Genomic DNA, 57671 nt, shown 5'->3' on the forward strand with positions numbered 1-57671 from the left:
CAGCCGGTCCGGGCCTGCCTGCGGCGGGCCCGGGGTCCGTGCCGTCACGGCCGACCGAGGACGGCGCACCCGGGCCCGGTGCGGGCGGGGTCGGGGCCGTGCTGGAGGCGGCGGAGAGGGCGTCGGCCAGGGCGCCCATCTCGACGTGGACCACCGCCACCGGCTTCGCCGGCGCCGTGGCCGACGCCGCGCGGAGCGCCTCGGCAAGAACCTCGCCGTCGCCCGATTCGGTGACGCCGTTCTCCCCGACCCACGGGATCGCCGTGACGATCACCGCGTCGCACGCGTCGTCCACCAGTGCCTGCGCGAGCGCGGCGCGGAAGTCGGCGGGCGTGGCCGCCGTCGTGAGGTCGCGCGGCGGAAGCGGGCGCAGCCCTTCCGTGAGACATGCGTCGTAGGCGAGCAGCCCGAGGGACTCCGAGTTGCCGAGGATCGCGACCCGCGGCCCTCTCGGCAGCGGCTGCCCGGCCAGCATGAGACCCGCGTCGACGAGTTCGGTGACGGTGTCCACGCGGATCACGCCCGCCTGGCTCAGCAGCGCACCGACGGTCGCGTCCGGAATACGGGTGAAGGGCACGGCGTGGCCGGGCGGCGCGCTGCCGCTGTGCCGCGCCCCCTTGACGACCACGACCGGCTTGACCGCGGCAGTGCGCCGTGCGAGGCGGGTGAACTTGCGCGGGTTGCCGATCGACTCCAGGTACATCAGGACGACGTCGGTGTCCGGGTCCTCGTGCCAGTACTGCAGGAAGTCGTTCCCGGACACGTCCGCCCGGTTCCCGGACGAGATGAAGGAGGAGACGCCCGCGCCGCGCCGGTGCAGTCCGGACAGCAGCGCGATGCCGATCGCGCCGGACTGGGTGAACAGGCCGATCCGTCCGGGCGCCGGGGCCTCGGGCGCGAGGGAGGCGTTGAGCCGGACGGCGTCCGAGGTACTGATGATCCCGAACGAGTTGGGCCCGATGATGCGCATACCGTACGAGCGCGCCTGCCGCACCAGTTCGCGTTGACGCTCCCGGCCGGCCGGACCGCTCTCCGCGTAGCCGGCGCTCAGCACGACGAGGCCCTGTACGCCGTGCCGGCCGCAGTCGGTGACGACCTCCGGCACCCGTTCGGCCGGGACGGCGACGACCGCCAGGTCGACGGGCTCACCGATGTCGCCGACCGAACGGACCGCCGGAACGCCGTCGATCTCGCTCCGCCCGGGCGGGAACGCGCGGTTCACCGCGTACACCCGGCCCCTGAAGCCCGCGCCCAGCAGGTTGCGCAGCGCGGTGCGGCCGACGCCGCCGGGCAGCCGGCCGGCTCCGACGACGGCGACGGAACCCGGGGCGAGCAGCCGCTGGACCGAGCGTGCCTCGGCGCGCTGTTCACGGCCGCGCTGCACGGCGACGGACGCCTCCGTCGGTTCGAGGTCGAGGGTCAGATGGACGGACCCGTCCTCGAAGCTGCGCCGCTGGGTGTATCCGGCATCCCGGAACACCTTGATCATCTTGGAGTTGGCCGGCAGCACCTCCGCGGCGAACCGCCGGATGCCGCGTTCCCTGGCGACCGCCGCGATGTGTTCGAGCAGGGCGGACGCGACGCCGCGCCCCTGATGGGCGTCCTGGACGAGGAAGGCCACCTCGGCCTCGTCGGCGGGGGCGCTCGCGGGGCGGCCCCGTGCGTCGATCCGGTCGTAGCGGACGGTGGCGATGAACTCGCCGCCGACCGTGACCGCGAGCCCGACCCGGTCCACGTAGTCGTGGTGGGTGAAGCGGTGGACGTCCTTGTCGGACAGCCGCGGGTAGGGGGCGAAGAAGCGGTAGTACTTCGACTCGTCGGAGACCTGCTCGTAGAAACTGACCAGCCGGTCGGCGTCCTCGGTCGTGATGGGCCTGATCCGGGCGGTGCCGCCGTCGCGCAGCACCACGTCTGCTTCCCAGTGAGCCGGGTAGGCGTGCTCCCGCGAGGTCTGCATGGTGCAAAGCCTACGGCGCGGCACAGCGGTAGCGGGGCAGGTTGCCTGCGGGCAGTCTGAGGAGGCCGCACGGGCGGTCCGTCACCCCCGCCGGACCGGTCGGGGGAGCACGCCGGAACCCATGAGAGACTGGTCTAGACAACCGCTAAGACTTGAAGGGCATCACCATGGCTGAGCGCCGCGTCAATGTCGGCTGGGCCGAGGGCCTTCACGCCCGCCCCGCGTCCATCTTCGTCCGTGCCGCGACGGCTGCCGGCGTCCCCGTGACGATCGCCAAGGCCGACGGCAACCCGGTCAACGCCGCCTCCATGCTCGCCGTGCTCGGCCTGGGCGCACAGGGCGGCGAAGAGATCGTCCTCGCTTCCGACGCGGACGGCGCCGAGGCCGCCCTGGACCGTCTGGCGAAGCTGGTGGCCGAGGGGCTCGACGAGCTCCCCGAGACGGTCTGAGCGGAGGGGCCGCACGGTCCGGCCCCTCGCACGACACGACCGCGGTGCCCCGGTCCGGGGGTACCGCGGTTTCGTCCTACCGGAAACTGCCACGCGTTTTCGCGGGCACACGAATTCCCGGACGACGCCGGGAAAAGAGTAGCCATAAAAGAAAAAGAGGCCGACAACGCAGCACTTCTTTTGTATACGCCTTCTGTTAATTCCGGCCGCTCGTGGTGTTTACGGCATGTTGCGAAGTCCTCACGCGCACGGTGCGCCGCAGCCGGTGCGCCCCGGCGGAGCGCTCCGCGTGCAGCGCCGTCAGCGCCCGCGCCCGCTCCGCGTCGCCGCGGGCCACGGCATCGACGATCGCGCCACGCTCGGCCCACGCCTCGACCGGCGCGGCCGACTGCTCCACCGCGTACATCCAGGCGATCTTGTGCCGCAGCTGGGTGAGCAGCGCGGTCAGCCCGGGGCTGCCGCAGGACTGGGCCAGCGTCTCGTGGAACCAGTTGCCCAGCGAGCGCAGGTCTTCGCCCTGTCCCCGGCGCGCCCTCTGCTGCCCCAGCCTGACCAGGCCGCGCAGCACTTTGAGATGCGCCTCTGTGCGGCGCTGCGCGGCGCGTGCCGCCCCCAGCGGCTCCAGCAGCATGCGGATCTCCAGGAGGTCGGCGGCCTCCTGTTCCGTGGGCTCCGCGACGCATGCGCCGGCGTGCCGCCGGGTGACGACGAACCCCTCCGACTCCAGCGTGCGCAGCGCTTCGCGCACCGGGACCCGGGAGACCCCGTAGCGGCGGGCGAGCTGCTCCTCGGTGAGCCGGCTGCCGCGCTCGAAGACACCGGAGACGATGTCGTCGCGGATCGCCGTGCATACCGAGTGCGCGGGAATACGCATGACCGAACCTCCGCCTTGATCCGAGCGAAACGCAGCCGTTCGACGTGTCTTCCCGTGACTCTATTGCAATGTGCGCCGTTTTCCGATGGCGGCCGGGAAACCATGGAAATCTCTTGGTGCACACGCAGATGACGGAATGGCGGAAACGGCACGGAATACGCCGAAGGCCCCCGGCGCGGTGCCAGGGGCCCTGCGAGCGGATGCGACGGTCCGGCCGGACGGACGGGCCGGGCCCCTCCGGCAGAACGCCGGGCCGGGCCCCTCCGGCAGATCCGGCAGAACGAACGGACCGGGTCCGCACCGGCAGAACGGACGGGCCGGACCCGCGCCGGCCTTGCCCCGAGGTCAGACGGCGACGCCGTGCGAGCGCAGATAGGCGACGGGGTCGATGTCCGAGCCGTACTCGGCCGTGGTCCGCGCCTCGAAGTGCAGATGCGGTCCGGTCGAGTTGCCGGTCGAGCCCGACAGGCCGATCTGCCGGCCGGGGGTGACCTGCTGGCCGACGACGACGTCGATGGACGCCAGGTGGCCGTACTGGGTGTAGGTGCCGTCGTTCATCCGGATCACGACGTTGTTGCCGTACGCGCCGGCCCAGCCGGCCTCCACGACGGTTCCCGAGCCCACCGCCACGACGGAGCTGCCCGACGGGGCGCGGAAGTCGACGCCGGAATGGGAGCCGGAGGACCACAGGGCGCCGCCGGCCTTGTAGCCGGTGGTCACGAAGGAGCCGGCGATGGGGAGTTGGAAGGAGTTCAGCCGCCTGCGCTCGGCCTCACGGGCGGCGCGCTCCTCGGCCTCACGGGCCTCCTCGGCGCGCGCCTCGGCCTTGCGCTTCGCCTCCGCCGCGGCCTTCTCCCGCGCACGGGCGTTGGCGGCGGCCTCCTCGGCCTCCCTCTTCTGGGCGGCGGCCTGGTCTGCTATCTCGTCGGCGAGCGACCCCATGGTGACGATCCGGGTGAGGCCGGTGTCCTCGGCGGAGGAGGTGTCGGCGGTGGCGGCGAGGGCCGGGGAGGCGAAGGTTCCGACGACGCCGGTGGTGGCGAGTGCGGCGGCGCCGGCCAGGTTCGCGCTCCTGCGCGTCAGACGGCTCGGGGCACGATGCTTCCCGGTGGCACGGGTGAACGCCATGAAGAGGCTGGTCCTTTCCTTCCTTCTCGCCTACCGGGTTAGCTGACGGGTTCGGAGCAGGAAGGTCTCCTACGGGCGCCTCCGCTCGGGCGAAGGTGTCCGATTCACCCCAGGGACGATTGGGTCCCCGGCTCCCCAGGCTCGCGCCTGACGGGGACTCGGCGATGGCTGCCCGATGTCGCGGGCGCGACGATCTCCAGGCGGACAGCCGGACCGACGCTAGGCATCTCATCCGTCGATCACCAAACGGACAGCCTGTTTTGTAGCGCATGCCACAGGGCAGACAGGCAATCTCTCCAACAAAGCGGACATACGACGGAACCCCGACAAAAGAACCGAAGCCGGGGTTCCGCTTGTTGGCACCTGCCACAGGGTCCGCCGTTTTCGGCCTTCTGTCCGATCGGCGGCTTCCGTTCAGCCCGTGACAACCGTCACTTCACCGATGCCGAGCGCCTTGACGGGCTCGGCGATCTGCGACGCGTCGCCGACGAGTACCGTGACCAGCCGGTCCACCGGGAAGGCGTTGACGACGGCCGCGGTCGCCTCCACCGTGCCGGTCTCCGCCATCCGCGAGTACAACCGGGCCTGGTAGTCGTCCGGCAGGTGCTGCTCGACCTGGTCGGCCAGAGTCGCCGCGACGGAGGCCGCCGTCTCGTACTTCAGCGGGGCCACGCCCACCAGGTTCTGCACGGCGACGTCGCGTTCGGTGTCGGTGAGGCCCTCGGCCGCCAGCGTACGGAGCACCTTCCACAGGTCCTCGAGCGCGGGGCCGGTGTTGGGCGTGTCCACGGAGCCGCTGATGGCGAGCATGGCCGCACCGGAGCCGTCCGGCGCCGAGAGCAGCACCTGGCCGAAGGCCCGTACGCCGTAGGTGTAGCCCTTCTCCTCGCGCAGCACCCGGTCGAGGCGGGAGGTGAGGGTGCCGCCGAGGCAGTACGTGCCCAGCACCCGGGCGGGCCAGACACGGTCGTGGCGGTCGGCTCCGACCCGGCCGATGAGCACCTGCGTCTGCACGGCTCCGGGACGGTCCACGACGACCACCCGGCCGGTGTCGTCGGCGCTGATCGCGGGCACGGGGTGCCGGTCGGCCTTGTCGCCCGTCCAGCTGCCGAGCGAGTCGCCGAGCACGGCGTCCAGGTCGACGCCGGTGAGGTCGCCGACGATCACGGCGGTCGCGGTCGCGGGGCGCACATGGGCCTCGAAGAAGGAGCGCACGGCCGCGGCGTCGATCCGGGACACCGTCTCCTCGGTGCCCTGGCGGGGTCGCGAGACGCGCAGCGCGGCCGGGAAGAGCTCCTTGGAGAGCTGCTTGGCGGCGCGGCGGCCCGGGTTGGCCGTCTCGTGCGGGATCTCGTCGAGGCGGTTGCGGACCAGCCGCTCGACCTCGCCGGCCTCGAAGGCGGGCGCCCGCAGTGCCTCGGCGAGCAGGCCGAGTGCCTTGGGGAGCCGGGAGACCGGGACCTCCAGCGACACCCGCACGCCGGGGTGGTCGGCGTGGGCGTCCATGGTGGCGCCGCAGCGCTCCAGTTCAGCCGCGAAGTCCTCCGCGGAGTGCTTGTCGGTGCCCTCCGACAAGGCCCGCGCCATGATCGTGGCGACACCGTCGAGGCCCTCGGGCTCGGCGTCCAGCGGGGCGTCGAGGCAGACCTCGACGGCCACCACCTGCTGGCCGGGCCGGTGGCAGCGCAGCACCGTCAGGCCGTTGTCCAGCGTGCCGCGCTCGGGGGCCGGGAAGGCCCAGGGCCGGGCGGTGCCCGGAGTCGGCTGCGGGTGGAGGTCCATGGTCACGGCAGCGTCGCTCACTGGTCCGTCCCTTCGTGCTCGTGTCCGTCGGCCGCTTCGGTCTCTTCCGCGGCGACCGGTTCGTAGACCAGCACCGCCCTGTTCTCGGGGTGCAGACGCGCCTCGGCGACCGCCCGCACCTCCTCCGCGGTGATGTCGAGCACCCGCCGGACGGCGGTCAGCGCCAGCTGCGGATCGCCGAACAGCACCGCGTAGCGGCAGAGTTCGTCGGCTCGGCCCGCGACCGTGCCGAGCCGGTCCAGCCACTCGCGCTCCAGCTGGGCCTGTGCCCGCTCCATCTCCCCCGCCGTGGGGCCCTCGGCCGCGAAGCGCGCCAGCTCCTCGTCGACGGCGGCCTCGATCTGCGGGACCTCGACGCCGCCGGAGGTCTTGACGTCCAGCCATCCCATCGACGGGGCACCGGCCAGCCGCAGCAGGCCGAACCCGGCCGCGACGGCGGTCCGGTCGCGGCGTACCAGGCGGTTGTGGAGCCGGGAGGACTCCCCGCCGCCGAGGACGGTCAGCGCCAGGTCGACGGCGTCGCACTCGCGGGTGCCGTCGTGCGGCAGGCGGTAGGCGGCCATCAGGGCGCGGGCCGGAACCTCCTCGACGACCTCCTCGCGCAGCTGGGCACCGATGTTGTCCGGCAGGGTGCCGTCACGGGGCGGCTGCTTGCCGTCGTGGGAGGGGATGGACCCGAAGTACTTCTCGATCCAGGCGAGCGTCTGCTCGGGGTCGATGTCGCCGACGACCGACAGCACCGCGTTGTTCGGCGCGTAGTACGTACGGAAGAAGGCACGGGCGTCCTCGAGGGTCGCCGCGTCCAGGTCGGCCATCGAGCCGATCGGGGTGTGGTGGTAGGGGTGGCCCTGCGGAAAGACGAGGGCGGTCAGCCTCTCGAACGCAGTGCCGTACGGCACGTTGTCGTACCTCTGGCGGCGCTCGTTCTTGACGACGTCGCGCTGGTTCTCCATCGACTCGTCGTCGAGGGCGGCCAGGAGCGAGCCCATCCGGTCGGCCTCGAGCCAGAGCGCCAGCTCCAGCTGGTGGGTGGGCATCGTCTCGAAGTAGTTGGTCCGCTCGAAGCTGGTGGTGCCGTTCAGCGAACCGCCGGCTCCCTGGACGAGCTCGAAGTGGCCGTTCCCCTTCACCTGGGCCGAGCCCTGGAACATCAAGTGCTCGAAGAGGTGGGCGAGTCCTGTACGGCCCTTGACCTCGTGGCGCGAACCGACGTCGTACCAGAGGCAGACCGCGGCGACCGGGGTCAGGTGGTCCTCGGAGAGCACCACGCGCAGGCCGTTGGCCAGGCGGTGCTCGGTCGCTGTCAGGCCGCCGGAACCGGCCTGCGCTGTGGCCGTGTGACCCATGGGCATGTACGTCCCTTCGATCGCGAAAACGTGAAAGTGCTGCCAGACCTGCCACTGTATGCAAGCGTGCCGACACCTGGCGAAGTTCCCGGGCCCGGTCCCCGCGTTCTTCCCCCGCCGGAGCGGCGCGTTCCACCCCGGACGCGGTGCGGAACACGGGTCGCGGTCGGCGTTGTCGGCGGGACGGTCCACAATGGTCCGCGTCAGATGCCCACCTGGTACGTGAAGGAGCAGCAGCCGCGATGGCCCGCCGCAGCACGAAGACCCCACCGCCGGACGACTTCGAGGAGAGGATCCTCGACATCGACGTGGTGGACGAAATGCAGGGCTCCTTCCTCGAGTACGCGTACTCGGTGATCTACTCCCGGGCCCTGCCGGACGCACGCGACGGCATGAAGCCGGTCCACCGCCGCATCGTCTACCAGATGAACGAGATGGGGCTGCGTCCCGACCGCGGCTACGTGAAGTGCGCCCGTGTCGTCGGCGAGGTCATGGGCAAGCTCCACCCGCACGGAGACGCGTCGATCTACGACGCGCTCGTGCGCATGGCGCAGCCGTTCTCCATGCGCCTGCCGCTGGTCGACGGCCACGGCAACTTCGGCTCGCTGGGCAACGACGACCCGCCCGCCGCCATGCGGTACACCGAGTGCCGGATGGCCGACGCCACCGGCCTGATGACCGAGTCGATCGACGAGGACACGGTCGACTTCCAGTCCAACTACGACGGCCAGGAGCGCGAGCCCGTCGCACTGCCCGCCGCCTATCCGAACCTGCTGGTCAACGGCGCGTCCGGGATCGCGGTCGGCATGGCGACCAACATGCCTCCGCACAATCTGGGCGAGGTCGTCGCCGCGGCGCGCCACCTCATCCGGCACCCCGGCGCGGACCTCGAGACCCTGATGCGCCATGTGCCGGGCCCGGATCTGCCGACCGGCGGCCGCATCGTCGGCCTGAACGGCATCAGGGACGCCTACGAGTCCGGCCGCGGTTCGTTCAAGATCCGCGCCACGGTGTCCGTGGAGAACGTCACCGCGCGGCGCAAGGGCCTGGTCGTCACGGAACTGCCCTTCACGGTCGGCCCGGAGAAGGTCATCGCCAAGATCAAGGACCTGGTCGGGGCGAAGAAGGTCCAGGGCATCGCGGACGTCAAGGACCTCACCGACCGTGCGCACGGCCTGCGCCTGGTCATCGAGATCAAGAACGGCTTCATCCCGGAGGCGGTGCTGGAGCAGCTGTACAAGCTGACTCCGATGGAGGAGTCCTTCGGCATCAACAACGTGGCGCTGGTCGACGGGCAGCCGCTCACGCTCGGACTGAAGGAACTGCTCGAGGTCTATCTCGACCACCGCTTCGAGGTCGTCCGGCGGCGCAGCGAGTTCCGGCGCACCAAGCGCCGTGACCGGCTGCACCTGGTCGAGGGGCTGCTCGTCGCCCTCATCGACATCGACGAGGTCATCCGGATCATCCGGTCCAGCGAGAACTCGGCCCAGGCGAAGGAGCGGCTGATCGAGCGCTTCTCCCTGAGCGAGGTCCAGACCCAGTACATCCTCGACACCCCGCTGCGCCGGCTCACCAAGTTCGACCGGATCGAGCTGGAGAGTGAGCGCGACCGGCTCAACGGCGAGATCGACGAGCTGACCGGCATCCTCGAGTCGGACGCCGAACTGCGCAAGCTGGTCTCCTCCGAACTGGCCGCGGTGGCGAAGAAGTTCGGCACCCCGCGGCGCACGGTCCTGCTGGAGTCCGCGGGGACGCCCGCGCCGGCGGCCTCGCTCCAGGTGGCGGACGACCCGTGCCGGGTGCTGCTCTCCTCCACCGGCCTGCTCGCGCGTACGGCCACGGGCGAGCCGCTCGATGAAGGCCGGACCAGACGCACCAAGCACGATGTGATCGTCTCGGCGGTGCTCACGACCCAGCGCGGCGAGGTGGGCGCGGTGACGTCGGCCGGGCGCCTGCTGCGGCTTTCCGTGATCGACCTGCCGCAGCTGCCGGACACGGCCTCCGCTCCCAGCCTCGCCGGCGGTGCACCGGTCGCGGAGTTCCTGTCGCTGGAGGCCGACGAGACGATCGTCTGCCTCACCACGCTCGACGAGTCGTCACCGGGGCTCGCGATCGGCACCCTGCAGGGCGTGGTCAAGCGCGTGGTGCCCGACTATCCCTCCAACAAGGAGGAACTGGAGGTCATCACGCTCAAGGAGGGCGACCGGATCGTCGGTGCCGTCGAGCTGCACACCGGCGAGGAGGACCTGGTCTTCATCACCTCGGACGCGCAGCTCCTGCGCTATCCGGCCGCACAGGTACGCCCGCAGGGCCGGCCGGCAGGCGGTATGACCGGCATCAAGCTGGCGGAAGGCGCGGAGGTCGTCTCGTTCACCGCGGTGGACCCGGCCGGGGACGCGGTCGTGTTCACCGTGGCGGGCTCGCACGGCACGCTGGACGACTCGATCGCGACGGCGAAGCTGACGCCGTTCGACCAGTACCCCCGCAAGGGGCGGGCCACCGGCGGGGTGCGCTGCCAGCGCTTCCTCAAGGGCGAGGACGTGCTGGTCCTGGCCTGGGCGGGCGCGGCGCCGGCCCGCGCGGCGCAGAAGAACGGCTCCCCGGCCGAGCTCCCGGAGATCGACCCGCGCCGCGACGGCTCCGGCACGCCTCTGACGTCGCCGGTCGCGGTGCTCGCGGGCCCGGCGAGCTAGAAGACTGCTGAAGATCTTGTCAAGGGCTGTCCGGCCGTAGGCCGGACAGCCCTTCTTGCTTATGCGGTGGCCGGGGTGAGGTGCCAGTTGCCGTTGGCCCTGGTGAGTCCGAGGTTGATCAGTCGGCGGAGGTTGAGGGCGGCGGCGCGGTGGTGGAGCCAGATGTTGTTGGAGATGACGCCCCGGTGGGGAACCCGGCGGTTTCCCTTGGCGACCAGCCAGGCGATGGCGCGTTCGACTGGTGGCCGCCATCTGCGGTATTCGGCCTGCCAGACGGGGTCGGTGGCCGCCTGGTGGCGGGCGGCGGTGAGCAGTTCGTGCTGGGGGTGGACGTCGAGGGTGCGCCCGGTCTTGGAGGTGGTGCAGCGTCCCCGCAGGGGGCAGTCGGCGCAGAGGCGCTTGAAATGGGCGGTGCGGGCGCCGTCCACTTTGACCTGTCCGAGGCCGGCGGTGTGTCCGGCCGGGCAGGTCGCGGTGCCGGCCGCCGTATCGATGTGGAAGTCGTCGATGGTGAAGCCGCCAGGGATGGCCTGCCGCAGCGGTGGCGGCTTGATGACCAGGGTGTGGCCGTCGGCCTGCAGACGTGCGCGCAGGTCGCCGGTGCCGTAGGCGGAGTCACCGGGCACGGTCAACTCCTGGCCCTCGTCCTCGTCGGCCAGCAGATCGCAGGCGACGGCGGCCTCGTGGTTGTCGGGGCCGTAGCCGCCGGTCAACGCCACGGCGGTGAACAGGCCGGTCTCCGGCTCGAAGGACGCGTGCCCTTTGAAGCCGTCCTGGTGGCGGGTGCGGTTCTTGTGGATGTGCCGTACGTCGGGATCGACGGTGGACACGGTCCGGTCCGCCACCGTGCGCTTGGCGATGCGCCAGCGGCCGTCGCGCCCGTCGGAGTCCTCGGCCGGCTCCACGTCCTGGCCCGCGACCAGGGCCAGCAGGCCCACCGCGTTCGCCGCCCGCTCGCCCAGTTCCTGTTCGGGCAGGTGTCCGAGCAGGTTGATCGCGTCGGTGACCAGCGCGTCGACCAGCGCGGCGCGCGCTTGCTCGTCGTCCCAGGCGATCCTCGGCTTGCCCGGATCGGTGTAGTCGTGCGCACGGCACCACTGCTGCGCGGTCTCCCCGGCGCCGGGGACCTCGTGGATCACCCGGCGAATCGCGGAGATGATCTGGGTGACGGTGTCCTGGGTGGCCACCGCGTCATCAAGGACGGTGGAGTCCAGCGCCCGCCGCTGCTTGCCCTTGAGTACCCCGGTCGCGGCCACGACCTCCTTGACCTTGGTGAAGATCCGCATCGGATCGGCCGAGTGACGCAGCCGGCGCCGGAAGTACGTCAGCAGCGACGGGTGGAAAGCGGTGTCGTACAGGCCGAGCCCGCAGGCGGCCTTCCACCGCAGGTCACACCGCAGCTCCTGGACCGTCTCGAAGTCCGACAGCCCGTGCAGGCTCTGCAGCACCACGGTCGCGGCCAGCACCTGCGGCGGCAGACTCGGACGGCCGTTGGACGAGGGGTACATGTCCGCGAACATCCCTGGCGGGAACAGCACCTCGCGAAGCTCGGCGAGGAACGCGAACACGCTCCCCGCCGGGATCAACTCCCGGCAGGTCTCCCACACATCCGGCCCGACCGGCTCCCCGGCCCACTCCCCCTGCATGCCTACAAGACTGGCCCCGACTCCACCGAGCCGGGGTCTGTCAAACAACACGAGCGTTTTACAGTCCCGGAGCCGCCGTGCCGCTCCTGCGCCACCGTGTGCCGCCGCCGTACGTCCCCCCAGGACGGCCGCGGCCCGGTTTGGCGGGGAGCGGCCCGGCGGCTCTCCCACGCCCACGCGTGTCCACGGCCGTTGAAGCAGCCCTGGCGCGGGACGGCCGCGTCGCCTCGTGCCGTCATATCCCGGGGTACGCCCACTCCTGCCGGGCCCGGTCGAGCATCGTGCGGAGGAACTCCATGAAGGACAGGCCGCCGTCCAACCGCTCCGGCTCCTCGTCGTGGTACCAGACGTGCACGCGGTCGTCGCCCTCGTCCTGGAGCGAGAGCAGAACGAAATTCGCGTACCCGCTATGGCCCATGATCGGCATCATCCTCGTCAGATCCGCGACGCCCTCGTTCTCCTCGTGCCAGCTGTCGTGCAGCCACTTGGTGTAGACGGCGTGCACCCCCGGGATGTCCGCGGGATGGATGAAGTTCTGTGTCGTCGGCTCCAGGGCGGCACCGGGCAGCGCTTCCATCGGCTGGAGCAACTCCCCAGCGCCGATCACGCGCAGAAAGGTCCGATAGTCGGCGGGCAGCGGCCCGAACCGCGCTTCGAGGGCGGCGATGTCCTCTTCGGCGACCGGGCTGAGGTCGCCGGTCGGGTCCAGCCAGCCCTCCTCGTCCAGCTCCTCCTCTTCCCATCCGTCGTCAAGCAGCTTGGGCACCCAGTGCTCGCCGTACCAGGTGCGGTATTCCTCGAAGAGTTCCGTCAGAACGGCGGCGGTCGTGCCCTCGGGCGAGGTCAGGTGCACCGACGGCGCCGTCGGCGAGGGCTCCAGGTGGGGCGCCGCCCGGAAGTAGCCTTCGATCAGCGGGGCGAGCCGGCCATTGCCCCGCCAGGCCCCCAGCCTCTCCGCCGCGTCGCGGGTGCGGATCATGGCGAGATACCGGGCGAACACCAACCGCTCGTTGTTCCCGCGGGCGTGGCGCATCGCCGCGTCCAGTACGGGTGCCGCACCGGCACCCTCCCTGGCCATCAGCGTCAACAGGGTCGCTGCGTCCAGACAGCCCGGCTGCCGCTCGACGAGTCGCTCGCCCAAGTCGACACGGGCGGTGGTGACCAGCATCCGCACCACTTCGTCACTGCCGCCGCCCTGGGCGAGGCAGTCCTCGGCCGCCCGGTCGGCCCATTCCCGCTCGTCGGAGAACACGAACGACAGCGCCGCCTTGACCGGCACCGGCGCCACGTCGAACGCGGCTGCCGCCACGGCACGGGCCTCGCGGTACTCCGCCTCGTCGGCGACGGCGAGCACGCCCCGCAGCAGCCGCCAGCTCGACGCGCACTCGGCCACCTGGGACGAGGCGTGCGCGGTGGTCTCGATCAGCCAGGTCCCGCTCCACTCCCACCTCGGGTCGTAGTGGACCTTGTGCCGGCTGTGGGCGAGTTCGTGCAGTCGCAGCATCGCGCGCAGGGTCCAGACGACGCCCTCGGCGGCCAGCCAGAACGGCACCGCGGCCTGCGTCACCTGCAACTGCAGTTCCGCCATGGCCACTTCCACGTCCAGGTCGAGCCCGTCCGGACGTTCACCGCTGCGGTAGAGGGCCGCCGCGCGCAACCCGAGTTCGGCCATCGAAGGCTCCGCATGGCGCGCGCCCTTTTTCACCGAGCCGACCTCGTACTCCCGGCCCCTGTCCGAGTCGTGGCGGCTCTTGTCACGCGCCTCGGCGAAACAGAGCTCGGCGTCGAACGGCGGCGCCGCCGCCAGCCAGCAGGGCCCGCGCTCCAGCCCCTCGGTCAGATGGTCCGGGTTGACATGCGCCCGGGTGGAATACACCTTGCCTCGTTGCTCCTCGGTCCACACCACGTCACCGGCCATGCGTTCCTCCCGCACTCGAAACAAGGCCCGGGGCAGCGGGCGCCGGGGCGCGCTCACTGTAGGCCCGGCCGGTGGGTGTGTGGGGCGGCTGAGCGCCGTAGGCGCGCCCGCCCAGCGAGATTCAGGGCAACAGTTCAGTAGAACCACTCAACTCAAGGAGTGGGCCCAGGTCCCGGCCTGAACTGCAGGCACGATGCAGCACTACCTGCGGCAGATCGCCGGGACCCTGCGGCCGGGGACCGTGAAGAATGCCGAGCTGACACTGCGGGAGTTCGCCCTGCTGGTCGCCGCCGAAGACACTGCCGTGACCTGTGTTGCCGAACTCAAAGGACGGCACGTCGAACGCTATCGGCAGTGGCTGCTGGAACGGCCGGCCGCTCGCGGCGGACCGCTGCACCGGCACACCGTCCGCGACGGTCTGAGCAAACTCCGCGGGTTTTTCCGCCGCCTGGATGAGCGGGACGCCACCGATCGGCCGCCCCACCAGCTGGTGTTCGACAGCGACTTCCCGATCGCGGACGAGCCGCTGCCTCGTTTCCTCGACGACGCCGCGGCCGCGAAACTGTCGGCCGTCGCCCGCCAGGATCCCGATCCGTTCGCCCGGCCGGCCATCGAGATCCTCGCCCGCACCGGGATGCGCCGCAGCGAGATGCTCGGCCTCACCATCGACGCGGTCGTGCAGATCGGCTCCGCCTACTGGCTCCGCGTCCCGGTCGGCAAGATGCACACCGACCGCTACGTTCCCCTGTACCCGCAGCTGACGACGCTGCTGGGCGACCGGCTGCTGCAGCGGCCCGAGGGCCTGCGCTCCAACCTCTGTCCACCGACCACGGACGCCCGGTCAACGCCTCCCGCATCGATGCCGCGGTCCGCAAAGCCGCCGAGCAGGCCGGCCTCGGCCGGGTTACCCCGCACCAGCTCCGGCATACTCTGGCCACCCAGGCGATCAACCGGGGCATGTCCCTGGAGGCCATCGCGGCACTCCTTGGCCACCGGTCGTTGTCCATGACACGTGTTTACGCGCAGATCGCCGACCGGACCGTCACCGACGAGTACTTCGCGGTCTCGGAGAAGGTGGAGGCTCTCTACGACGCCCCGCGCCAGCTGCCGGCGGACGCCGAGGGATCGGAGATGGCCAAGCTCCGCCGGGAGATGCACCGGCGCATGCTCGGCAACGGCTACTGCGCTCGCCCCGTCGAGATGGACTGCCACTTCGAGTCGATCTGCGAGTCCTGCACCTTCTTCGTCACCACGATCGAGTTCCGGCCCACCCTCGAACGCCAGCGGGACGACACAGCTGCCAAGGGACAGGTGGCCCGCGAGCACATCTTCGACGGACCCCTCGGCCGACTCGACGGAGAAGCCTTCGAAGGCCGCTCGCTTCAGCGCTCCTCCGGCTCGAGTTCGCCGATCACTCCGATCCGGATTCCCAGCCATGGATAGGTGTGGTGGTAGAAGAGGTTGTCCTGGGGCTGGAGTCCGACCGCGGAGGGCCACATCTGGAATGCCGGTGCGTTCGACACCCCGCCGTGGAGCCGACGCCAGACGCGGCCGAAGTCCTGGCCGGTCGGGGGCGGGGTGATCGTGTCGGTCCATTCGACCGCGTTGCCGCCTTGGTCGAGGGTGCCCCACGGGGAGGTGGTGCGGGCCTGTCCGGTCGTACCGAGGCTGCCCTGGTAGACGTCCGCGTAGGTGACGGGGTCCAGTCCGATCGGGTTGACGGAGGAGCAGACCTCGGGCGACACCTGCGAGGGGCACCAGGTGGGCGCCGGCTGTCCAGAGGCGTGGTACGAGGCGAGTGGCTGTGTCGAAGCGTTGGTGACGTCGCCGGTGGTGGGGTTGAGCACGGTGGGGCTGGGGGCGGTCGCGTCACCATCGCCGAAGACCCCCGCGTTGGTGGGGTACTTCCAGTACGAGTACGTACCGCCGCCGCTCGGATCGTAGTAGGCCGCCTTGATCCACTCGTTCTGGCTCGGTACGACGAAGCCGGAGTCCTCGGTCCGCGTCGCGTCCGGGCGGTCGAGGTCGTACATCCCGCGCTCGGTCCGCGGCGAGAGGCGGACCTTGTAGGTGACGTAGGTGAAAGCGCCCTCGGTACGCGTCTCCTTGGCGAGGACGCGGCCGTTGACGAGGGAGTTCACGAGACGGGCCGCGTCGAGGAAGTTCGCGAAGCCGTACGGCTTGTCCGCCCACTCCGGGTGGGACAACGAATAGTGACGGCCCCTGCGGGCGTCCTCCGAGAAGTCGACCTGGCCGTACTTGGGCCAGGCCGAGCCGCTTTCGCTGTCCTCATAGAGGTCGAAGCGGTCGCGTCCGTCGGGGTCGGCGGTGTTCAGGAACGCCACCCACTGCGCAACGGTGATCTCGAGCTTGCCGATCTCGTACGGGTGGTCGACCCTGCCGACCGTCAGACAACCGCTCGGTGACTCGGGGGCCTCGGCGCAGTCCGGATAGACGGCGTCCGTGAAGGGGACCACACCCACCGACGGGTTACCGGGGTCACCGACCCTGGTGGTGGTCACGGTGATGACTTCGCCGGACCGATGGCGGTCGTCGCCCTCGGCGGCCGTTCCTGCGGTGGCGACCGGAGCGAGCGGTGCCGACAGCACGCACGCCGCGGCGGCGGCCCTGACGAGACGGCGAGGACGAGGGGAAGCGAGGGGCATAGAGGCGCACCTGTCCGTTCGACCACACCCGAGGCGGAACGCACCCGGCCGCAAGGAACCCTGCGGTCGAAGGACGGCCGCGCGTACCCGGTCCAGTTCACGACCGCGCCGCTCGACAGCCACCGCGCCGCGCTGGCTGCCCTCGGTGCCCGGATCGGCGCCTACATTCCCGACGCCACGTACGTGGTCCGCATGAACGTCGCGACCCGAGGCCAGGTCGCTGCGCTGCCGTTGCTGCGATGGGTCGGCCGGTACGACGCCGACGACAAGATCGAAGGCGGGGCTGTGCCGTCGAGCACCCGCCGATACCAGGGCCAGAGCGAGACGTACACACTGACCACCGACGGCAGCGAGCGGCTGAAGGCGACGATGGTCTACACCGACCCGATGGGCTTACCGCCCGCGGCCCAGGCGCGGGTCAACGACCTGACTCTGAAGCTCACCGCCCCGGACGGCACCATCTACTGGGGAAACAACGGACTCGCGGCAGGCAACTGGTCAGCACCGGGTGGCTCAGCGAACACCATCGACACCGTCGAGAACGTGTTCATCCAAAACCCGGACGCCGGCACCTGGACGATCGACGTCATCGCCAGCCAGGTCAACGCAGACGGACACGTGGAAACCCCCGCGCCCGACGTCGACTTCGCCCTGGTCACCACGGGAAAAGTCACCAGCTAGGGAGCGTATTGCGTCGTGATCAGTCTCCGAGATTTGCCTTCGCGGCTGGGCCTGGACCGGTAGACCTTCTTGCTCAGAGCAGGAACGACGCGACGCGTTCCCCGGCCGGCTCCACGCCTGCAATCACCACCGCGGACACACCGCGCTCGCAGGCAAACCACCCGCCAGCCGCGTCCCCAACCTCACAGGGCAATACACCTGGGCCCCGGGGCCTAAGGGCTGTCGAAGGGGTCCTCTGACGGGTCGTCAGAGGACCCCTTCGGTACGTACCGCAGGATGCCCCACAGGCTGTGCTCCTCCGGGATGTCGTCGGCGCCGGTCACGCGGGCGGCGTCGAGTCCCGTGAGCAGGGCGGGGGCGTCGACGCCGGAGCCGATGAGCACCAGCCGGGTCCCCCGGCCGGTGTCGCCCGACGGCCAGGGCTCGGGGTAGAAGCGCAGGAAGCGGCCCACGGAGTGGACCGCGTACCGGTTGGCCCGGTCGAGCGCTCCGAAGTCGACGAATCCCTTGATGCGGTACAGCCCTTCGGGGCGTGAGTCGAGGAAGTCCAGCAGCCTGCGCGGGTGGAGAGGGTCCTGCGAGATGAACGAGGCACTCTCGTAGGCCGCGTGCAGATGGCCGTCATGGTGTTCGTGATCGTCGTCGCGGAGGTCCTCGAAGGACAGCTGGCCGACCCGCTCGGTCCGCGGCCGCGGTTCGAAGAACAGCTCCGGGTCGACGCGCCCGTACGACGCAGGGATCACGGCCGCCCCGCCGGCGAGCCCGGTGACCGTCTCGTGCAGCGCGCGCCGCTCCGCGTCGCCGACCCGGTCCGCCTTGTTCAGTACGACGAGGTCGGCGACGGCCAGGTGACGGTCGGTCTCCGGGTGCTTCTCACGGGTCCGCTCGAACTCGGCCGCGTCGACGACCTCGACGAGACCGCCGTACACGATCCGTTCGTTGTCGCTGGCGAGGACCATCCTGACCAGCTCCTGCGGTTCTGCGAGGCCGCTCGCCTCGATGACGATCACATCGAGCCCGGCCGCGGGCCGGGTGAGCCTGCCCAGGAACACGTCGAGTTCGCTCGCGTCGACGGCGCAGCACAGGCAGCCGTTGCCGAGCGAGACCGTGGAGTCACCGAGCTGTCCGGCCACGGTCATGGCGTCGATCTCGATGGACCCGAAGTCGTTCACGATCGCGCCGATGCGTGTCCCGCGACTGGTGCGCAGCAGATGGTTGAGCAGGGTCGTCTTACCGGATCCCAGAAAGCCCGCGAGGACGATGACGGGGATCTGGGGCTTGCTCAAGACGGCACCTCCGGGGCTGCGACAGCTGCGGCTCCCAGGATATGGGCCGCTCGGCAGCGGCCCGCGACCGGCCGGTCGCGGCGCCGGCGTGCCCGCGCCGTCGCCGTCATGCGCGGCCACCGCGTTTCCGGAATGGAGCCGCTCCCCTTACCGTTCGTAGGCATGAGTCCCGCACCGACCGCCCCCGCCCGGCGACGGCGGTTCGGCTGGCCGCAGCGGGTGTTCTCCCAGGTGCTGCTGATGCAGCTGGCGATCGTCACCGGAGTCACCGCACTGGTCACCGGCCTGTTCCTCGCCCCGCTCAGCGCCCAGCTCGACGACCAGGCGATGCGCCGCGCGCTCGCCATCGCGCAGACCACCGCGTCACCGGAGCTCGCGGGGGAGCTGACCTCCTCCCGGCCGACCGCCGACGGGCCGGTGCAGGCCGAGGCCGAGTGGATCAGGCGGGCCACCGGGGCCGAGTACATCGTGGTCATGGACGGCCGCGGGCTGCGCTGGTCCCACCCCTCCCCCGAACGGATCGGCCGTGTCGTCTCCACCGATCCGAGCCAGGCACTGGCCGGGCAGGACGTGATGGAGATCGACAGCGGCACCCTCGGCCGCTCCGCCCGCGGCAAGGTGCCGCTGCGTGACACGGAGGGGACGATCGTCGGCGCGGTGTCCGTGGGAATCGAGTACGACAGCGTGCGGGCGAGGCTGCTGGCGGCGATTCCGGGGCTGCTCGCCTACGCGGGGGGCGCGCTGGCCGTCGGGGCGCTCGCCGCCTGGCTCATCTCCCGCCGGCTGCAACGCCAGACCCACGACCTCGCCTTCTCCGACATCTCCGCCCTGCTCGCCGAGCGTGAGGCGATGCTGCACGGCATCAGGGAGGGTGTCGTGGCCCTGGACGGCGCGGGGCGGGTCCGGCTTCTGAACGACGAGGCGCAGCGACTGCTCGGCGTGGGCCCCGAGGCCATCGGCCTGCCGCTGCAGGAGGTACTGGGCGAAGGGCGTACCGGTGACGTGCTGGCGGGCCGGGTGACCGGGGAAGACCTCCTGACCGTACGGGGCAGCCGGGTGCTCGTCGCCAACCGGATGCCGACCGACGACGGGGGTGCCGTCGCCACCCTGCGGGACCGGACGGAGCTCGAGCAACTGGGCCGGGAGCTGGACTCCACCCGCGGTCTGATCGACGCCCTGCGCGCACAGGACCACGAGCACGCCAACCGTCTGCACACCCTGCTGGGTCTGTTGGAACTCGAGATGTACGAGGAGGCGGTGGAGTTCGTCACCGAAGTCGTCGGAGTGCACCGGACGACCGCCGAGCAGGTCACGGAGAGGGTCCACGACCCGCTGCTCGCCGCGCTGCTGGTCGGCAAGGCGACGGTCGCCGCGGAGCGCGGCGTCTCGCTGCGCATCGCGCCCGCGACCCTGCTTCCCGACCGGCTGGTGGATCCGCGCGGGCTGGTGACGGTGGTCGGCAATCTCGTGGACAACGCGCTGGACGCGGCCGCGGGTACCGCGGACGCGAGAGTCGAGATCGAGATGCGCGCGGAGGGGCGCACGGTGGTCCTGCGGGTGTCGGACAGCGGCCCCGGTGTCCCGGACGGGCAGCGTGAGCTGATCTTCACGGAGGGCTGGACCACCAAGGAGCTGCCGGCCCACGGCAAGCGCGGCCTGGGGCTGCCGCTGGTACGCAGGTTCGCGGAGCGGCAGGGCGGCAGCGCGGCGGTCCGCGCGGCGGCGGAGGGCGGCGCGGAGTTCAGGGTCGTCCTGCCCGACGCCCTGACGGAGAGCGGGGCGGACGGCGCACCGGCGGCGCAGGCGGAGGGCGGCGCGGTCGGTGCCCCGGAAGTGCGGCGGGCACGGTGATCGACGTACTGGTCGTGGACGACGACGTCCGGGTCGCGGAGATCAACGCCGCCTACGTCGCCAAGGTCGCGGGCTTCCGGGTCGTGGCACGGGCCCATTCGGCCGCCGAGGCGCTCGCCCGCATCGCTGAGGTGCCCGTCGATCTGATCCTGCTCGATCACTACCTGCCGGACGAGAACGGACTGGCTGTCGTCCGCGAGCTCCGTGCGCTCGGCCACCAGACGGACGTGATCATGGTGACGGCGGCCAGGGACGTGGCCACCGTCCAGGCGGCGATGCGCCATGGAGCGCTGCAGTATCTCGTCAAGCCGTTCAGCTTCGCCGGCCTCCGCGCCAAGCTGGAGGCGTACGCGGCGCTTCGGCGCGCCCTGGACAGCGGCGGCGAGGCCGAGCAGGCGGAGGTCGACCGGATCTTCGGCACCCTGTCGGCGGGCGCGATCGTCCCCGAGTTGCCGAAGGGGCACTCGCCGAGCACGGCCGAACTGGTGCGGCAGGTGCTGCTGGCCGCCGACGGCCCGCTGTCGGCCCAGGAGATCGCGGACCGGGCGGGGGTGAGCCGACAGACCGCCCAGCGCTATCTGAAGCTCCTGGAGCGGACGAGCCGGGTGCGGCTGACGCCCCGGTACGGCGAGACGGGCCGCCCGGAGCACCGCTACGCATGGGCGACGAGCGTCTGACCGCACGGCGAACCGGCCCGTACGCTCACCACCGGGTCCGCTGCGGGCTCCGGTTGAGACGGCCTCCGGGACGGACGGCCTCCGGTTCAAACGGCCCCGGCACCGGTGAGCGCCCGCACCTCGGTCTCGGCGTGCTTCGCCGCGTCCGGCGGCTCGGAGGAGACGACCGTGCCGATCCAGCCGGCCAGGAAGCCGAGCGGGATGGAGACGAGCCCCGGGTTCTCCAACGGGAAGACATGGAAGTCCACACCGGGGAAGAGCGACCGCTCGGTGCCGGAGACGACCGGTGAGAGGACCACCAGCAGCACGGCGGGCACCAGCCCCCCGTAGACGGACCAGACCGCGCCGCGGGTGGTGAAGTTCCGCCAGAACAGCGAGTAGAGCAGGACCGGAAGGTTGGCGGAGGCGGCGACGGCGAAGGCGAGGCCCACGAGGAATGCGACGTTCAGGTCGCGGGCCAGCAGCCCGAGGACGATCGCGACCGCGCCGATGCAGACCGCGGAGACGCGCGCGACGGCGACCTCGCCGTACTGCCGCCGCCCGCCGCAGGCGCGCCGGTTCCGCAGCGTCGCGTACAGATCGTGGGCGACGGACGTGGAGGAAGCGAGGGTGATGCCGGCGACGACGGCCAGGATCGTCGCGAACGCCACCGCGGCCACGAGCGCGAACAGCACCGTGCCCCCGGTGGAGCCGGCGCCTCCACCGAGGTCGAGGGCGAGCAGGGGCACGGCGGTGTTGCCTGCGGCGTTGGACGCCCGGACCTCCGCGGTGCCGACCACGGCGGCGGCTCCGAAGCCGAGCACGATCGTCATCAGGTAGAAGCTGCCGATGAGTCCGATGGACCAGACGACGGAGCTGCGGGCGGCCCGCGCGGTCGGCACGGTGTAGAAGCGCGACAGGATGTGCGGGAGTCCGGCCGTGCCGAGGACGAGCGCCAGACCCAGGCTGATGAAGTCCAGGCGGGCGGTCCAGTCCCCGCCGTACCTCAGGCCCGGAGCGAGGAAGTCCGTGCCGTGACCGCTGCGTGCCGCGGCGGAGTTCAGCAGTTGGTCGAAGTCGCCGTGGAAGCGCAGCAGCACCAGCACGGTCATCGCGATCGCGCCGCCCATCAGGAGTACGGCCTTCACGATCTGGATCCAGGTGGTGGCCCGCATCCCGCCCAGCGACACATAGACCACCATCAGGGCCCCGACGCCGACGACCGTCCATGAGCGCGCGGCCTCGCTCGTCCCGCCGAGCAGCAGCGCGACCAGGCTGCCGGCTCCCACCATCTGCGCCACCAGATAGAGCACGGAGACGGTGATCGAGGAAGTCCCGGCCGCGATACGGACGGGCCGTTCCCTCATCCGCGCGGCGACGACGTCGGCGAGGGTGAACCGGCCGCAGTTGCGGACCAGTTCGGCGACGAGCAGGAGCACGACCAGCCAGGCGACCAGGAAACCCACGGAGTAGAGCATGCCGTCGTAGCCGTACAGGGCGATGAGCCCGGAGATGCCGAGGAAGGAGGCGGCGGACATGTAGTCGCCGGCGATGGCGAATCCGTTCTCCATCGGGGAGAACAGCCGCCCGCCCGCGTAGAACTCCTCTGCGGAACCGTGCCTGTTGCGGCTCACCCAGGTGGTGATGGCGAGGGTGACCGCGATGAACACGCTGAACAGCAGCACCGCGAGCGCCTGGTGATCCCCACTCAACGCCCGGCCCCCCTGGTCATCTCCTGGGTGTCCCACCGCAGATCGAGTGCCGCCCGATCCCGCCGCAGCCTGGCGTGGCGGGCATACGCCCAGGTCAGCAGGAACGTCGTGAGGAACTGCGCGAGCCCCGCGACCATCGCCACGTTGACCGCGCCCGCGATCGGCCTGGCCATCAGTCCCGGCGCCGTCGTCGCCGCGACGACATACGCCAGGTACCAGAGCAGGAAGGCGGCGCAGGCGGGGACGACGAACCGCCGATAGCGGGCGCGCACTTCCTGGAACGCCTCGCTGCGCTGCACTTCCAGGTAGATGTCGGCGGCGCTCGGCGCGGCCGCACGGTCGTCTCCCGGGGCGGGCTGCCCGCCGGGGGCAGGGGCCCCGGTGCTGTCCCGGTCGCTCCAGCCGGAGGCCAGTGCATCGCACCACGGGTCATCGAACCGTACCGGGGCGGCGCCCCCGCCTTCCTGCTTCTCCACCATCGACTCTCCTTGCCGCGGCGAACCGTTTCGGCCGCCTGCCCAAGGATGGACAGAGTGGGGAGATCCCGGACTCTTCTCTTGAGGTCTTCACCCCATCAGGTGATGTTCCTCCCAGGAGGCTGCGCAAGCCCCTGCCGACAGGCGTACCGGGCACCCGGCCCGGTCACTGAGAAAGCAGGGCGATGCAAAGTGCCGTCCGCTCCCGTGCGACACCGGCACGGGAGAGCGCCCCCGAGTGGCCACCGGGCCCGCCCGCCTCCCGGTCCCGGCCGGTGCCACGGGGGGCGCGGCGCCGGGGATCGGACCGGGAGTGGGGCCGTCGCTCCGCCCCCGGTGGACGGGGCCCGGCGGCCCCCGCCGTCAGGCGTCGATGCGCGAGCGGTCCAAAGTGGCCGCCGAGCTGGTGATGAACTCCTTGCGGGGCGCGACCTCGTTGCCCATGAGCAGGTCGAAGACCTGCTCGGCGGCCTCGAGGTCCCCGATGTTGATCCGGCGCAGCGTGCGGTGGCGCGGATCCATCGTGGTCTCGGCCAACTGGTCGGCGTCCATCTCTCCGAGACCCTTGTAGCGCTGGATCGAGTCCTTGAAGCGGACCCCCTTGCGCTGGAACTCCAGCAGGGTCTGCCGCAGCTCGTTGTCCGAGTACGTGTAGACGTACTTGTCCTGGCCCTTCTTGGGCTGGATCAGCTCGATCCGGTGCAGCGGCGGCACGGCCGCGAACACCCGGCCGGCCTCCACCATGGGCCGCATGTAGCGCTGGAAGAGCGTGAGCAGCAGGATCCGGATGTGGGCACCGTCGACATCGGCGTCGACCAGCAGGACGATCTTCCCGTACCGGGCGGCGTCGATGTCGAACGTCCGGCCCGAGCCGGCTCCTATGACCTGGATGATCGCGCCGCACTCGGCGTTCTTCAGCATGTCCGAGACGGACGCCTTCTGGACGTTGAGGATCTTGCCCCGGATCGGCAGCAGCGCCTGGAACTCGCTGTTGCGCGCCAGCTTGGCCGTACCGAGTGCCGAGTCCCCCTCGACGATGAACAGCTCGCTGCGCTCCACGTCGTCACTGCGGCAGTCGGCGAGCTTGGCGGGCAGCGAGGAGGACTCCAGGGCCGTCTTGCGCCGCTGCGCCTCCTTGTGCTGGCGGGCCGCGATGCGGGTACGGGCGGCCGCGACGGCCTTCTCCAGCACCGCGCGGGCCTGGGCCTTGGCATCCCGCTTGGTGGACGTCAGGAACGCCTTGAGCTCCTTGGCCACGACGGCCGCGACGATCCTGTTGGCCGCCGAGGTGCCCAGGACCTCCTTGGTCTGGCCCTCGAACTGCGGCTCGGCCAGGCGGACGGTGACGACGGCGGTGAGGCCCTCCAGGGCGTCGTCCTTGACGATGTCGTCCTCGGCGACGCGCAGCATTTTGGCGGAGCGCAGCACCTCGTTCATCGTCTTCGTCACGGAGCGTTCGAAACCGGTCACGTGGGTGCCGCCCTTGGGGGTGGCGATGATGTTGACGAAGGACTTGAGCGTCGTGTCGTACCCGGTGCCCCAGCGCAGTGCGATGTCGACGCCGAGCTCGCGGGTGACCTCGGTCGGGGTCATGTGACCGCGGTCGTCGAGCACGGGGACGGTCTCCTTGAACGTGCCCTGGCCGCTGAGCCGCACCACGTCGCAGACGGCCTTGTCCTGGGCCAGGTACTCGCAGAACTCGCTGATACCACCGTCGAAGCGGAACGTCTCCTCGCTCTTGCCCTCGCCCTCGAGGCCGCGCTCGTCCCGTACGACGATGGTGAGGCCGGGTACCAGGAAGGCCGTCTGGCGGGCGCGCTGGTGCAGGTGGTCCAGGGAGAGCCTGGCGTCCTTGAGGAAGATCTGGCGGTCCGCCCAGTACCGCACACGGGTGCCGGTGCGGGCCTTCGGTACGCGCTTGATCTTGCGCAGCCCGTTGGCGGGGTCGAAGGGGGCGTCGGGGCCCGACTCGGTGAAGATCCCGGGGACGCCGCGGCGGAAGCTGATGGCGTGCGTGGAGCTGTTGCGGTCGACCTCGACGTCCAGCCGGGCCGACAGGGCGTTCACCACGGAGGCGCCCACGCCGTGCAGACCGCCGGAGGCGGCGTACGAGCCGCCGCCGAACTTGCCGCCGGCGTGCAGCTTGGTCATGACGACCTCGACACCGGAGAGGCCGGTCTTCGGCTCGACGTCGACGGGAATGCCGCGGCCGTTGTCGCGGACCTCCACGGAGCCGTCTTCGTGGAGGAGGACCTCGATGTGGTCGCAGTACCCGCCGAGGGCCTCGTCGACCGAGTTGTCGATGATCTCCCAGAGGCAGTGCATCAGGCCCCGGCTGTCGGTCGACCCGATGTACATGCCGGGGCGCTTGCGAACCGCCTCGAGCCCCTCGAGTACGAGCAGGTGCCGCGCGGTGTAGTTGGAACCGTCACGGTCTGCGGTCAGCAGCGCACTGGACGGCACGGACGTTTCGGCGGTCACGCGGTTCGCTCCTCGCTGAATTTGGAAAGTGGCCCGTGGGGTAAAGGCCCGGCGTTGGTCACCGGGTCAGAGCGTACAGAGGCCAGGTAGAGCCGTTGTAACGCCACCCATGTGAAAACCCATGCTAGTCCAGAGTCGCAAGCGTGTTCGATCCCTCGAAGAGGTGACGTGCACATCACGTTCCCTTCCAGGCATGAACCATTTAGGCTCCGGGCACGTCCTCATCAACAACCGGCAACCCAGCCGGGAGGGCCAAACGAGACAAGCAACGCGAAATCCGTAGAGCGAAGCAATACGGTTCATTCGCCGCCAACCGGCAGCAGACAGCCACCTCGGGAAAAAGTTTCGAGGAAAAGCCACGAGCGGGAACGTTTTCGGGCTGGTTGGATGTTGACCCTGGTACGACAGCTCGTCGAGCTAGAGAAGAGGCGACGTGACTACTGTTCTGACCCCCGCGAGCCCGCTGACGGCCGCTGACCGCTGCGACCGGTGCGGCGCCCAGGCGTATCTGCGCGTCGTACTGATCAGTGGTGGTGAGCTGCTCTTCTGTGCCCACCATGGGCGCAAGTTCGAGCCGGAACTCAAGAAGATCGCCGCGGAAATACAGGATGAGACGGACCGCCTGACGGCCGTGCCGGCCGGCGCCGGTGAAGAGGACCACTGACGCCTCACATCCCGACGAGCCATGAGCCGGTCCAGGACCGGCCGACGGGCGGCTCCCCCCGCACACCGGGGGAAGCCGCCCGCTCTCGTTCCGTCACCCTCCCTGTCCCCCGATACCGACCAGTGCGACCGTCAGTCGGCCGCCTCAGCCGGGGGCGGAGCCACCGCGGCCACCCTCGTGTAGACCCCCGGCCCGTCGGGGCGCCCGCAGCCGCTGCCCCAGGAGACGAGGCCGATCAGCCGCCCTCCGGCGACCAGCGGGCCGCCACTGTCCCCCTGGCACGCGTCGTGCCCGCCCCGCGGGTCTCCGGCGCACAGCATCGTGGACGGCTGGTACCTGCTGCCCCGCCCGCCGGGATACGCGCTCGCGCACGTCTCGTCCGGCAGTACGGAAACCCGCGCCGCCCGGAGGGACGAGGCGTAACTGCCGTCACCACTCGTGTCGCCCCAGCCGTAGACCGTAGCGACCGTGCCGGGCTCGTACGCCATGTCTCCCGCGCCGGCCACGGGTAGCACATGATCCGCGGGCAGGGCCTTCGCCAGGGTCAGCAGCGCCATGTCGGCGCTGTTGGTCAACGGGTCGTACTCGGGCGTGACCCACGTCTTCCGTACCGGGACCTCCTCCCCGCCGGCGCCCGTGAGTTCCGACCGGCCCGCGATGATCTGCAGGTCGCGCACGGAGGCGGCGTCCTTGCCCAGTACGGCCGTGCTCAGACAGTGGGCGGCCGTCATCACCGTGGTCGGCCCCACGACCACGCCGCCGCAGAACTGCCCGCCGCGCGCTGGGCCGAACCGGTCACGGCTGGCCAGTGCGACGACCCAGGGGGTGTCCTCGGTACGTACCTCGTACCCGCCGATGACCACGCTGTCCGCGGCGGCGGGAACGGGCGCGGCCAGCGGTGTCACGACTGCTGCTGCGATCAGGGCCGGCACCCCGGCCAGGGCTCGGGCAGTGGGCCGACGCATATGGTCTCCTGACTCTGCGTGCATCCGGTTCAACTCAGAGTCCGCCAATCGGCCGCCCCGCGCACCCCCGGAACACGGCGAAGAGCCCGGCCCCCAGGGGGATCCGGACCTTTGTCGCCGACTTTCGAGCCGACCCCTCTGCCCCGACCGGGTGCGGACTGGTCGGCGTAGTCGCGTCAGTCGAGGCAGTCGCGCAGTATGGGCCACTGAGCGGTGTGGCCACCTGCGAAAACACCGGTCAGCGTCGAGCGCTCTGCCCTGCGTCTCCTTCTCCTCCCGGTCGCGCCGGACGGTCAGACCTGGGCAGCGCCGGGCGTCCGACGGGCCACGATCCGGCCCCGGCCGCGCAAGTCCGGACGGCCCTTGCGCGGGGCACAAGCTACCCGCAAGGTTTGCGGCAAATCCCCTGATCAGAAGGGGTGCGGGGCGTAGCGTCGGTGAGGAAAGCCAACCGAGAGCGTGATCACCATGACACTCGACCTCTCCGCGTCCATTGCCCGGATGGACTACGACGACCTGGCCGCGATGCCCGGCATCCTGCCGTCACTGAAGTGGCAGGCCCCGGGGAGCGACACCTACACCTGGCGTCTGCGTCGGAAGCCGATGTTGAACGCGAAAAGCTCAACCACCACCGCGCGGTGTTGGAGCAGTTGAGGGGGCAGGTGGAGAAGCACTCCAGTCTGGGGGCTGACCTCAAGCGCCCCGTCAAGGACTGGAGCGAAGTGGGCGCGATCGTCCTTCGCGCTCCGGCCGATCGGATCGACAAGGCCGCGAAGAGCTACACCCTCAAAGTCTGATCGGGGTCGGCGTCCCCGATCGCCTGAGCAATCCGCTCGGCGGCGTCGGCGCGCGCCATGCCCAGGTGCACGTACGGCTTCCCGCTGTGGGTCACCATCGGGCGCACACTGCCCCACACCCGTTCCGGCAGGCCCAGCCGGAACAGCCTTGACGCCCGGACTGGACGCCGTGAGGCTGCGTGCAACCGACTGCAACCCGGCTCGACTTGAGGAGGGGCTATGCGTCTACGGTTCGTCGGGAAAGACCCTGAGTCCGGAGATCACGGCTGCCCGGCGGTATGGGTGGACGAGGAGACGAAGGAACTCGTCATTCAGGGCGTGGCGGCCGACGCCGACACGACCGCCCGGACCGTCCAGGACAGTCCGCTTCCGGCTCACGAGAGCTGGTACGGCTGCCGCAGCGCATGATTCCGCTGCTGAGGGAGGCACTTGACGGCGCAGAGTCTGAGGAGCTTTACCGACCTGATCCGGTCGGTTGAGCGGTCCGCCGTTCATCTGGAGATGCGCGACGTGTACGCCGTCCCGAACGAGGACGAACGCTTCGCGGCGTGGCGGCAGGGCCACCGGCTCGACCCGGACGACCGGGAGTCGTGGTGGCGGCCCTGGCTTGACCTCGTACAGGAAGTCACCGCCAAGGGGGTGCGGGTGCGCCGGGCCCGCATCATGGGGGAGCCGCCCAGCGAGTACATCCGCTACGAGCACTCGTTCACCTTCACCAACATCGCAGCGGGCGAGGAGGTCCGATGGCTGCCGCGCAGGTTGGCGTCCGGTCTCGCTCTGCCGGGGACCGACTTCTGGCTGTTCGACGGGGAGGTCGTCCAGTTCAACGTGTCCGACGGTGACGGGCGTTGGGTCCACACCGACCAGACCGAAGATCAGGCGACAGCCGGCCTGTGCTCCGACGCCTTCGAGGCCGTCTGGGACCTGGCCACGCCGCACGACAAGTACGCCATCTGAAAAGCCCAGTTCATGCCCACGTCTCCACTCTCCACCGCCCAGGCTGCCCGCGCGGCCATCGCCGCCCGTCTGGACGACATGCGGCGGGATGCCGGGCTCACCGGGCATGAACTGGCCCTCCAGTGCGGCTGGCACAAGTCGAAAGCCTCCCGCATCGCGCGCGCCAGGACGGCCCCCTCGGACGCCGACATCCGGGCCTGGTGCCGGGCCTGTGGACCCCGCCAGGGCCCTCAATTCGACCCTTGAGTAGCTTTCGCGCGGCATTCCCGGCAACGGCGCAGCCCGGGGTGGCTTACCGCATAGGCGGCGGCACGGGCTTTCGTACGGCGTTGCTCCGGAGTCACGGGCGGCCCTCTCTCGGGGAGCACCCCGTACGAGGGGGCCGCCGACAGGCTCCACAGTCGCCGAGGGACAGTTTCCGCGCTTCGTCGGCCGCCCGGCACTGGCTGGTCGCCCTGGTACAGCGGTCGATCAGGCCCCGGCGGCTCCCCGCCACGGCCGTCAAGCCACTCTCGGAGCCGCCCGCAGGGAGCCACCTACCGGCCGCCGTGTGGCGCAGAACGTGGTGGAAGTCCTCCATACCGGCGGCCTCCGCGCGGCCCACCGGATGAACGCGCGCACTCCGTCGCCGTACGTCTTGAGCGTCTGGGCGCTCTTCCGCTCGGCTGGCAGGTGCAGCGACCATTGAATCGAGATATGCCGCTATGTCCGTGAATGTTCATGCCGACAGACCTTACGTTCCGTGTGTCGACACCTTGACCGGGATGGCTGTACCCGACGACAAAGGCCCTGGCCTACGCCATAAGCGCAGGCCAGGGTCTTGATCAGCGTTTTCGACTAGTCGAGGTAGTCGCGCAGAACCTGCGAACGCGACGGGTGGCGCAGCTTGGACATCGTCTTCGACTCGATCTGGCGGATGCGCTCGCGCGTCACGCCGTAGACCTTGCCGATCTCGTCCAGGGTCTTGGGCTGGCCGTCGGTGAGCCCGAAGCGCATGGAGACCACGCCGGCCTCACGCTCGGACAGGGTGTCGAGCACCGAGTGAAGCTGCTCCTGGAGGAGGGTGAAGCTCACGGCGTCCGCCGGGACGACCGCCTCGGAGTCCTCGATCAGGTCACCGAACTCGCTGTCACCGTCCTCGCCGAGCGGCGTGTGCAGCGAAATGGGCTCGCGGCCGTACTTCTGGACCTCGATGACCTTCTCCGGGGTCATGTCGAGTTCCTTGGCCAGTTCCTCCGGGGTGGGCTCGCGGCCCAGGTCCTGGAGCATCTGCCGCTGGACACGGGCGAGCTTGTTGATGACCTCGACCATGTGCACCGGGATACGGATGGTGCGGGCCTGGTCGGCCATGGCGCGAGTGATCGCCTGACGAATCCACCAGGTGGCGTACGTGGAGAACTTGTAGCCCTTGGTGTAGTCGAACTTCTCGACGGCGCGGATCAGACCGAGGTTGCCCTCCTGGATCAGGTCCAGGAAGAGCATGCCGCGGCCGGTGTAGCGCTTGGCGAGCGAGACGACCAGGCGGAGGTTGGCCTCCAGCAGGTGGTTCTTGGCGCGGCGGCCGTCCTCGGCGATGATCTCCAGCTCGCGCTTGAGCTTCGGCGCCAGCTTGTCGGAGTTCGCCAGCTTGTCCTCGGCGAACAGGCCCGCCTCGATGCGCTTGGCGAGCTCGACCTCCTGCTCGGCGTTGAGCAGCGGGACCTTGCCGATCTGCTTCAGGTAGTCCTTGACCGGGTCGGCGGTGGCACCCGCGACGGCGACCTGCTGCGCGGGCGCGTCGTCCTCGTCGTCGTCGGAGAGGACGAAGCCCTTGCTCTCGCCCTCGGGCTCTTCCTCGTCACCCTTGGCGCCGGGCTGGACCTCGTCCAGCAGCTCCTCGCCCTCGGCCGCCTCGTCGGTGTCCTTCTTGGCGGCGGTCTTCTTGGCCGCCGTCTTCTTGGCGGCGGTCTTCTTCACCGTCGCCTTCTTGGCCGTCGTCTTCTTGGCGGCCGCCTTCTTGGCAGGCGCGGTCTCCGAGGACTCGTCGGCCGGGACCTCGGCGGTCTCGGCCGCCGGGGCCGTGGTGGCCTCGACGGTCTTCGCCGTGGCGGCCTTGGCCGCGACGGTCTTGGTGGCGGTGCGCTTGGCCGGGCTCTTCGCAGCGACGCTCTTGCGGGCGCGCTTCGGCGACTCCGCTGCACTGACCATCAGCGTCACACCCTCTTCCTCGAGGATCTGGTTGAGGCTGCGCAGAACATTCTTCCACTGGGTTGGCGGAATCTGGTCAGCCTCGAAGGCCCGACGCACGTCATCGCCGGCGATCTGCCCATCAGCCTTTCCCCGCTCGATGAGCGCCATCACAGACTCGGACTCGGCGATCTCCGGCGGGAGCGTACGGGATGTGCTGGCCGACACGAACAACCTCTCGGAACGATGGAAACGGCTTCCGGCCCCGCCCATGATCGGGCCGAAGCCGACGACCACCGGGCTGCGGATGTGCCGGTGGCGCGGGCGGAACCCAGGAGCTGTCACAGCGCCGTGTACGGCGGCTGTATTCCCTCCTCGGCTGTCACCTCTTAGGTCATCGCGCAGGTTCGAGGAGTGTTACGCCCAATCCACGTGGCCCCAGTCACACCCCAAAAGCTACAGAACGGTCGAAGCCGATTTTTTAGGGCATGACACGTCGCCGGATCCCTCGGAATCCGGCGACGCACCCTCTCGGAATCCGGTGACACATGACCCGGACGCCTCTCCATCCCCGACCGCCGCCGCTGTCAGTGCTCACGCGGCGCGGGGACCACTCGCTCCACTTCCGGGTGAACCGTGAGCAGCTGACGCATGGCCGATTCCGCGGCGTGCCCGTCGCCGGAGGAGAGGGCGTCGGCGATACGGGCGTGATGCGACAGCGACGCCTCGGTGGGCCGGTCACAGCCGGCGACCGGCCCACCGGACACCTGGAGCGCGGCTGAAACGATTCCCGACAGATGCTCCAGCATGCGGTTGCTCGCGAGCTGGATCAGCAGGGAGTGGAATTCGGCGTCGGCGCGCGAGAACGTGAGGATGTCACCCTGAGCCAGGGAGTGGCCCATGATCTCGACCATGTCACCGAGACGCTGCTGGACGTCCTCACGCCCGTGCCCGGCTGCGAGCCGGGCGGCCAGCGGCTCGATCGTCCAGCGCAGCTCACCCAGCTCCCGGCGCTGGTCCTCGCGCTGCGGGCCGTAGGCACGCCACTCGATGATGTCGGGGTCGAGCAGGTTCCAGTCACTGACGGGGCGGACGCGGGTGCCGACGTTGGGCCGGGCGCTGACCAGCCCCTTGGCCTCGAGCACCCGGAGCGACTCCCGCACCACGGTGCGGGAGACCTCGAAACGCTGGCCGATCTCCTCGGGTACGAGCGGGCGGTCGGCCCCGAGGTCGCCGGAGACGATCATCTGGCCGAGCTGCTGGACGAGTTGTCCGTGCAGGCCGCGGCCGCGGCTGCCGGCCGTGCGGCGGCCCGCCCGGCCCAACTCCGTGTCGGAGCCGTCCCACGCGGGAGGCCCGACGCGGTCGGCCACGGGCGACCCGCCGTAGCCGTAGCGGTCGAGTTCGCCCGGTCCGGCAAGGCCGTTCTCGGTAGGGCGGGCGGCGGTCATCATGGTGTGCGCAAGGGTACTCACGCATCCTTTGTCGGCTCTGCTTCCGAGCCCCTTGAGGTCTTTGGTGAAAAGCACACGAAAGGGTGATCGGCGCTCGCCCCGCAATTGACGAAATATCGTAAGGAAACAGGCATACGCCGACTCACTGCGGGCAGTTCACGAACAGATGGTCGCCACTTGGTCACCAAAAGGCCCTACGGCGCAGACCGGTGAACACGTACGCGCAGATCAACGCCGTCAGCGACAGCACGATCGCGGCCCCCACGGGCTGGGCGAGCAGCCGCCCCGCCGTGATCAGCCAGCGGTCCACCTGCTGAGGAAACTCGAGCCAGGCCAGTTCGCGCAGCCTGCCGGGAAGTCCGGTGACCGAGCGGGCCGCCGGTACGACGATCACCTTGTGCGCGAGCGGCGCCACCAGAACCGGTGCGGCGAGCACCGCGGCCACTCCTGCCGCCGTGACTCGGAAGACTCCGGCTGCCAGCAGGCCGGACCAGGCACAGCCGACGCAAAGACCGGCCCAACCCGCTGCCGCGGCGGGCCAATTGACGGGCACCACCGTCAAGTCCGGCCCGTACACGAGGCGCAGCACCTGGAAGTCGGCGGCGGTCACGAGACCGGCCAGGGCCAGGGCCGCCACCGCGGTCACTCCGAGCTTGGCCAGGAGCAGGCCGAGTCGGCGTGGCACCGCCCCCCGCGCGGCGGCGAGGGCGGGATAGCGGAATTCCTCACCGAAGGCGAGCGCCCCGATCAGTCCGGCTCCGAACGCCGCCGGAGGCAGCGGCAGGTAGTCGGGCCACGCGACGACGGCCCGGGGATGCAAGGCGCCTCCTGTCCGGGCCATCAGCACGCAGAGGGCGAGGGAGGCGGCGACCACGGCGAGGGCGATCAGCGGTGCCGTGCGTACGCCGAGCAGGCGGCGGGTCTCGTAGCGCACGGGCCATCGGGGGCTGCGCACCGGACGAACGGGCTTCGGAAGCGCGATGGAGGCGGAGGTCCGGGCGCGGAGGGTGGACGCTCGCACACCGGGGGTGGACGCTCGCACGCCGGGGGTGGCGGGCTCGGCGCCGGGAGTGGACGCTCGCACGCCGGGGACGGGCAACCGCGCGTCGGGGGTGCCAGGGACGGGGGCCGTGGCGGCGACTTGGTCAGCGGTGGAGGGCGAACTCGCTGCGGGTGTGGAGACGGGGCCCGGGGCGGGGGCGGGGGCGGGACCCGGGTCGGGCGTGGAGACGGGGCCCGGGTCGCCGACCTCGTCCGTGAGGCGGTGGACGAGTACTCCGTGCCGGAAGGCCGCCTCGCCGACCTCGGCGCAACTGCTGCCGAAAACCGCGAGCACGCCACCGTTCTCGGCGACCACCTCCACCGACCGCCGCGCGGCCCTGGCCTCGCGCACCAGGACGGCGGCGAGCCGGGCGGCGTGCGGAGTGCGGACGGCGACGCGGGGGCGGAGCCGGGTCCGCGAGAAGTCGGCGGCCTCCTGGTCCGCCAGGAGACGGCCCTCGTGGAGCGCGACGACGCGATCGGCGATCCTTGCGGCCTCCTTGGGGTCACGCATCGTGCACAGGACCGTTCCACCGTCGGCGGCGTGCGTCCGCAGCAGCGCGAACAGCCAGCTCCTGTCGCGGGGGGACAGCCCGCGGAAGGGGTCGTCGAGGATGAGCGTCTGCGGGTCCCCCAGCAGAGCGGACGCAAGCCCGAGCCGGCGGTCCATGCCGAGCGACAGCCTCCCCATCTGCTCCTGCGCGAGGCCGCCGAGGCCCACGACGTCAAGCAGTTCGTCGGCGCGGGAGGCCGGCACGCCGACGGCCGCGCTCAGCATCCGCAGTTGGCTGCGGGCCGTCCTGGCGGGGTGCCCCGGCACGTCACCGAGCAGTACGCCCACCTCGCACGCGGGGTTGGCGATGCGATGCAGCGGGTTGCCGCGAAAGTACGTGACCCCCCGACCGGTCTCGAGACCGAGGATGAGCTTCAGGGCTGTCGTCTTCCCGGCGCCGGGCGCGCCGAGCAGCACCGTGACGAGGCCCGGCCGGGCCTCGAAGGTGAGATCGTCGACGGCGGGCCGACACTCCCCGCGGCGGGTACTGGTCAGTCCGACGGCCTGGAGCATCGCTTCTCTCGCCTCTCTCGCGGAAGGTGAGACCGCTCAGCGGCAGCACGGGTACCGCAGCAAGATAACGCGACATTTCAGACTTCTTACGCATGGGCAGCCGCCCAGGGTGTCAGAACACGACTGATGCACCGGCCTCCGCGCGACTCAGACTTCGGGCCGCAGCATCGGCGGGTTCAGCAGCGTGGCGCCACCGGCCCGGAAGAGCTGCGCGGGGCGGCCGCCCTGCCGGGTGGTCGTACCCCCTGCCGGAACCAGGAAGCCCGGCGTGCCGGTCACCTTGCGGTGGAAGTTACGAGGGTCCAGGGCAACGCCCCACACCGCCTCATACACCCGCCGCAACTCCCCCACGGTGAACTCCGGCGGGCAGAAGGCAGTGGCCAGCGAGGAGTACTCGATCTTGGAACGGGCGCGCTCCACACCGTCCGCCAGGATCAGCGCGTGATCGAAGGCGAGTGGCGCCGACCGTTCCTCCTCATGCGCGAACCCGCTGTCACGGTCGAGGAGCTCCTCGACCGGTGCCCAGCGCGCACTGTTCGCGTCGCCGCCCGCGCGGGGCGCAGGCAGGTCCGGAGCGAGCACGAGATGCGCGACGCTCACCACACGCATACGGGGATCGCGCTCGGGGTCGCCGTAGGTGGCGAGCTGTTCCAGGTGGGCGCCGTTTGCCGCGCCCGGGGAGGCCGGGTCGTGCGCGCACAGCCCCGTCTCCTCCGACAGTTCGCGCGCCGCTGCCGCCGCCAGGTCCTCGTCGCCCCTGACGAAGCCGCCGGGCAACGCCCACCTGCCCTGGAAGGGCGGCTCACCGCGGCGCACGACCAGAGCGCAGAGCGCGTGCCGACGCACGGTGAGCACGACCAGATCGACAGTGACGGCGAAGGGCGGAAAGGCCGACGGGTCGTAGGGCGACATGCCGCGATCATAGTCGTCTGCCTGACGATAAAGACACCCTTTCCCACCTGCACGGCTGGATTACTCACCCGGTTGCGGCTGCCCGACGCCGTCGGCTCACGCCCCCAACCTGCGCCGCTCCGCAGCTGCTCGTCCAGAGCCGACCGGCTGACCCCCATCGGGAACGGCTCGCCCGCCGCGGCCTCCATGACCGGCACGCCGCTCCGGTCGCGGCCTCCCCACCGGCACGCCGTCACCGCCCGCTTCTGGTGCCGCGCTGTGCGGCACGCCGCACGGCACGCCCGCGGGCCCGGGCGGCGGTTGTGCCGTTGCCTGGTCGGCCGGGAGTGGGACGGCCTCTCCTGGCCCGGGACCCCGACCCCTCCGGCTTGGCGGTGGACGCCCTGAGGAGCTTGGGGCGACGCCGGCGGGCCCGTGTGCGGGCGTCCTCGGACGTTGCGGGCGGCACCTGCGGCGGGGCGTCGCGTGCCTGTCGCAGGCAATGGCGCACGGCCTCCGGATCCAGCCCCTCGTTGCACGCCTGATGCAGCAGGCGTGCGAACACGTACTCGGGATCGGCCTGCAGGGCCAGCCCCAGAGCGACCCGAGCGCCGGGCTCGTCCCCCAGGGACCACGACACCCAGCCGGCGAGGGTGAGGGGCGCTGCGGCGTGCTCCGTGTACGGGGGCACGCATCGCCGCGAAAGGACCCGCCAGACGCGGAGCGCCGGAGCGGCTTCCGCCCCCTCCATCCACTGCGCCGCCCGGTCCCTGGTCTCCCGGTCCTGGAGGCCGAGGATCACCGCCGCGGCCTCGTCCGCCGAGACGAGCCGGTCGTCCGCCGCGTCGGCGCCAGAATCGTCGTCGCCACGAGGAGTGTCCGCCATCCGCTCCAGCAGACGGCGGGCGAGTGTCACGGTCTCTTCGGCGACCTCCTGCCGGCCCCGGACGTCGAGGATCCTCGAGGTGATCGCCGCACCTGCCGCATCGAACGCGTGGACCTGGTCCTGTGCTTCCGGGGCAGCCGGCGCGGCGTACCGCTGCTCCATGTCGCGCAGGCTGCCTCGCACCCTGATTCCCGCGTACGCGGCCGCGGCGGCCATCACCGACGTGCCCGGCAGGGCGAGGGGCGTGCCGTCGGGCGGACAGCAGCGGGCGTCGGGACAGCAGTAGCTCCAGAGTCGGCCGTCCGAGATGCACAGCGCCTCGTACACCGGCACGTCGAGGCTGCCGCAGGCGGTGCGCAGTCGCTGGGCCAGCGGGCGCAGCCGTTCCATCACCTGCTGCCCGCTCTCCCCCTCCGCCGGTTCCCGGCAGAGGAAGGCCACGACGCCGTCGGGGCCCGCCCCGCGGCGCCGACAGCCCTGGATCAGACAATCGGCGAGCTGCGCGGCGACGGGGCCCCATTCCCCCGGCGAGGGTGGGATGCCGAGCCGCAGTCGTCCGCCGAAGCGTCCGCTGCTGCCGTGCAGGGCGACGAGGACGATGGAATCGGTCGGGTGGAACCCCATCATGTATGGAAGGGCGTCGGCCAGTTCGGCCGGGCCGCGGAGGGTGATCTGCTGGTCGGTGCCGGTGAGGTCGTGGTGCTTGTTCATGCGACGACGGTCCCGCGAAGATCCGGACCGCGCGACCCCTGTGGACAACTTTGTCCACAGGCTCGTCGGCTCGCTCGCGGTTTGTCGGTGCCACCGGGTTGCATGGAGGCAGGACCGGCACAGACCGCGCGGAGCTCAGCACTTCCGCGGCGGATCGTGCCCCGCGGCTCGTCGGTTCCCCGGCCGAGCCCGAGCGGGGGACAACGAGAGACGACGGGAGACAGGGGAGACGACGGGGAGACAGGGGAGACAGCGACCAACGTGCCCCGGCACGCTCTCGAAGCGGCGAGCAGGGGCACGGCGGCGCCGACTTGCCCAGCCGGCTCCCTCCGTCCAGGAGGTGCGCGCCCGCCCGAGGTTGGTGTCATGGAGCGGGCCGGCCGGGCGGTGTCGTCGACGGTTCGGTCCACACCGGCGCCTCGTCCGTGAGGACCATCCCGGCCACGGGCTGTTTCCGCCGGTCCCTACCCGCCGGCGGGCGGGGCGCCGGTCGGCCCCGCCCGGTCCGGATCAGTCCGGCGGCTTGTTCTCGGGGCCAGGTACCGGGCCCAAGCTGATCAGGACGTCGCTGTGCGGGGAACGGGCCTTGGCCGGCAGGGGGGCGGCCGCTCCCGGAGTGCCCGTGGGGTCCGGGTACAGCAGCGCGTGGCGTCGGCGGGCCTCGGCCGCGGCGTCGGAGCGCGGCACCAGGGTGTGTTCGGCCGTGCCGTCCTCGCGCAGGGTGGTGACCAGGCACAGGTCGTCGAGGCGGCGCGCGGTCCGCAGGTGCCGGGCCGCACCCCGCGCTCCGGTCCGCACCGTGAGGCATGCCTCGCTCGCGGTGTCGAACTCGGTGCCCCCGAGGCCCTCGGCCCGCAGCAGTCCTGCCACCGCCCGGCGTTCCCGGCCGGACCGGAAGCACCACACCTCGCTGTCCTTGTGCACGACGACCGCGGCCGCCTCCGGGCCTGTCCCCACCGCGGTCCCGCCCTTCGGGCCCTCGCTCCAGGGAAAGGGCCGGCACAGCAGCCGCACCCCTCCGCGCTCCGCCCACTCGACGGCGCCCTCGTGGACGACCTTCGCGCCGTGACGGGACATCCGGCGCACGCCCTCGTAGCTGATGCGGGAAAGGGTGCGGGCTTCCGGCACCAGGTAGGGGTCGGCAGTGCACACCCCGGGCACGTCTGAGAAGAGTTCACACGTCTCCGCGCCCAGCGTGGCGGCCGACGCCGCCGCCGAGAGGTCCGAGCTGTTGCGGCCCAGCATGACGATCCGCCCGGCCGGGTCGACCGCCTGGCCGCCCGGAACCACGGCGATCGGGAAGTCGGTGAGAGCCTTGGACAGCGCCTGCGGACTGACGGAGGCCAGTCTCGCCCGGTCGGCGGGCCCCTCGGCGAGGAGTCCGGTGCCCGCCGCCGGGAGAGGGCACGCGGGCACCCCCGCGGCGTCGAGTGCGGCCGCGAGCAGGGCGACGCTCACGGTCTCGCCGGTGGTCAGGAGCATTGCGGCGGCGTCAGCGGGCGGGTCGGCGGACAGGGCGCCCAGGGTCTGCTGGAGCCTGCCCGTGGTGCCGGACATCGCGCTCACCACCACGACCAGCGGGCGCTGCTCCTCGGTGCCGCGGCGCAGCACGTACCGGGCCACCCGGTGGTAACCGTCGAGGTCGGCGAAGGCGGAGCCACCGAACTTCAGCACCGCCGGACGGCTGTGGGACGTGCGGCGAACCGTCATCCGAGCCATCCGTTCTTCGTGGCGAGCTCCACGATCTGCAACGCGTTCAGCGCGGCCCCCACCCACAGGTTGTCGGCGACCACCCAGAGCGCCACCGCCCTGTCGTCCTCCGGCTCGACGCGTATGCGGCCGACGTGGACCAGGGCCCGGTCCTCGGGCCGGGCGAAGACGGTACGGGGCATGGGGTAGGAGGGGCTTTCCGACCGGCGGTAGACCCGTAGGCCGGGTGCCGCGGCCAGGGCCGCCTCGACGGACGCGGTCGTGACCGGCGCGCGTAGCCGGACGTGCGCGGCCTCGGAGTGGCAGTCGAAGACCGGCACCCGAACCGCGGTGGCGCTCACCCGCAGCTCGGGCAGGCCGAGGATCTTGCGTGGCTCTCGGACGAGTTTGCGCTCCTCGTGCGTAAGCCCGGTGTCGTCCTGCAGCCCTATCTCGGGAACGAGGTTGAAGGGCAGGGGCTGCCCGAAGCGCCCGCCGCGGGCTTCCTGCGCACCGGGATCGTCCAGGATGGCCCTGGAGCCCTCCGCCAGTTCCCGCAAGCCGCGCACGCCACCGCCGGAGGCCGCTTGATAGGTCGCCACCACGACGCTTTCCAGACCCGCCAGTTCGTGCAACGGGTGCAGGGCTCGGACCAGTTGGATGGTCGAGCAGTTGGGATTGGCCACGAGGTTGGAGCCCGGCCGTGCGTCGAGAGCCCCAGGGTTGACCTGCGGCACCACAAGCGGGACGTCCGGTCGCATCCGGAAGGCGGAACTGTTGTCGACGACCAACACCCCGCCTGAGGCCAGCCGCTCCGCTTCCCGGCCGCTGACCTCCGCACCCGCGGAGAAGATGGCGACATCCAGACCTCCGGGGTCCAGATCTTCGAGGGTGATCAGTTCCGCCACGGGCATGGACAGCGCCAGTTCGGTGCCCAGGTCCCGGCCGACGCTGCGCGCCGATCCGACGGGCACCACCTGTTCCACGGGCACGATCCCGCCGTCCAGCAGGGCCAGGCACTCCCGGCCCACCGCTCCGGTGGCGCCCACTACCGCGATGCGTAGCATTCCCACTTCTCCCTTCTGTTGCCCCCGCGCAGGGGCTCAGTGCCTGGTGGTCTCGGGTAACCGGCCCCGGAAGGCGCGCCGGTACGCGTTGGGGGTGGTGTTGAGGAAGCGCACGAACTGGTACCGCAGGGCGGCCGCGTTGGCGAATCCCGTACGCGCCGCTACCACCTCCATCGTCTCGTCGGTGTTCTCCAGCAGCCGCTGAGCGCTCAGCACCCGCTGGGCCAGCAGCCAGCGGTAGGGGGTGGTCCCGGTCTCCATCCGGAAGCGGCGGGCGAAGGTACGCGGCGACATACAAGCCCGCGCCGACAGCTGCTCGACGCTGATCTCCTGGTCCAGGTGCTGCTCGGCCCAGGCCAGCACCTCGCGGATGCCGTCCTCCCCGTAGTGCGCCACCGGCCGTTCGATGTACTGGGCCTGGCCGCCCTCCCGGTGCGGGGGCACCACCATGCGCCGGGCGATGGCGTTGGCCACGTCGCTGCCTTGGAGTTTGCGCACCAGGTGGAGGCAGGCGTCGATCCCCGCGGAGGTGCCGGCCGAGGTGAGGATCGGGTCCTCGTCGACGTAGAGCACGCCCGGCTCGACCTGGGCCTTGGGGTAGCGCTCGGCGAGTGAGTCGGCGTACCGCCAGTGTGTGGTGCAGCGCCGTCCGTCGAGCAGCCCCGCGGCGCCCAGGACGAAGGCGCCGACGCAGACGCTGACCACCCTGGCACCGCGGGCCACCGCCTGGCGCAGGGCTTCCAGAAGGGCGGGCGGGAAGTCCCGGGTGTGGAAGTCGTCTCCCACCGGGATGGCGATGAGATCGGCGGCCTCCAGCCGGTCCAGCCCGTAGGGCGTGCTGATGGTGAATCCGGGCACTGCCCGTACGGACGAGGATTCCGCGGCGACGAGCGCGAAGTCGTACGCGGGCAGCCCCTCCTCCCTGCGGTCGATCCCGAACACTTCGCATACGACACCCAGCTCGAACGGGTGGACGTTTTCGAGCAGGACCGCGGCTACGTTCTTCAGCATGGGACCAATGTGGCAGTAATGCGTGGTGTTCTGACAGTCCCCCCGCTGTTCCATGGCCGGATCAGCCCTCATACTTACGGCATGGGCCTTGAAGCGGTTGGGAGTCACTCACCGGCACTCATCGGCGGAGACGCATCATTGAACGGCTCGTCAATGGAGACGATTCCGCTACGGATGCCCATTACCACGGCTTGGGTGCGATCGGATGCGCCAACCTTCAGGAAAATCGCGGACAAATGGTTCTTCACTGTCTTCTCGGATATGCCGAGCGCCTTTGCCACGCGCCGATTCGAATTGCCCTGGGAGATGAGCACCAGAATCTGGCGTTCGCGGGCCGTCAGCAGGGCAAGTGCTTCCCGGGCCGCGAGCGCTTCCTCGGAGACGGGCGCGCCGGCTGCGGCCTCCCGCCTGGCACCGGTGTCAGCCCGTAACTCTTCGATCAACCGCTCCTGGGCTTCGAGAGCGAGCTGCGCCTCGCCCAGCGCCTTGTGCACCCTGGCAACGACTTCCGCCAAGGCGGCCACGCGCTGCGTGGGCGCCCCACATGAACGACAGCACCGTTGTCCCCTCAACTCCACGACCGATCCCCGCGCAACAGGCGACATCAGATGAAATCCCTCCAGCGATGTGAATTGAACGAACCGCTCTTGTCGTAGGGTCTGGAGCTGTAGGAGTGAGTCGACGCAACGGGTCAGGACGGAAGCTGAGCGTGGATCGCCACCGTCTTGCACCGCGTATATTCACGCAGCGCCACCAGCCCCTTCTCCACTCCTATTCCCGAGCGCCGGTAGCCACTGAACGGCAGTTCGACTCCCCCGGCCGCGCTGTAGTTGTTCACGAACACTTGCCCCGCCCGCAGCCGCTGGGCGAGCCAGTGGGCGCGGGTCACGTCGGACGTCCAGATTCCGGCAGCCAGACCGTACGTGGTGTGCTCCGCGAGTTCGACCGCTTCCTCCAGCGAGTCGAAGCTGGACACGCAGAGAACCGGACCGAATACCTCCTCGTTGAACACGCGGTGTTCTGCGTTCACTTGGTCAAGAATGGTGGGCTCCACAAAGAAGCCCTCGGCGTACGCCTTCCCTTCGGGTACACCACCGCCGACGCGGACCACGGCGTCCCGTCGCCCCTCGGTCAGGTAGCCGAGCACCCTGTCGCGCTGTTTCGCGGAGATGAGCGGACCCATGTCGGGATCGTCGATCCCCGGGCCGAGGCGCAGGGAGCGAAACCTTTCAGCAAGTGCGTCCACCAACTCGTCGTGGACCGATCGGTGCACGAGCAGCCGGCTGCCGGCCGAGCAGTTCTGCCCCGCGTGCTCGGTGATCGACTCCACGATCTGGGGCACCGCCCGCGCGGCGTCGAAGTCGGGAAGCACGAGGTGCGGCGACTTCCCACCGAGCTCCAGGGTGACCGGCACGATGTTCCGCGCCGCCGCGGTCATCACCGCCTCGCCGACCTCCCGCGAACCGGTGAAGGCGAGGCGGTCCACGTCGGGATGCGCGGCGAGCGCGGCGCCCGCTTCCCTTCCGTAGCCCGGCACGACGTTCAGGGCTCCCGTCGGCAGTCCCGCTTCCTCAACGATGTCGGCCAGCCGGAGTGAGGTCAACGGCGCGTCCTCGGCCGGTTTGAGGACACAGCAGTTTCCGGCCGCGAGGGCGGGTGCCACGGTCCTGGCGGCGATCTGCAGGGGGTAGTTCCAGGGGATGATGTGCCCGCACACGCCGTAGGGTTCGCGCAGGGTGAAAGCAAGCCGGCCCGGCTGCTGTTGTATCGTTTCACCGCCGAGCGCCTCGACGGCGTTGGCGTAGAACTCGAAGTATCGGGCGGCGACGTCGGCGTCGACCAGCGACTGACTGAGCGGCTTGCCGGTATCGAGTGTCTCCAGTCTGGCCAGCTCCTCGCGCTCGGCGCGCAGGGCGTCGGCGATGCGATGGCAGACGTGGGAGCGCTCCACCGATGTCGTGAACCGCCAGACCCTCTCGTACGTGTGCCTGGCCGACTCCACGGCCGCCTGGATCTCGGCCGGGCCACAGCGCGCGACCCGTGCGAGAGGGCGGGCGTTCGACGGGTCGAGGACGTTGATCCACCGCGTGGTGGGAACCTTCTTCCCCGCGATGACAGCCGCGTACTCCGGTATTACTGCTTCACTCACGGATGCATCCAGTTCCTCGGCGCGGTGGAGGGAGAGGGGCCGCACTGCTTCGGTGTCAGTCGGCCATCGAACCGGCGATGATTCTCCGGAGGTCGCGTGAGGTGACATCACGCGGGCAACACACCAGCAGCCGCTGCTGTTTGAGCGCGCCTTCGACGAGTTCGGGAAGATCCTTCGCGGAATAGCCGAAGTCCCGCAGCCCGGTCGGCCCTCCGGTGTCCGCCACGATGCTCAGCAACGTGGCCGGAAGCACGTCCGAACCATTGGCCTCCGTCACGCCGTTGAGATTCGCCCCGAGCAGCGCGGCGGCACGCAGATGACGTTCGGGAGACGTCGGGTAGGTGAACTCGAAGGCCGCCGCCGCGGTGGAGACGACCGCGGCTCCGTGCGGCACCATGGCATGGTCGACTTCGTATCCGTCCGGTCGGTAGTCGCGAACCAGCCCGGCGACGGGATAGGCGCAGGCGTGCGGAATGTGGGTTCCGGCGTTGCCGAATCCCATCCCCGCGAAGCTCGCCGCCCGGCTCATCCCCGTACGGGCTTCCAGATCGCCGGGGTTGAGCACGGCCCGCCTGAGGTAGCGGCCCACCAGTTCCAGCGCCTGCTCCGCCCACACGTCGCTGATCGGGTTGGCACCGATGTACAGCGGCCGGTCCCCGGGCGTGGGGTACGGAGGGCGCCGGTCGTAGGCGCGTGCCGTGTACGACTCGCAGGCGTGCGTCAGGACGTCGTAGCCCGAAGAGGCGGTGACCGCCGGGGGCAGTGTCAGGGTGTTCGCCGGGTCGACCAGCGCCAGGGAGGGCAGCAGCCGCAGGTCACTGATCCCCGTCTTCACGTTCAGGCCCGTGACACCCAGGGCGACCATGGCGGTGCACTCGCTTCCGCTGCCGGCCGTGGTGGGGACCGCCACCAGCGGCTTGAGCGGGCCCGGAATCGGGGCTCCGGCGCCGATGGGCACGTTCAGGTAGTCGCGTACCGGGCGGCCGGGGTGGCTGAGCAGCAGGTTCAGCATCTTGGCGGTGTCGATCGAACTGCCGCCGCCGAGACCGACGTAGCCGTCGACGTGGAGGGACTCCAGTTCACGAGCCGCCTCGGCACAGCTCTCGTCGGTGGGTTCCACCCGGGCCCGGTCGAACAACGCGACGGAGATCCCCTCCTGCTCGATCCACTTGGCGACACGGGCGGGCAGACCGAGACCGGCCAGGACGGGGTCGGTCACCAACAGCACCGACGTGATACCGGCCTTGCGTAGTTCGTGGCCGATCTCCCTGGTGGCGCCGACACCGAATTTGAGCGGTGGAGCCTGCCAACTGATTATTCGCTCCCGCTCCGGCGCGTTTCCGTCCCACCCGCACGGCTCCACAGGTCCGCCCCCGCCTTCATTCACTGAAATGGGAAATCCGACCGAGAAAAGTATGGCGATCTGACGACGCATGGTCAGGCGACTCGGCAACTCGGCGAAAGAATGTCGCCGTGCAGGCGTAATTCGACTGAGTGAGGGCCACACTAGCCATTCGGCTTCGGCCACGCCATAGGACTTTGGCCCTATGGCACGACCGGATGAGAGCCACGCTAGTCAGGTGGTTTCGGTCCCGCCATAGGACCGGGACGCAATGGCTGGATTGGCCGGGTATTACCGCATGGCGGGCGAGGCGGGTCCCGCAGTTGCCGCAGGTGATGGGAGGTTTGCGTCGTCCGGGGGATGCGCGGTGTATCAGCGTCGTGAACGAATTTCGCCAGGGACGGGGTGCTCGTTGCAGTGTGCGCCTTTCGTCCCGAGCTGTCGGGCGATCTTCGGCCGGTCAGGACGATGAGGCTCAGTGGGCACCGCCCCCGCGCCCGCCACCACCGTGATCCGCTCGCTCGCCGATGGTGCGCCCGACCTGCCCGGGAAGTCGCGCGAGAGCGATCTCGACCAGGTCGTGCTCGACGGCGCGTTCGCTCGCAAAGTGGTCGGCCCGGGTCGATGAGAGCCGGGGCCGACCACTCCGCCGCCCACCACCCCTGCCCGTGGCACGGGCACCGGTCGAACGTGGCGTCGCAGGGCGGAAGTCGTGGCGCAGCCTCCCGCAGGACCCGCGCGGCCCGGACCCGAGGCCGTCCATCGCCGGCGCCCTCGCTCCGGCGCGCAGACACTGAAGGAGCCCCGCCACCGGCTGCACGCCCTGGTCCCGCTACTCCCGCGCCGACCGGACACGCACCGGCGGCAGTGGCAGTAATTCGATGTTGCTCGTCAGTGCAGCCACTGTCGCCGTCGCCGCTCCTTCCGCAAAGTGAGGTGCATGGCACAGAACAACGCGACGAGTGCGTCGGACGGGGCCGAGAAGCGGCACGTGGGGGTGCGGCAGGTCTGGCGCGAGTCACCGACGGCGGTGAAGGCCCTGCTGGCCGGCACCGTGATCAATCGGCTTGGCGGCTTCGTTCAGGTCTTCATGGTGCTGTACCTGACCCAGCGCGGCTTCTCCGCTGCCCAGGCAGGCGCGGCGCTCGGTGTGTACGGCGCGGGAGCCGTGCTCGGCACGCTGGTCGGGGGCTGGATGTCCGACAAGGTCGGACCGCGACTGACGATCGTGTCCACATTGCTGGGCTCGGCCGTGCTGCTCCCCTGTGTTCTCTACCTGGACAGTTACGTGTCCATCCTCGCGGTCATCGCCGTCAGCGGTGCGGCGAGCCTGGCCTACCAACCTGCCTCCACCAGCATGATCAGTGCCCTCACGCCGGTCGAACGCCATGTCATGGTCTTCGCCATGGGCCGCTTGGCGATCAACCTCGGCACGACGGCCGCGCCCCTGCTGGGTGCGGCGCTCGTCAAGATCTCCTGGGACTTCCTGTTCTGGGGCGAGGCGCTGGCTGTGGTGATCTTCTCCACGGTCGCCGCAGTCACCCTGCCGCACCGCGCGGAATCGGACACCACGGGGCCGGCGGACGACGACGCGGGGGACGGAAGCAAGAACGCGCCCAGGGCCTCGTATCTGGCGGTACTGACCGACCGCCGGTATCTGCTGTTCCTGCTGGCGATGTTCATCAGTTCCGTGATCTACATCCAGCACATCTCGACTCTGCCCCTGACGGTGAAGCACCTCGGTATGGGAATCGAGGTCTATGCGGCGCTGATCGCACTCAACGGCCTTCTCGTCATCACCTGTGAACTCCTCGTCGCCAAGGTGGTGCAGCGCTGGCCGATCCGGATAGCAGTGATCGTGGGTGTGCTGCTGACCGGTATCGGCATGAGCCTGTACGCCCTGCCTTGGGGGTTGGCCGCACTGGTGATCGCCACCCTCGTCTGGTCGCTCGGCGAGATCATCGGCTATCCGTCACTGTTCTTCGCCTACCCCGCGCAGGCGGGCCCGCCCCGGCTGCGGGGACGCTATCTGGGGGCCTCGAACGCGCTGTACGGACTCGGCAGCTCGATAGGCCCGTTCGTCGGAGTGATGCTCTGGAATCGCTTCGAGGAAGGGTTGTGGCTCGGTTGCGGGGTGGTGGGCCTGCTGGCCGGAGCCGCCGCATGGAGCGGAGTGCGTCCGGCCGCCACGGCGGAGAAGAACGAGGACGGGGCAGGCGGGATCGGCGATTCCGGAACAGCCGGTGCAGAGGTCCGCACGGGAATCTAGGGTCGGCGCCCCATCCGCACCACCGGAGATCGTGCAAGCAGCGGAAATTCGCAGAAGGGGAAGCAACAGATGCAACGCCATGTAGTCCTGGTCGATCCCTATTCCGAGGCTGTCGAGTACGCACACGCCTTTCGGGAGCGGGGGGTCGCACCGGTGGCAGTGCTGAGCACACCGGCACCACTGAAGTCCTACCTCCACGGCTGGAAACCGGATGCTTTCAGCGCAACGCATTTCCACGACGGCGACTTCGCGAAGCTGACCCGCATTGTGCGCGACTATGACCCGGTCGCCGTCATCCCCGGCAATGAGTCCGCGGTCAGGCTCGTGGACGCGCTGATCGAGGAGCTGGCACCCGGGACGGGGAATGTGCCCGAGTTCTCCGCGGCACGCCGGGACAAGTGGCCCATGGCCCAGGCCGTGGCGAGCGCGGGCATTCCGCACCTTCGCACGTTCGCTGCCGCGACCGAGGAAGAGGCGGCCGACTGGCTGCGGGAGACCGGCCTGGAGGGACAGGCGCTGGTGCTCAAGCCCCGGTGCAGCGGAGGGACGGACGGTGTGCACAAGGTGGAGGCCGGCGAGGACTGGCGGCCTCCGTTCAGGCAGTTGCTGGGGTCCGTCAACATGTTCGACACATCCAACGACAGCATTCTGATCCAGGAGTTCGCCTCAGGAACCGAGTTCGTCGTGGACACCTACTCCGTCAACGGGGAACTCGGCCTGGTGGCCGTAGTCCAGTACAGCAAGTCAACCAGGGGAAACCGTATCGGAGTCTATGATGCGGAGGACTATCTCCTCCCCGAGGATCCCCTGGTCGGCGTTCTGGGGTCCTATACGCGCCAGATCGCCCAGGCGGTCGGCATCCGGACAGGATGCACGCACACCGAGATCATGCTGACGGACCACGGTCCCCGGCTGATCGAAATCGCGGCACGCCTCGACGGAGGCTGTGGGCAGCAAGCCGCGCGGCTCGCGACCGGAGACTGTCAGATCGACCGCGCCGTGCGGCATCATCTGGACTCGTCCTTCACCCCTGGATACGAGATCGTGCAGCCCACCCGGGTGGTGTGGCTGTCCGCCGCCAACAGCGGCACCATGCGCAACGCGGAGGTGCTGGACGCCGTGCGCGAGCTGGCTTCCTTCCAGAAGCTGGGCTGCCGCTACCCCAACGGCTCCCGGGTGCCCAAGACCGAGGACCTCTTCACCACTCTCGGCTGGGTGCTGCTCTCCGCCACTGACCAGGACATCGTCGACCAGGACACCAAACGGGTGCGGGAGATCGAGGCCAAGGTGGTCATCGATTCGCCCGGTCCGTAGCGGCGACCCGGCGGCCGTGACACCGAGGTGAGAACCGCCCGCGGTTGGTGATCGGTCCGCGGGAGCTCGGCGGTGATCCGCGAGCCGGGTTCTCTCAGCCCGGCGAGGTGGCGGGCGGCCCGGCGATCGTCGGAGTGCCGGCCCGGCAGCCTCCCGGGGAAGCTGCCGCAGGGCGGTGCGGGGACTGGCACGGTGGCTGACGCTCCGTTCCGGTCCCCGTCGGCTGTCCGGCCAGGTACCTGGACACGGGGTTCGCCTCCCGGGGCCGGCTGCTCGCGGGCCTGGGGGCAGCGTCACAGGACATGGGTGAGGAGTGCGCCGTCGCCGCGGCGAACAGTCGCCAGGTGGCCAGGTGGCGGAGGGCCCAGGTGCGGAGGTGGCGCAGGATGAGGCCGGTCGCCGTGGTGCTCTGCTCGGCCGGGCCCGGGTGCGGCCGCGTCCGACGCCCCGGTCGGGTCGGCGCGCCCCGGGAGCGCGCGGCCCTCGGCCGGCGGTCGTCCCGGTCGGCGCGCCCGTCACTTCGTGAGAAGCGGGGTGGCCTTCTTCGGGAGGAGCGGGGTTGCCTCCTTCGGGAGAAGCCGGGGTGGCCGCCTCGCACGTCGCGCAGATGCCCAAGACGGTGGAGCCGCCCACCGGCCACCTGACCGGCCGTCCGGGCGGCGACCGCCCTCCGACGCCCGCTGACCGGCACCGTCGGGGACACGGAGGCCGAGGCTGCCGGTGTCGACCACGTCGGAGGCGTGGTTCGTCGGGATGGGCGTACGTCAGGACGGCAGCCGCCGGATGCCGCCGCGGCCGTCGAACCTCCGGGCCTACCCCGGCGTGGGCGCGGTGAGGGCGGCTCTCCCGGCCGTCACGCGTCCTCCCCCGGCCTGGCGTCGGTGAGGCCGACGACGGCCTGCTCAAAGACCTCACGCGCCCGCTGGAGAACCTGCTCGCGCCAGCGCGCGTCGTCCGCGGGGCAGAAGGCGTCGCGGATCAGCCGCTTGAGGTCGGAGCGGACGGCGTCGTTCGGCGGATGGTGCCGGTGCAGCCAGGCGTCGGCGCACAGCGCGAGCAGCACCTCGGGGCCGGGCTGGGTGCCGAACTCCAGGGTGATCGCGGTCAGTCGGCTGCCGGCGCCGAGGCCGTCGGCCACCGCGGTCGCGGTGTTGCCCACGATCGGTGTGGAGGAGGAAGTGCCGCGCTCCGAGACGGTGAGCGCGTCGCCATACCACCGGCGGGCCCGCTGGTGGGCGTCGGCGTCACGGCCGCCGCGGAAGATGGGTTCGCCGACGCCGCGTGCGCCGAGCCCGGTGTGCAGGTCGATGTAGCCGACGTGGGCGGCGCCGGCGACCTGCTCGGCCACCACCGTCTCGAACACCCGCCGGGACCAGGTCGGCGCGTCTCCTCCGTAGAACAGGCCGTCGGGGTGCCGGTACTGGCCCCGGGTCACGGCCTCCTGGAGACGCTGGGGGCCGAGCCGGACGCGCAGCGCCGTGAGGTTCGCGACCAGCTCCCGGGGGGCGAACTCGTCGGCGTCCGCCGGCACCAGCGTGCGGTGCACGGCGTCGTAGGCGCCGTTGTGCGGCGGGGCGTCGTGGTCGACGAAGTTTCGGTTGAGGTCGACGTTGTCCTCGTTGACACGCCGCAGGTAGGCGAAGCCGTACGGGTTGAGGGCGTGGACGAGCAGCACGCCGGTCGTGGTCCCGGCGGCGGCCTTCGCGACGCCTTCCCGCAGCAGGATCCCGGTCTGGCAGGCCGAACCGCAGAAGCCCTCGATGCCGTGTGTCCCGGACACCGTCACCAGGAGCTTCAGCGGGTCCGGCGGTCCCAGGTAGGCGGTGTCGACGCAGAGTTCGCCGCCGTCGGGCCCGCTGTGTCCGGGCAGGGCGAAGGTCCTCACACGTGCCCCCGCCTCCTCGGCGGCGGTCAGGAAGTCCGCGCGTGCCCGGGAGTAGTCGAGGGGAAATGCGTCTGCCATGCTGCCTCGCGTCCCTGGAGTGCCTGGAGTCCTCGGAGTTGTGATGCGGGCGACGGGTCCGGAGCCTCGCAGGAGCGCCGGACCCGGCTGGTCGGCTGTGCTCAGCTCTGCCGGGAGGGCAACGGCACCCCCAGGGCCGTGAGGATCGAGTGGGCCCCCGTCCACGTGGGCACGTGCAGCAGGCACAGCACCCGGTCGCCCGGCTCCGCATGCTCGGCGAAGTACCGGTTGGCCTCGGGCACATGGCTCAGCGGCCTCTCCCGATAGAGGTCGATCGGACGGCCGATGCCCGGGACGACTCCGCGAGCCGGGTCGAAGGCCGCTCCCGGTGCGAGTGCCTCGGCCACCTCGGCCGCCAGGACCGCCCCGCTGTCGTCCTTGCCCGCGAGGTCCGGGTACATGCTGATGTCCGGATGCCCGCTGAACGCCGACATCGCGCAGTGCACCACGGGGTTGTACGTCTTGAGCGCGATCACCTCGGGGAACGGGCGGCCGTCGGCGAGGAGCCGGGCGAAGTGCTGCGCCCAGCTCTCCTTGAAAATCGCGCCGTTGCGGTACGCGTCACCGACGAATTGGATCATGATGTGCAGACAGGACCGCCCCGACGGGATCTCCGCCCACCGGGAGGTGAGCAGCGCGACGACTCGGTCGAGGTCCCGGTCGACCCCGATGACGACGTGGTCGGCCTCCGTCAGCATGTCGCGGCGGAGCGTGAACAGCTGCCGGGTGTGCAGTCCCGGCATGGCGAGGACCAGACCGTCCACGATCCACTTCTCGGTCTCGGTCGGCAGCTCCCGGCCGGGCGGCAGAGTCAGTACCTCGACTCCTTGCCGCCCGTCGGGACGCGTGGATCGGTCGTCGTCGGCCACCGCTGCCCCGCTCAGACCTCGGCCGCGGTGGGCAGTGGAATCTGGGTGTCGCTCTTGCCCAGCACGGTGAGCCGGTGCAGTTCCACGAAGTAGAGCTTCCACAGCCAGTAGATGTGGTCGAGGTGCTCGGCGACCTTCTGTTCGTCGGCCTCCGACTTGACCAGCGTGGACAGCACCCGCCACACGAAGTCGTCGTGGTCGTCGTCGAGGTCGGTGTTGACGTGGGCGCGGGCGCCCTTGACGTTGTCCTCGCCCAGGACGTTGCCCAGGTTGTCCAACCAGTCCGGCTGGGTGCGCGTGGTGACGTACTCCACGAAGTACACGCTGGTGATCAGCGCCAGCGGGCTGTCCTCGAACTCCATGCCGTACTGCAGGTATCCGGTGAGCAGCTTGGTCGAGAGCAGCGGCTCCGTGGAGTAGATCTGGTCCTTGGTGACTCCGACCTTGGCGAGGTCGGCGGCGAACAGCCGGTCGTGCAGCATCTCGTCGTCGGTGTAGTGCGCCCACGCCTTGGCCTGCACCGGGTCCACCTTGGTGAAGTACTTGATGGCCAGCGCGTCGACGGTCCGCTTGCGGCGCAGCCGCAGGATCGTCTCGATGTTGTGGCGCTTGTAGTAGTCGAGGTTCAGCTCGGAGGAGTCCTTCTGGTGCTGGGCGTACGGGACCGTCTCGTAGAAGTCCTTGATGAAGGTGTCGAGGATCGCGTCGACCTTCTTGCGCAGTTCGGCGTTGTTCGTCATTGCCTGCTTCACTCCTTGGGGTCAGTGGCAGCCGCAGCTCGCGCTGGAGACGCGCTGCATCCGGCCGCGGCGTACCGCCTTGCGGGCGCCGAGGACGGCGGTTCCGTCCGATGTCACCAGCGAGCTGCGGGGGCAGAGGAAGGCCAGGGCGAAGCGCGTGGCCGGCGTGATTCCCAGGCCGAGGTTCACGACGCCGCTGGTCGCGCCGTGCACCTCGTTCGGGCCGCAGTTCGCCGAAATGATCTCCGTGGTGGTGTTGATCCCGAAGCCGAGTTCCCAGATGACGCGGTAGCGCGGATCGTCGGTGAGGAGCTTCTCCAGCTCCACGGCGGCCGGCGCCGCCCCCGGTGTCTGCGGGGTGACGCCGTCGATGCTTCCGGCGGCGACGTGCAGCGTCACGGCGTTGGAGACCAGCGGCGAGAGCGCCTCGAACAGCCGTTGCTGGTCGGCGCCGTCGGCCGGATCCTCGTGGCGGTGGACGATCGGCCACCCGCGCAGGGTCAGGTCTCCGTCGAGGCCGAGCAGCCGGGCCTCCGGTTCGAAGGTGGTGATGTCCGCGGCGGTGACGCTCAGCTTGCCCGAAGGGAAGATCTGCTGGTCACCCGCTTCGAGGACGCCCGCCTGCTGGTTCCAGACGCACTCGCCGACCGTGTGGTCGAACTCGGCCTCGGTGCCGGAGACGTCGTCGACGATCGTCAGCCGCTCGCTGTCGCCCACCAGGTCGAAGAACTCCTCGGCCACGCGGACTTGTCGAGCGACGTCGGTACGGGCAGCGGTACCCAGGAAGTAGCGGACGTGCTCATCGGTCAGCGGCGTGGACCCGGCCGGCAGTACGGCCAGCTTGCGCACGCCCAGCTCCTGCGGGGTGGGCGAATCGAGGAACCGCCCGGGGCAGACCGCGAGCACGTGCGCGTCCGGGGGAACGCTCCGCGCGATCAGCTCGCCCAGCCGCATGCCGGGAGGAAGTGTCAGGTGGAGTACGCGGGAATACCCGTCCCCGGGAAGCAGGGAAATCGGCTCGCCGTGCTGTTCGCTCGCGATGAGACAGAATGTATCGACCGGCTCACCGAACTGATCGAAGTCCGTTGTCCTGAAATCCATCGGTGGCACGGGTGAACTCCCTAGAAAAGCGATGGGAACCCCGCGGCGGGGCATTGCGCATGCCCCGCCACGGGTCGGTACTCAGCCCAGCAGCGTGCCCAGGTAGTTGCGGTTCTTCTGCACCTTGATCTTCTTCATAGGGAGTCACCTCCTGTTTGACGGATTTCCTTGCGTACACCCCGCGGTCGGACGGTCGTGATCCGCTATGCGGCGGGCACGACCCTCTCCACCGTGGGGTGGTCCGGGTGGCCGATCACCGCGACTCCATTGCTGGTCAGCACGCGGGTGTCGGGCGAAATGATGTCCAGGTGGTACTGGGTGTACGGAGTCAGTCCGAGGCCGAAGTGCAGGCAGCCTTCCGTGCCGCCGTACACCTCGTTCATGGCGTGGTTTCCGGGCAGGATGTCGTGCGAGGTGTTGAGAGCGTGGCCGATCTCCCACACGATCCGGTAGCGGGAGTCCACGGCGAACATCTGCTCCAGCATCGCCACGGCCGGCGCCGCCCCTGCGTCCAGCGCCTCCAGGCGCCTGATCCTGCCGTCCTCGACGGTGGCCTTGATCGCGTTGTCGTGCATCGCCCAGAGCTGGGAGTGGATGCGGGCCTGGTCGGTCCGGGAGAAGGAGGGGGTGCCGTTGTGCAGGATCGGGTATCCGCGCAGCGTGATCTCGCCCTCCAACGGCAGCTTCAGGGCCTCGTCGAACTCCCTGATCTCGACCGGCAGTACGCTGATCTCACCGGACGGGACGATCTGCTGGTCGCCCCAGTCCAGCGGCCCGGCCTGCTGGTTCCACACCAGGCCCTCGCGCAAGTGGTCGAGGGTGGCGCGGGTGCCGTGCACGGGGTCGACGTACACCAGGTGGTCCGCGTCCTCGGCGAGTTCGAAGAAGGTGTCGCAGAATGCCGCCTGGTCCGCTGCCGAGGTCCGTTCCATCACGCCGAGGAAGTGCCGGATCTCCTCGAGGCCGGTGGGCGTCGAGTTGCACGCCATACCCATGATCTTCCGTTGCCCCACCAGATCGGGATCCGGTGATTCGAAGAACCTCCGGGGCGAGATCACCAGCACATGAGCGGGTTCCGGGATCCTCTTTTCGAGGATTTCCTCGAAACGGTCTCCCACATCCAGCGTAATAGTGAGGAACTCTCGATACGACGCCGTTTTGACGACCTCGATCCGGTCGACCAGTTCGGTATTCGTGATCAGACAGAAGGTGCTGCCGGTGGCTTCACCGAACTGGCTGAAGCGGCCCGGGTCAATTGTTATCTGTGCGGACACGATCACTCCCGTCATGGCCTCTGTGCATTCCCTCACTCCGGTCACAACTCTGACCTGCCGCAGGGTCGGTGCGCTATAGGACTATGGTCCCTGCCACCTGTTCCGCCGGTAGCACTTCCGCCTGTCTTCACAGGTGACCGCGGCTGCTGCACTTTCCGTCGGGGCTCATTGCCGTGCGCCGGCCGCAGCGGGGAAATTCGCGGTGTACCGGCCCGCCCCACCCTGGCGGCCCCCACACTGCTGCTGGTCCGCGGGATCGCGGAGTCGGCGGGGTCGCGGGGTCGGCCGGGTCGCACTCGGCGTCGACACGGCCCGGCCAGGGCCGCGTCGACGCGGCCGCGGCCCGTGGACCGCGCACACGTCACCGGTCGGCCGGACACGCCGGAGGCCACGCCCGAGGTGCCGCGACGGACGCGGTCAGCGCCGTGGACTTCTCCGAGCCCGGCGAGACCGCCGCGTGAGCGTCACAAGCGTGCTCCGGCGGGCATCACGTTCGGCCGGAGCAGGCGGACAGGAGGGAGTCCCGAAGCGATCAGCCTGCCGCTGCGAGGACCAGGGGAAGCACCTCGTCGCTGCCTGCCGTGCGGAGGAGGCGGGCACCTACCGCGAGGGTCCAGCCGGAGTCCGTGTAGTCATCCACGAGCAGCACGGGGCCGGGGGTGCCGGCCAAGGCCGCGGCGAGGTCGTCGGGAACGGTGAACGAGGTGGCCAGGGCGCGAAGCCGCTGGGCGGAATTGCTGCGGTGCGCGGCATACTCGTCGGCCTGCGGGGTGTAGGCCAGGCTGCCCAGCAGCGGGAGCCTGCCGACACGGGCCACGCCCTCGGCCAGCGAGGCGACCAACTGGGGGCGGGTGCGGGACGGCATGGCGACGATCCCGACGGGCCGTGCCCCCGCGTCAGGCGCGCCGCTTGCCCAACCGCCCGGCGAACGGGCCCAGTCGGCCACCACCGTCACGACTGCGGCCAGCACGTCGTCCGGAACCGGCCCGTCCGCCGCCTGCGCCGACAGGAGCGGGCGCAGGCGGTTGCCCCAGCCGATGTCCGACAGCCTTCCCAACGCACGCCCGGTGGCCGCCTGCTGGCCTGCGGGAATGCGGCCCTTGAGGTCCACACCCACCGCGGCGAGCCCGGTTGGCCACATCTTGCGGGGCTCGACCTCGACTCCCGGACGCTCGAGCTCACCTGTCGCCGCCGCGAGGGCCCCGGGCGAGACCTCGGGATCGAGCCATGGCCCGGCGCAGGAGTCGCAGCGACCGCACGGGGCCGCCTTCTCGTCGTCAAGCTGCCGCTGCAGGAACTCCATCCGGCACCCCGTGGTCGCCACGTAGTCCCGCATGGCCTGCTGCTCCGCCTGCCGCTGCCGGGCCACCCACGCATACCGCTGTGCGTCGTACGCCCACGGCTGCCCCGTCGCGGTCCAGCCCCCTTTCACCCGCTTGACCGCCCCGTCCACGTCCAGGACCTTCAGCATCGTCTCCAGACGCGAGCGCCGAAGATCGACCAACGGCTCCAGCGCCGGCAGCGACAGCGGACGACCTGCCTGCTCCAGAACCGCCAGCGTGCGCCGCACCTGTTCCTCGGGCGGGAAGCCCACCGAGGCGAAGTAGGCCCAGATCGCCTCGTCCTCCTTGCCGGGGAGCAGCAGCACGTCCGCGTGGTCCACACCGCGCCCCGCACGCCCCACCTGCTGGTAGTAGGCGATCGGGGACGAGGGCGAGCCGAGGTGCACGACGAACCCCAGGTCGGGTTTGTCGAAGCCCATGCCCAGCGCCGAGGTCGCCACCAGGGCCTTGACCCGGTTGGCGAGCAGGTCCTCCTCTGCCTGCAGCCGATCGGCGTTCTCCGTCTTCCCCGTGTAGGAGGCCACCGGATACCCGCGCTGCCGCAGGAAGGCCGCTACCTCCTCCGCCGCCGCCACCGTCAGCGTGTAGATGATCCCTGAACCCGGCAGATCCCCCAGCCGCTCCCCCAGCCACGCCAGCCGATGCGCAGCGTTCGGCAGCTCCAGCACCCCCAAACGTAGGCTCTCGCGGTCCAGCGGCCCTCGCAGAACCAGCGCGTCCCCGCCTCCCGTGCCCAACTGCTCGGCCACATCCGCGGTGACCCGCGCGTTCGCGGTCGCCGTCGTGGCCAGCACCGGCACGCCCGCCGGCAACTCCGCCAGCATGGTCCGCAACCGACGGTAGTCAGGCCGGAAGTCGTGACCCCAGTCGGAGATACAGTGCGCCTCGTCGACCACGAGCAGACCGGTCGTGGCCGCGAGCCTGGGCAGCACCTGATCGCGAAAGTCCACGGAATTGAGGCGCTCCGGACTTACGAGGAGAACGTCGGTCTCACCGCGCTCGACCTCCCCGTAGATCGTGTCCCACTCCTCCGGGTTGGCCGAGTTGATCGTGCGCGCCTGGATACCGGCCCGCGCCGCTGAGTCGACCTGGTTGCGCATCAGTGCCAGCAGTGGCGAGATGATCACCGTCGGGCCGGAACCGCGACGGCGCAGCAGAGCTGTGGCAACGAAGTACACCGCCGACTTGCCCCAGCCGGTCCGCTGCACCACCAGCGCCCGCCGGCGCTCCTCCACCAGGGCCGCCACCGCCTGCCACTGGTCCTCCCGCAGCCGCGCCGAACCGCCCGGGGCACCGACGAGCTCGGCGAGGACGGCATCGGCTTCGGCGCGGAGCTCCAGGTTTTCCATGCCCCCCATGCAACCCGATGGGACCGACAATCAGCGAATCCACCCGGCGTGACGAAGAGCCGACGACGGATGCGCCTGCCACACACGGATCAAGCACGGCCTGGGCGGAGCGTCGGTCACGGCCCTTCTCGAGCTTGTACGGACGCTCCGGGCGGGCGTGGCACGGCAGGTACCGGACGGCCGGGCGCCCGACGACACGGTGGGACGCGGTCGCGACCGTGCTCTCCCTCTGGGCCGGGGGACCCGCGGCTGGGTCTGCGGAGCCCGGGACGCCCCGCAGCGCCCCACGGGCGTGGTCACGATCCGCGGCCGCACACCCGGCCGTGAACGATCAGCTCCCTCGCCGGCCGTGGCGGGAAGGTCTGTCGGCTGCCGCCGCCGGGCTCCGCATGGTGTGTTCTGAAGGCGCTCGAAACGGGGATCTCGCGCACCAGACGGTGCCCAGCGGGTGCGGGCTCCGCACGAGTCGCTTCGTGTCCCCGGATCCGGCCCGGGCGGCAGCCGCCGGGCGGGCCGGTGCTGCCGGTCGACGACGACTACTCGGAGAGCGGCTGGACGCCGGCCGTGGCATCACGGCCGCTGCGCCGGGCCGGCGCGGAGCGGGTGCTCCCGTCGGCCTGAGGGGTGCTTCCGCCGGCCCTTGCCGTCCTGAAGCGAAGAACCCGTCACATCCTGAAGCACAGGGGTCGTACCGGGCGGACGAGGGAAGGGATATCAACGTCATACCCACCGTTTTCCACCGGCGGTGCGGAATTGCTCGTTGCCGCATTCCCATGCGCCAGGAAGAATTGGAGTGCTCCCCCGCACGGCCCGTTCGCGGTCCCCATGGGCCATGCCGTGGCGCACCCTCACCCGACCCTGCCCGCACTGTGGGCGCGTATGCGAAGGGAGGACCGTGACCTTCGGATTCGCTTCGTCCGCAGCCACCTCGATCACCGCATCGGCCAACTCGGCCAACCGCCTTGCCCGG

General features: G+C 70.4%; 45 protein-coding genes, 4 pseudogenes and 1 riboswitch (1 of these 50 running past the window's edge). Of the genes and pseudogenes, 19 read left to right on the plus strand and 30 right to left on the minus strand.

The features are described 5' to 3' along the window. Positions 1 to 1957 (minus strand): GNAT family N-acetyltransferase (locus AB0903_RS18205; RefSeq protein WP_366703896.1); only part of this gene is annotated, 1957 nt, incomplete at its 3' end. Positions 1958 to 2124: 167 nt separating this feature from the next. Between AB0903_RS18205 and AB0903_RS18210 the strand changes: the two genes are divergently transcribed. Beyond that, positions 2125 to 2406: an HPr family phosphocarrier protein gene (locus tag AB0903_RS18210; RefSeq protein ID WP_005310999.1), complete on the plus strand. Its 282-nt coding sequence runs from the start codon at positions 2125 to 2127 to the stop codon at positions 2404 to 2406. 196 nt (positions 2407 to 2602) lie between these two features. On the opposite strand, the gene AB0903_RS18215 is transcribed toward AB0903_RS18210, so the two are convergent. The 4 genes from AB0903_RS18215 to AB0903_RS18230 form a co-directional block, all read right to left on the minus strand. Next, positions 2603 to 3280, minus strand: coding sequence for a GntR family transcriptional regulator (locus tag AB0903_RS18215; protein ID WP_366703898.1), 678 nt, complete (start codon positions 3278 to 3280; stop codon positions 2603 to 2605). Between the two features lie 345 nt (positions 3281 to 3625). After that, complete coding sequence (locus tag AB0903_RS18220; RefSeq protein ID WP_366703900.1) at positions 3626 to 4408, minus strand: M23 family metallopeptidase; 783 nt, start codon at positions 4406 to 4408, stop codon at positions 3626 to 3628. Positions 4409 to 4420: 12 nt separating this feature from the next. Further along, positions 4421 to 4582, minus strand: a riboswitch (cyclic di-AMP (ydaO/yuaA leader). Positions 4583 to 4822: 240 nt separating this feature from the next. Next, the gene (locus tag AB0903_RS18225) at positions 4823 to 6190 is read right to left on the minus strand and encodes a pitrilysin family protein (protein ID WP_366704036.1); all 1368 of its coding nucleotides are present in this window, start codon (positions 6188 to 6190) and stop codon (positions 4823 to 4825) included. A gap of 17 nt (positions 6191 to 6207) precedes the next feature. Next, positions 6208 to 7557 carry a pitrilysin family protein gene (locus AB0903_RS18230; protein WP_366704038.1) on the minus strand — a complete coding sequence of 450 codons (1350 nt, stop codon included), beginning with the start codon at positions 7555 to 7557 and terminating at the stop codon, positions 6208 to 6210. Positions 7558 to 7799: 242 nt separating this feature from the next. On the opposite strand from AB0903_RS18230, the gene AB0903_RS18235 reads away from it, so the two are divergent. Then, on the plus strand, positions 7800 to 10250 hold the full coding sequence (locus AB0903_RS18235; protein ID WP_366703902.1) for a DNA topoisomerase IV subunit A: 2451 nt from the start codon (positions 7800 to 7802) through the stop codon (positions 10248 to 10250). Between the two features lie 59 nt (positions 10251 to 10309). Here the strand turns inward: AB0903_RS18235 and AB0903_RS18240 are convergent, their stop codons facing one another. Continuing rightward, entirely contained in the window at positions 10310 to 11896 is a 1587-nt protein-coding gene (locus tag AB0903_RS18240; RefSeq protein WP_366703904.1) for an IS1182 family transposase, read from the minus strand. Positions 11897 to 12131: 235 nt separating this feature from the next. Then, positions 12132 to 13814 carry an SMI1/KNR4 family protein gene (locus AB0903_RS18245; protein WP_366703906.1) on the minus strand — a complete coding sequence of 561 codons (1683 nt, stop codon included), beginning with the start codon at positions 13812 to 13814 and terminating at the stop codon, positions 12132 to 12134. A gap of 193 nt (positions 13815 to 14007) precedes the next feature. On the opposite strand from AB0903_RS18245, the pseudogene AB0903_RS18250 reads away from it, so the two are divergent. The 3 genes and pseudogenes from AB0903_RS18250 to AB0903_RS18260 all read left to right on the plus strand — a co-directional run. Then, positions 14008 to 14547, plus strand: a pseudogene (locus AB0903_RS18250) (integrase); the annotation flags it as partial. 122 nt (positions 14548 to 14669) lie between these two features. Next, positions 14670 to 14789 (plus strand): annotated as a pseudogene (locus AB0903_RS18255) (tyrosine-type recombinase/integrase); the annotation flags it as partial. Between the two features lie 30 nt (positions 14790 to 14819). After that, entirely contained in the window at positions 14820 to 15257 is a 438-nt protein-coding gene (locus tag AB0903_RS18260; RefSeq protein ID WP_366703908.1) for a hypothetical protein, read from the plus strand. Here AB0903_RS18260 and AB0903_RS18265 read toward each other — a convergent pair. Beyond that, entirely contained in the window at positions 15197 to 16336 is a 1140-nt protein-coding gene (locus AB0903_RS18265; protein WP_366703910.1) for a hypothetical protein, read from the minus strand. The genes AB0903_RS18260 and AB0903_RS18265 overlap by 61 nt on opposite strands. Before the next feature lie 21 nt (positions 16337 to 16357). Between AB0903_RS18265 and AB0903_RS18270 the strand changes: the two genes are divergently transcribed. Then, positions 16358 to 17161 (plus strand): hypothetical protein, encoded by an 804-nt coding sequence (locus tag AB0903_RS18270; protein WP_366703912.1) that lies wholly within the window; start codon positions 16358 to 16360, stop codon positions 17159 to 17161. Positions 17162 to 17234: 73 nt separating this feature from the next. Further along, positions 17235 to 17360: pseudogene (locus AB0903_RS18275) on the plus strand (IS481 family transposase); the annotation flags it as partial. A 13-nt stretch (positions 17361 to 17373) separates the two neighbouring features. Here the strand turns inward: AB0903_RS18275 and AB0903_RS18280 are convergent. After that, a complete protein-coding gene (locus AB0903_RS18280) occupies positions 17374 to 18447 on the minus strand; it encodes a CobW family GTP-binding protein (protein ID WP_366703914.1) in 1074 nt (357 codons plus the stop codon). A gap of 162 nt (positions 18448 to 18609) precedes the next feature. Here AB0903_RS18280 and AB0903_RS18285 point away from each other — a divergent pair, with 162 nt between their 5' ends. Continuing rightward, a complete protein-coding gene (locus AB0903_RS18285) occupies positions 18610 to 20298 on the plus strand; it encodes a sensor histidine kinase (RefSeq protein ID WP_366703916.1) in 1689 nt (562 codons plus the stop codon). Next, a complete protein-coding gene (locus AB0903_RS18290; RefSeq protein WP_366703918.1) occupies positions 20295 to 20975 on the plus strand; it encodes a response regulator in 681 nt (226 codons plus the stop codon). Before AB0903_RS18285 ends, AB0903_RS18290 begins: the two co-directional genes overlap by 4 nt. 86 nt (positions 20976 to 21061) lie before the next feature. Here AB0903_RS18290 and AB0903_RS18295 read toward each other — a convergent pair whose 3' ends face one another. The 3 genes from AB0903_RS18295 to AB0903_RS18305 form a co-directional block, all read right to left on the minus strand. Beyond that, entirely contained in the window at positions 21062 to 22666 is a 1605-nt protein-coding gene (locus AB0903_RS18295; protein ID WP_366703920.1) for a cation acetate symporter, read from the minus strand. Continuing rightward, entirely contained in the window at positions 22663 to 23145 is a 483-nt protein-coding gene (locus AB0903_RS18300; RefSeq protein ID WP_366703922.1) for a DUF485 domain-containing protein, read from the minus strand. The genes AB0903_RS18295 and AB0903_RS18300 overlap by 4 nt, the downstream gene beginning before the upstream one ends. Before the next feature lie 360 nt (positions 23146 to 23505). Next, positions 23506 to 25623 carry a DNA topoisomerase IV subunit B gene (locus tag AB0903_RS18305; RefSeq protein ID WP_366703924.1) on the minus strand — a complete coding sequence of 706 codons (2118 nt, stop codon included), beginning with the start codon at positions 25621 to 25623 and terminating at the stop codon, positions 23506 to 23508. Between the two features lie 433 nt (positions 25624 to 26056). Here AB0903_RS18305 and AB0903_RS18310 point away from each other — a divergent pair, with 433 nt between their 5' ends. Further along, positions 26057 to 26287, plus strand: a complete 231-nt coding sequence (locus AB0903_RS18310) for a hypothetical protein (RefSeq protein WP_100109587.1) — start codon at positions 26057 to 26059, stop codon at positions 26285 to 26287. Between the two features lie 131 nt (positions 26288 to 26418). Here the strand turns inward: AB0903_RS18310 and AB0903_RS18315 are convergent, their stop codons facing one another. Further along, on the minus strand, positions 26419 to 27252 hold the full coding sequence (locus AB0903_RS18315; RefSeq protein ID WP_366703926.1) for a serine protease: 834 nt from the start codon (positions 27250 to 27252) through the stop codon (positions 26419 to 26421). Between the two features lie 459 nt (positions 27253 to 27711). On the opposite strand from AB0903_RS18315, the gene AB0903_RS18320 reads away from it, so the two are divergent. The 5 genes and pseudogenes from AB0903_RS18320 to AB0903_RS18340 form a co-directional block, all read left to right on the plus strand. After that, positions 27712 to 27906, plus strand: a complete 195-nt coding sequence (locus tag AB0903_RS18320; protein ID WP_366703928.1) for a hypothetical protein — start codon at positions 27712 to 27714, stop codon at positions 27904 to 27906. Next, positions 27891 to 28049 (plus strand): hypothetical protein, encoded by a 159-nt coding sequence (locus AB0903_RS18325; protein WP_366703930.1) that lies wholly within the window; start codon positions 27891 to 27893, stop codon positions 28047 to 28049. Before AB0903_RS18320 ends, AB0903_RS18325 begins: the two co-directional genes overlap by 16 nt. A gap of 219 nt (positions 28050 to 28268) precedes the next feature. Continuing rightward, positions 28269 to 28457, plus strand: a complete 189-nt coding sequence (locus AB0903_RS18330; RefSeq protein ID WP_366703932.1) for a hypothetical protein — start codon at positions 28269 to 28271, stop codon at positions 28455 to 28457. Between the two features lie 21 nt (positions 28458 to 28478). Then, the gene (locus tag AB0903_RS18335; RefSeq protein ID WP_366703934.1) at positions 28479 to 29006 is read left to right on the plus strand and encodes a DUF6879 family protein; all 528 of its coding nucleotides are present in this window, start codon (positions 28479 to 28481) and stop codon (positions 29004 to 29006) included. 12 nt (positions 29007 to 29018) lie between these two features. Continuing rightward, positions 29019 to 29222, plus strand: a pseudogene (locus AB0903_RS18340) (helix-turn-helix transcriptional regulator); the annotation flags it as partial. Positions 29223 to 29843: 621 nt separating this feature from the next. Here the strand turns inward: AB0903_RS18340 and AB0903_RS18345 are convergent. The 11 genes from AB0903_RS18345 to AB0903_RS18395 form a co-directional block, all read right to left on the minus strand. Further along, positions 29844 to 31400: an RNA polymerase sigma factor gene (locus AB0903_RS18345; RefSeq protein ID WP_366703936.1), complete on the minus strand. Its 1557-nt coding sequence runs from the start codon at positions 31398 to 31400 to the stop codon at positions 29844 to 29846. Positions 31401 to 31759: 359 nt separating this feature from the next. Next, positions 31760 to 32701 carry a FadR/GntR family transcriptional regulator gene (locus tag AB0903_RS18350; protein WP_366703938.1) on the minus strand — a complete coding sequence of 314 codons (942 nt, stop codon included), beginning with the start codon at positions 32699 to 32701 and terminating at the stop codon, positions 31760 to 31762. A gap of 106 nt (positions 32702 to 32807) precedes the next feature. Further along, positions 32808 to 34733, minus strand: coding sequence for an ATP-binding cassette domain-containing protein (locus tag AB0903_RS18355; RefSeq protein ID WP_366703940.1), 1926 nt, complete (start codon positions 34731 to 34733; stop codon positions 32808 to 32810). A 147-nt stretch (positions 34734 to 34880) separates the two neighbouring features. After that, positions 34881 to 35645, minus strand: coding sequence for an NUDIX domain-containing protein (locus tag AB0903_RS18360; RefSeq protein WP_366703942.1), 765 nt, complete (start codon positions 35643 to 35645; stop codon positions 34881 to 34883). Positions 35646 to 35877: 232 nt separating this feature from the next. Then, positions 35878 to 37221, minus strand: coding sequence for a DUF4192 domain-containing protein (locus tag AB0903_RS18365; RefSeq protein WP_366703944.1), 1344 nt, complete (start codon positions 37219 to 37221; stop codon positions 35878 to 35880). Between the two features lie 510 nt (positions 37222 to 37731). Beyond that, the gene (locus AB0903_RS18370) at positions 37732 to 38931 is read right to left on the minus strand and encodes a hypothetical protein (RefSeq protein WP_366703946.1); all 1200 of its coding nucleotides are present in this window, start codon (positions 38929 to 38931) and stop codon (positions 37732 to 37734) included. Further along, entirely contained in the window at positions 38928 to 39977 is a 1050-nt protein-coding gene (locus tag AB0903_RS18375; protein WP_366703948.1) for an aspartate-semialdehyde dehydrogenase, read from the minus strand. Before AB0903_RS18375 ends, AB0903_RS18370 begins: the two co-directional genes overlap by 4 nt. A 36-nt stretch (positions 39978 to 40013) precedes the next feature. Further along, positions 40014 to 40988 (minus strand): helix-turn-helix domain-containing protein, encoded by a 975-nt coding sequence (locus AB0903_RS18380; RefSeq protein WP_366703950.1) that lies wholly within the window; start codon positions 40986 to 40988, stop codon positions 40014 to 40016. A 104-nt stretch (positions 40989 to 41092) separates the two neighbouring features. Then, on the minus strand, positions 41093 to 41482 hold the full coding sequence (locus AB0903_RS18385; protein ID WP_366703951.1) for a LuxR C-terminal-related transcriptional regulator: 390 nt from the start codon (positions 41480 to 41482) through the stop codon (positions 41093 to 41095). Between the two features lie 197 nt (positions 41483 to 41679). After that, positions 41680 to 43137, minus strand: coding sequence for an aldehyde dehydrogenase family protein (locus tag AB0903_RS18390; RefSeq protein ID WP_366703953.1), 1458 nt, complete (start codon positions 43135 to 43137; stop codon positions 41680 to 41682). A gap of 55 nt (positions 43138 to 43192) precedes the next feature. Beyond that, positions 43193 to 44500 (minus strand): hydroxyacid-oxoacid transhydrogenase, encoded by a 1308-nt coding sequence (locus AB0903_RS18395; protein WP_366703955.1) that lies wholly within the window; start codon positions 44498 to 44500, stop codon positions 43193 to 43195. A gap of 457 nt (positions 44501 to 44957) precedes the next feature. Between AB0903_RS18395 and AB0903_RS18400 the strand changes: the two genes are divergently transcribed. The 3 genes from AB0903_RS18400 to AB0903_RS18410 all read left to right on the plus strand — a co-directional run bounded on the left by AB0903_RS18400 (position 44958) and on the right by AB0903_RS18410 (position 48062). Next, positions 44958 to 45107: a hypothetical protein gene (locus AB0903_RS18400; protein ID WP_366703957.1), complete on the plus strand. Its 150-nt coding sequence runs from the start codon at positions 44958 to 44960 to the stop codon at positions 45105 to 45107. A 312-nt stretch (positions 45108 to 45419) separates the two neighbouring features. Beyond that, the gene (locus tag AB0903_RS18405) at positions 45420 to 46748 is read left to right on the plus strand and encodes an MFS transporter (protein WP_366703959.1); all 1329 of its coding nucleotides are present in this window, start codon (positions 45420 to 45422) and stop codon (positions 46746 to 46748) included. Between the two features lie 69 nt (positions 46749 to 46817). Further along, positions 46818 to 48062 carry an ATP-grasp domain-containing protein gene (locus AB0903_RS18410; RefSeq protein ID WP_366703961.1) on the plus strand — a complete coding sequence of 415 codons (1245 nt, stop codon included), beginning with the start codon at positions 46818 to 46820 and terminating at the stop codon, positions 48060 to 48062. An 853-nt stretch (positions 48063 to 48915) separates the two neighbouring features. Here AB0903_RS18410 and AB0903_RS18415 read toward each other — a convergent pair. The 6 genes from AB0903_RS18415 to AB0903_RS18440 all read right to left on the minus strand — a co-directional run bounded on the left by AB0903_RS18415 (position 48916) and on the right by AB0903_RS18440 (position 56701). Next, a complete protein-coding gene (locus AB0903_RS18415) occupies positions 48916 to 50025 on the minus strand; it encodes a M14 family metallopeptidase (protein ID WP_366703963.1) in 1110 nt (369 codons plus the stop codon). Between the two features lie 101 nt (positions 50026 to 50126). Beyond that, positions 50127 to 50894 (minus strand): hypothetical protein, encoded by a 768-nt coding sequence (locus AB0903_RS18420; RefSeq protein WP_366703965.1) that lies wholly within the window; start codon positions 50892 to 50894, stop codon positions 50127 to 50129. An 11-nt stretch (positions 50895 to 50905) separates the two neighbouring features. After that, positions 50906 to 51634, minus strand: a complete 729-nt coding sequence (locus AB0903_RS18425) for a hypothetical protein (RefSeq protein WP_366703967.1) — start codon at positions 51632 to 51634, stop codon at positions 50906 to 50908. 21 nt (positions 51635 to 51655) lie between these two features. Continuing rightward, positions 51656 to 52744: a hypothetical protein gene (locus tag AB0903_RS18430; RefSeq protein WP_366703969.1), complete on the minus strand. Its 1089-nt coding sequence runs from the start codon at positions 52742 to 52744 to the stop codon at positions 51656 to 51658. Positions 52745 to 52938: 194 nt separating this feature from the next. After that, positions 52939 to 54009, minus strand: a complete 1071-nt coding sequence (locus AB0903_RS18435) for a hypothetical protein (protein ID WP_366703971.1) — start codon at positions 54007 to 54009, stop codon at positions 52939 to 52941. A gap of 532 nt (positions 54010 to 54541) precedes the next feature. Beyond that, positions 54542 to 56701, minus strand: a complete 2160-nt coding sequence (locus AB0903_RS18440) for a RecQ family ATP-dependent DNA helicase (RefSeq protein ID WP_366704040.1) — start codon at positions 56699 to 56701, stop codon at positions 54542 to 54544. Between the two features lie 895 nt (positions 56702 to 57596). On the opposite strand from AB0903_RS18440, the gene AB0903_RS18445 reads away from it, so the two are divergent. Continuing rightward, positions 57597 to 57671 carry the 5' portion of a hypothetical protein gene (locus AB0903_RS18445; RefSeq protein ID WP_366703973.1) on the plus strand. The gene runs 555 nt beyond the window's last position, so the window shows 75 of its 630 coding nt (coding positions 1-75); it begins with the start codon at positions 57597 to 57599; its stop codon lies off the right edge, out of view.

Source organism: Streptomyces sp. NPDC048389 (assembly GCF_040706335.1).
Taxonomy (GTDB): Bacteria; Actinomycetota; Actinomycetes; order Streptomycetales; family Streptomycetaceae; genus Streptomyces.

Coding starts and splice junctions, on each gene's coding strand:
- AB0903_RS18210 (WP_005310999.1), top strand. CDS start 2,125: ATGGCTGAGCGCCGCGTCAATGTCGGCTGGGCCGAGGGCCTTCACGCC.
- AB0903_RS18215 (WP_366703898.1), bottom strand. CDS start 3,280: ATGCGTATTCCCGCGCACTCGGTATGCACGGCGATCCGCGACGACATC.
- AB0903_RS18220 (WP_366703900.1), bottom strand. CDS start 4,408: ATGGCGTTCACCCGTGCCACCGGGAAGCATCGTGCCCCGAGCCGTCTG.
- AB0903_RS18225 (WP_366704036.1), bottom strand. CDS start 6,190: ATGGACCTCCACCCGCAGCCGACTCCGGGCACCGCCCGGCCCTGGGCC.
- AB0903_RS18230 (WP_366704038.1), bottom strand. CDS start 7,557: ATGGGTCACACGGCCACAGCGCAGGCCGGTTCCGGCGGCCTGACAGCG.
- AB0903_RS18235 (WP_366703902.1), top strand. CDS start 7,800: ATGGCCCGCCGCAGCACGAAGACCCCACCGCCGGACGACTTCGAGGAG.
- AB0903_RS18240 (WP_366703904.1), bottom strand. CDS start 11,896: ATGCAGGGGGAGTGGGCCGGGGAGCCGGTCGGGCCGGATGTGTGGGAG.
- AB0903_RS18245 (WP_366703906.1), bottom strand. CDS start 13,814: ATGGCCGGTGACGTGGTGTGGACCGAGGAGCAACGAGGCAAGGTGTAT.
- AB0903_RS18260 (WP_366703908.1), top strand. CDS start 14,820: ATGACACGTGTTTACGCGCAGATCGCCGACCGGACCGTCACCGACGAG.
- AB0903_RS18270 (WP_366703912.1), top strand. CDS start 16,358: ATGGCGGTCGTCGCCCTCGGCGGCCGTTCCTGCGGTGGCGACCGGAGC.
- AB0903_RS18285 (WP_366703916.1), top strand. CDS start 18,610: ATGAGTCCCGCACCGACCGCCCCCGCCCGGCGACGGCGGTTCGGCTGG.
- AB0903_RS18300 (WP_366703922.1), bottom strand. CDS start 23,145: ATGGTGGAGAAGCAGGAAGGCGGGGGCGCCGCCCCGGTACGGTTCGAT.
- AB0903_RS18315 (WP_366703926.1), bottom strand. CDS start 27,252: ATGCGTCGGCCCACTGCCCGAGCCCTGGCCGGGGTGCCGGCCCTGATC.
- AB0903_RS18330 (WP_366703932.1), top strand. CDS start 28,269: ATGCGTCTACGGTTCGTCGGGAAAGACCCTGAGTCCGGAGATCACGGC.
- AB0903_RS18355 (WP_366703940.1), bottom strand. CDS start 34,733: ATGCTCCAGGCCGTCGGACTGACCAGTACCCGCCGCGGGGAGTGTCGG.
- AB0903_RS18360 (WP_366703942.1), bottom strand. CDS start 35,645: ATGTCGCCCTACGACCCGTCGGCCTTTCCGCCCTTCGCCGTCACTGTC.
- AB0903_RS18365 (WP_366703944.1), bottom strand. CDS start 37,221: ATGAACAAGCACCACGACCTCACCGGCACCGACCAGCAGATCACCCTC.
- AB0903_RS18370 (WP_366703946.1), bottom strand. CDS start 38,931: ATGACGGTTCGCCGCACGTCCCACAGCCGTCCGGCGGTGCTGAAGTTC.
- AB0903_RS18375 (WP_366703948.1), bottom strand. CDS start 39,977: ATGCTACGCATCGCGGTAGTGGGCGCCACCGGAGCGGTGGGCCGGGAG.
- AB0903_RS18380 (WP_366703950.1), bottom strand. CDS start 40,988: ATGCTGAAGAACGTAGCCGCGGTCCTGCTCGAAAACGTCCACCCGTTC.
- AB0903_RS18405 (WP_366703959.1), top strand. CDS start 45,420: ATGGCACAGAACAACGCGACGAGTGCGTCGGACGGGGCCGAGAAGCGG.
- AB0903_RS18410 (WP_366703961.1), top strand. CDS start 46,818: ATGCAACGCCATGTAGTCCTGGTCGATCCCTATTCCGAGGCTGTCGAG.
- AB0903_RS18415 (WP_366703963.1), bottom strand. CDS start 50,025: ATGGCAGACGCATTTCCCCTCGACTACTCCCGGGCACGCGCGGACTTC.
- AB0903_RS18425 (WP_366703967.1), bottom strand. CDS start 51,634: ATGACGAACAACGCCGAACTGCGCAAGAAGGTCGACGCGATCCTCGAC.
- AB0903_RS18440 (WP_366704040.1), bottom strand. CDS start 56,701: ATGGAAAACCTGGAGCTCCGCGCCGAAGCCGATGCCGTCCTCGCCGAG.